53 protein-coding genes and 1 riboswitch are annotated in these 57,671 nt (G+C 29.5%); of the genes, 9 read left to right on the forward strand and 44 right to left on the reverse strand.

The annotated features are described in order from the left end of the window. Positions 1-287: 287 nt before the first annotated feature. The 10 genes from E6771_RS04990 to E6771_RS05035 all read right to left on the reverse strand — a co-directional run bounded on the left by E6771_RS04990 (position 288) and on the right by E6771_RS05035 (position 11,512). Complete coding sequence (locus E6771_RS04990; protein ID WP_316090041.1) at positions 288-1,424, reverse strand: D-alanyl-D-alanine carboxypeptidase family protein; 1,137 nt, start codon at positions 1,422-1,424, stop codon at positions 288-290. A gap of 97 nt (positions 1,425-1,521) precedes the next feature. Continuing rightward, positions 1,522-1,908, reverse strand: a complete 387-nt coding sequence (nifU, locus tag E6771_RS04995; protein WP_316090042.1) for a Fe-S cluster assembly scaffold protein NifU — start codon at positions 1,906-1,908, stop codon at positions 1,522-1,524. Positions 1,909-1,919: 11 nt separating this feature from the next. Beyond that, positions 1,920-3,098 (reverse strand): cysteine desulfurase NifS, encoded by a 1,179-nt coding sequence (nifS, locus tag E6771_RS05000; RefSeq protein ID WP_316090043.1) that lies wholly within the window; start codon positions 3,096-3,098, stop codon positions 1,920-1,922. A gap of 83 nt (positions 3,099-3,181) precedes the next feature. Continuing rightward, on the reverse strand, positions 3,182-3,823 hold the full coding sequence (nth, locus tag E6771_RS05005) for an endonuclease III (RefSeq protein WP_316090044.1): 642 nt from the start codon (positions 3,821-3,823) through the stop codon (positions 3,182-3,184). Then, a complete protein-coding gene (locus E6771_RS05010) occupies positions 3,820-4,311 on the reverse strand; it encodes a GNAT family protein (protein ID WP_316090045.1) in 492 nt (163 codons plus the stop codon). Before E6771_RS05010 ends, nth begins: the two co-directional genes overlap by 4 nt. Positions 4,312-4,326: 15 nt before the next feature. After that, a complete protein-coding gene (tyrS, locus tag E6771_RS05015; RefSeq protein WP_316090046.1) occupies positions 4,327-5,547 on the reverse strand; it encodes a tyrosine--tRNA ligase in 1,221 nt (406 codons plus the stop codon). 339 nt (positions 5,548-5,886) lie between these two features. Beyond that, a complete protein-coding gene (locus tag E6771_RS05020) occupies positions 5,887-7,533 on the reverse strand; it encodes an FAD-dependent oxidoreductase (RefSeq protein ID WP_316090047.1) in 1,647 nt (548 codons plus the stop codon). Positions 7,534-7,713: 180 nt separating this feature from the next. Next, complete coding sequence (gene megL / locus E6771_RS05025) at positions 7,714-8,907, reverse strand: methionine gamma-lyase (RefSeq protein WP_316090048.1); 1,194 nt, start codon at positions 8,905-8,907, stop codon at positions 7,714-7,716. A 39-nt stretch (positions 8,908-8,946) separates the two neighbouring features. Beyond that, positions 8,947-10,299: a Na+/H+ antiporter NhaC family protein gene (locus tag E6771_RS05030; RefSeq protein ID WP_316090049.1), complete on the reverse strand. Its 1,353-nt coding sequence runs from the start codon at positions 10,297-10,299 to the stop codon at positions 8,947-8,949. A gap of 22 nt (positions 10,300-10,321) precedes the next feature. After that, positions 10,322-11,512, reverse strand: a complete 1,191-nt coding sequence (locus E6771_RS05035) for a MalY/PatB family protein (protein WP_316090050.1) — start codon at positions 11,510-11,512, stop codon at positions 10,322-10,324. A 295-nt stretch (positions 11,513-11,807) separates the two neighbouring features. Between E6771_RS05035 and E6771_RS05040 the strand changes: the two genes are divergently transcribed. Together E6771_RS05040 and E6771_RS05045 are read left to right on the forward strand one after the other, a co-directional pair. Further along, positions 11,808-13,256 (forward strand): PLP-dependent aminotransferase family protein, encoded by a 1,449-nt coding sequence (locus E6771_RS05040; protein WP_316090051.1) that lies wholly within the window; start codon positions 11,808-11,810, stop codon positions 13,254-13,256. A 323-nt stretch (positions 13,257-13,579) separates the two neighbouring features. Then, positions 13,580-15,688 (forward strand): glutamine synthetase III, encoded by a 2,109-nt coding sequence (locus E6771_RS05045; RefSeq protein ID WP_316090052.1) that lies wholly within the window; start codon positions 13,580-13,582, stop codon positions 15,686-15,688. 74 nt (positions 15,689-15,762) lie between these two features. On the opposite strand, the gene E6771_RS05050 is transcribed toward E6771_RS05045, so the two are convergent. The 5 genes from E6771_RS05050 to yqeK all read right to left on the reverse strand — a co-directional run bounded on the left by E6771_RS05050 (position 15,763) and on the right by yqeK (position 22,357). After that, positions 15,763-16,953, reverse strand: coding sequence for a M20 family metallopeptidase (locus E6771_RS05050; RefSeq protein ID WP_316090053.1), 1,191 nt, complete (start codon positions 16,951-16,953; stop codon positions 15,763-15,765). Between the two features lie 15 nt (positions 16,954-16,968). Then, the gene (locus tag E6771_RS05055; RefSeq protein ID WP_316090054.1) at positions 16,969-18,330 is read right to left on the reverse strand and encodes a Na+/H+ antiporter NhaC family protein; all 1,362 of its coding nucleotides are present in this window, start codon (positions 18,328-18,330) and stop codon (positions 16,969-16,971) included. Between the two features lie 327 nt (positions 18,331-18,657). Further along, positions 18,658-19,653, reverse strand: a complete 996-nt coding sequence (gene mgrA, locus E6771_RS05060; RefSeq protein WP_316090055.1) for an L-glyceraldehyde 3-phosphate reductase — start codon at positions 19,651-19,653, stop codon at positions 18,658-18,660. Between the two features lie 10 nt (positions 19,654-19,663). After that, positions 19,664-21,781: a ribonuclease R gene (gene rnr / locus E6771_RS05065; protein WP_316090056.1), complete on the reverse strand. Its 2,118-nt coding sequence runs from the start codon at positions 21,779-21,781 to the stop codon at positions 19,664-19,666. Positions 21,782-21,790: 9 nt separating this feature from the next. Next, on the reverse strand, positions 21,791-22,357 hold the full coding sequence (gene yqeK, locus E6771_RS05070; RefSeq protein ID WP_316090057.1) for a bis(5'-nucleosyl)-tetraphosphatase (symmetrical) YqeK: 567 nt from the start codon (positions 22,355-22,357) through the stop codon (positions 21,791-21,793). A gap of 215 nt (positions 22,358-22,572) precedes the next feature. On the opposite strand from yqeK, the gene E6771_RS05075 reads away from it, so the two are divergent. Continuing rightward, the gene (locus E6771_RS05075; protein ID WP_316090058.1) at positions 22,573-26,379 is read left to right on the forward strand and encodes an EAL domain-containing protein; all 3,807 of its coding nucleotides are present in this window, start codon (positions 22,573-22,575) and stop codon (positions 26,377-26,379) included. A gap of 69 nt (positions 26,380-26,448) precedes the next feature. Here the strand turns inward: E6771_RS05075 and E6771_RS05080 are convergent, their stop codons facing one another. The 9 genes from E6771_RS05080 to hrcA form a co-directional block, all read right to left on the reverse strand. Beyond that, positions 26,449-26,973: a GerMN domain-containing protein gene (locus tag E6771_RS05080; protein ID WP_316090059.1), complete on the reverse strand. Its 525-nt coding sequence runs from the start codon at positions 26,971-26,973 to the stop codon at positions 26,449-26,451. A gap of 16 nt (positions 26,974-26,989) precedes the next feature. Beyond that, positions 26,990-27,979 (reverse strand): N-acetylmuramoyl-L-alanine amidase, encoded by a 990-nt coding sequence (locus E6771_RS05085; protein WP_316090060.1) that lies wholly within the window; start codon positions 27,977-27,979, stop codon positions 26,990-26,992. Positions 27,980-28,070: 91 nt separating this feature from the next. Next, positions 28,071-28,340 (reverse strand): preprotein translocase subunit YajC, encoded by a 270-nt coding sequence (gene yajC, locus E6771_RS05090; protein ID WP_316090061.1) that lies wholly within the window; start codon positions 28,338-28,340, stop codon positions 28,071-28,073. Between the two features lie 99 nt (positions 28,341-28,439). Continuing rightward, entirely contained in the window at positions 28,440-29,612 is a 1,173-nt protein-coding gene (gene dnaJ / locus E6771_RS05095) for a molecular chaperone DnaJ (protein ID WP_316090062.1), read from the reverse strand. A gap of 77 nt (positions 29,613-29,689) precedes the next feature. Continuing rightward, positions 29,690-30,562: an aldose 1-epimerase family protein gene (locus E6771_RS05100; protein WP_316090063.1), complete on the reverse strand. Its 873-nt coding sequence runs from the start codon at positions 30,560-30,562 to the stop codon at positions 29,690-29,692. Between the two features lie 2 nt (positions 30,563-30,564). Beyond that, entirely contained in the window at positions 30,565-31,032 is a 468-nt protein-coding gene (locus tag E6771_RS05105; protein WP_316090064.1) for a methylated-DNA--[protein]-cysteine S-methyltransferase, read from the reverse strand. A 115-nt stretch (positions 31,033-31,147) separates the two neighbouring features. Next, positions 31,148-32,971, reverse strand: coding sequence for a molecular chaperone DnaK (gene dnaK / locus E6771_RS05110; RefSeq protein WP_316090065.1), 1,824 nt, complete (start codon positions 32,969-32,971; stop codon positions 31,148-31,150). A 71-nt stretch (positions 32,972-33,042) separates the two neighbouring features. Then, positions 33,043-33,666, reverse strand: a complete 624-nt coding sequence (gene grpE / locus E6771_RS05115) for a nucleotide exchange factor GrpE (protein ID WP_316090066.1) — start codon at positions 33,664-33,666, stop codon at positions 33,043-33,045. Further along, positions 33,656-34,675 (reverse strand): heat-inducible transcriptional repressor HrcA, encoded by a 1,020-nt coding sequence (gene hrcA, locus E6771_RS05120; RefSeq protein ID WP_316090067.1) that lies wholly within the window; start codon positions 34,673-34,675, stop codon positions 33,656-33,658. Before hrcA ends, grpE begins: the two co-directional genes overlap by 11 nt. Before the next feature lie 254 nt (positions 34,676-34,929). Between hrcA and E6771_RS05125 the strand changes: the two genes are divergently transcribed. Next, a complete protein-coding gene (locus E6771_RS05125; RefSeq protein WP_316090068.1) occupies positions 34,930-35,358 on the forward strand; it encodes a hypothetical protein in 429 nt (142 codons plus the stop codon). Positions 35,359-35,414: 56 nt separating this feature from the next. Here the strand turns inward: E6771_RS05125 and ctlX are convergent, their stop codons facing one another. From ctlX to E6771_RS05155, 6 genes are all read right to left on the reverse strand, one after another. Continuing rightward, the gene (gene ctlX, locus E6771_RS05130; protein ID WP_316090069.1) at positions 35,415-36,335 is read right to left on the reverse strand and encodes a citrulline utilization hydrolase CtlX; all 921 of its coding nucleotides are present in this window, start codon (positions 36,333-36,335) and stop codon (positions 35,415-35,417) included. A 184-nt stretch (positions 36,336-36,519) separates the two neighbouring features. Then, positions 36,520-37,650 (reverse strand): VWA domain-containing protein, encoded by a 1,131-nt coding sequence (locus E6771_RS05135; protein WP_316090070.1) that lies wholly within the window; start codon positions 37,648-37,650, stop codon positions 36,520-36,522. 38 nt (positions 37,651-37,688) lie between these two features. Next, positions 37,689-38,159: a DUF2628 domain-containing protein gene (locus E6771_RS05140; protein ID WP_316090071.1), complete on the reverse strand. Its 471-nt coding sequence runs from the start codon at positions 38,157-38,159 to the stop codon at positions 37,689-37,691. Positions 38,160-38,362: 203 nt separating this feature from the next. Further along, positions 38,363-38,902 (reverse strand): glutathione peroxidase, encoded by a 540-nt coding sequence (locus E6771_RS05145; RefSeq protein ID WP_316090072.1) that lies wholly within the window; start codon positions 38,900-38,902, stop codon positions 38,363-38,365. 82 nt (positions 38,903-38,984) lie between these two features. Next, positions 38,985-39,989, reverse strand: coding sequence for a toxin-antitoxin system YwqK family antitoxin (locus tag E6771_RS05150; RefSeq protein WP_316090073.1), 1,005 nt, complete (start codon positions 39,987-39,989; stop codon positions 38,985-38,987). A 48-nt stretch (positions 39,990-40,037) separates the two neighbouring features. Further along, entirely contained in the window at positions 40,038-40,730 is a 693-nt protein-coding gene (locus tag E6771_RS05155; RefSeq protein ID WP_316090074.1) for an aspartate/glutamate racemase family protein, read from the reverse strand. 188 nt (positions 40,731-40,918) lie between these two features. Here E6771_RS05155 and E6771_RS05160 point away from each other — a divergent pair, with 188 nt between their 5' ends. Beyond that, positions 40,919-41,815 carry an SPL family radical SAM protein gene (locus tag E6771_RS05160; RefSeq protein WP_316090075.1) on the forward strand — a complete coding sequence of 299 codons (897 nt, stop codon included), beginning with the start codon at positions 40,919-40,921 and terminating at the stop codon, positions 41,813-41,815. Positions 41,816-41,900: 85 nt separating this feature from the next. On the opposite strand, the gene E6771_RS05165 is transcribed toward E6771_RS05160, so the two are convergent. Genes E6771_RS05165 through E6771_RS05185 form a run of 5 tightly spaced genes read right to left on the reverse strand, consistent with a single transcriptional unit; the run spans position 41,901 to position 46,546 of the window. Further along, positions 41,901-42,647: a dipeptide/oligopeptide/nickel ABC transporter ATP-binding protein gene (locus E6771_RS05165; RefSeq protein ID WP_316090076.1), complete on the reverse strand. Its 747-nt coding sequence runs from the start codon at positions 42,645-42,647 to the stop codon at positions 41,901-41,903. A gap of 1 nt (position 42,648) precedes the next feature. Beyond that, positions 42,649-43,377 carry an ATP-binding cassette domain-containing protein gene (locus E6771_RS05170; protein WP_316090077.1) on the reverse strand — a complete coding sequence of 243 codons (729 nt, stop codon included), beginning with the start codon at positions 43,375-43,377 and terminating at the stop codon, positions 42,649-42,651. Continuing rightward, positions 43,377-44,135 carry an ABC transporter permease gene (locus E6771_RS05175; RefSeq protein ID WP_316090078.1) on the reverse strand — a complete coding sequence of 253 codons (759 nt, stop codon included), beginning with the start codon at positions 44,133-44,135 and terminating at the stop codon, positions 43,377-43,379. Before E6771_RS05175 ends, E6771_RS05170 begins: the two co-directional genes overlap by 1 nt. A gap of 1 nt (position 44,136) precedes the next feature. Continuing rightward, entirely contained in the window at positions 44,137-45,051 is a 915-nt protein-coding gene (locus E6771_RS05180; protein WP_316090079.1) for an ABC transporter permease, read from the reverse strand. Position 45,052: 1 nt separating this feature from the next. Then, positions 45,053-46,546 (reverse strand): ABC transporter substrate-binding protein, encoded by a 1,494-nt coding sequence (locus E6771_RS05185; RefSeq protein WP_316090080.1) that lies wholly within the window; start codon positions 46,544-46,546, stop codon positions 45,053-45,055. 607 nt (positions 46,547-47,153) lie between these two features. Between E6771_RS05185 and E6771_RS05190 the strand changes: the two genes are divergently transcribed. The 3 genes from E6771_RS05190 to E6771_RS05200 are packed head-to-tail and all read left to right on the forward strand — an operon-like array spanning position 47,154 to position 50,130. Then, positions 47,154-47,894, forward strand: a complete 741-nt coding sequence (locus E6771_RS05190) for a transporter substrate-binding domain-containing protein (protein WP_316090081.1) — start codon at positions 47,154-47,156, stop codon at positions 47,892-47,894. Positions 47,895-47,907: 13 nt separating this feature from the next. Beyond that, positions 47,908-48,969 (forward strand): iron-containing alcohol dehydrogenase family protein, encoded by a 1,062-nt coding sequence (locus tag E6771_RS05195; protein ID WP_316090082.1) that lies wholly within the window; start codon positions 47,908-47,910, stop codon positions 48,967-48,969. A 9-nt stretch (positions 48,970-48,978) separates the two neighbouring features. Further along, positions 48,979-50,130: an aminotransferase class I/II-fold pyridoxal phosphate-dependent enzyme gene (locus E6771_RS05200; protein WP_316090083.1), complete on the forward strand. Its 1,152-nt coding sequence runs from the start codon at positions 48,979-48,981 to the stop codon at positions 50,128-50,130. 60 nt (positions 50,131-50,190) lie between these two features. Here E6771_RS05200 and E6771_RS05205 read toward each other — a convergent pair whose 3' ends face one another. The 9 genes from E6771_RS05205 to E6771_RS05245 form a co-directional block, all read right to left on the reverse strand. Beyond that, positions 50,191-50,916 carry a class I SAM-dependent methyltransferase gene (locus E6771_RS05205; protein ID WP_316090084.1) on the reverse strand — a complete coding sequence of 242 codons (726 nt, stop codon included), beginning with the start codon at positions 50,914-50,916 and terminating at the stop codon, positions 50,191-50,193. A gap of 137 nt (positions 50,917-51,053) precedes the next feature. Beyond that, complete coding sequence (locus E6771_RS05210; RefSeq protein ID WP_316090086.1) at positions 51,054-51,650, reverse strand: Fic/DOC family protein; 597 nt, start codon at positions 51,648-51,650, stop codon at positions 51,054-51,056. A 12-nt stretch (positions 51,651-51,662) separates the two neighbouring features. Beyond that, positions 51,663-51,821 carry a hypothetical protein gene (locus E6771_RS05215; RefSeq protein WP_316090087.1) on the reverse strand — a complete coding sequence of 53 codons (159 nt, stop codon included), beginning with the start codon at positions 51,819-51,821 and terminating at the stop codon, positions 51,663-51,665. A gap of 115 nt (positions 51,822-51,936) precedes the next feature. Next, complete coding sequence (locus tag E6771_RS05220) at positions 51,937-52,614, reverse strand: DUF554 domain-containing protein (RefSeq protein WP_316090088.1); 678 nt, start codon at positions 52,612-52,614, stop codon at positions 51,937-51,939. Positions 52,615-52,674: 60 nt separating this feature from the next. Further along, the gene (locus E6771_RS05225) at positions 52,675-53,493 is read right to left on the reverse strand and encodes a MerR family transcriptional regulator (RefSeq protein WP_316090089.1); all 819 of its coding nucleotides are present in this window, start codon (positions 53,491-53,493) and stop codon (positions 52,675-52,677) included. Positions 53,494-53,556: 63 nt separating this feature from the next. Further along, the gene (locus tag E6771_RS05230; RefSeq protein ID WP_316090090.1) at positions 53,557-54,252 is read right to left on the reverse strand and encodes an energy-coupling factor transporter transmembrane component T; all 696 of its coding nucleotides are present in this window, start codon (positions 54,250-54,252) and stop codon (positions 53,557-53,559) included. Continuing rightward, positions 54,249-55,691 carry an ABC transporter ATP-binding protein gene (locus E6771_RS05235; RefSeq protein ID WP_316090091.1) on the reverse strand — a complete coding sequence of 481 codons (1,443 nt, stop codon included), beginning with the start codon at positions 55,689-55,691 and terminating at the stop codon, positions 54,249-54,251. The genes E6771_RS05230 and E6771_RS05235 overlap by 4 nt, the downstream gene beginning before the upstream one ends. A gap of 3 nt (positions 55,692-55,694) precedes the next feature. Then, entirely contained in the window at positions 55,695-56,288 is a 594-nt protein-coding gene (locus tag E6771_RS05240) for an ECF transporter S component (protein ID WP_316090092.1), read from the reverse strand. 16 nt (positions 56,289-56,304) lie between these two features. Beyond that, positions 56,305-56,913 (reverse strand): YkoF family thiamine/hydroxymethylpyrimidine-binding protein, encoded by a 609-nt coding sequence (locus E6771_RS05245; RefSeq protein ID WP_316090093.1) that lies wholly within the window; start codon positions 56,911-56,913, stop codon positions 56,305-56,307. A gap of 49 nt (positions 56,914-56,962) precedes the next feature. Next, a riboswitch (TPP riboswitch) is annotated at positions 56,963-57,063 on the reverse strand. Positions 57,064-57,209: 146 nt separating this feature from the next. On the opposite strand from E6771_RS05245, the gene E6771_RS05250 reads away from it, so the two are divergent. Then, positions 57,210-57,644: a CGGC domain-containing protein gene (locus E6771_RS05250; RefSeq protein ID WP_316090094.1), complete on the forward strand. Its 435-nt coding sequence runs from the start codon at positions 57,210-57,212 to the stop codon at positions 57,642-57,644. Positions 57,645-57,671: the final 27 nt, after the last annotated feature.

The following is a 57,671-nucleotide window of genomic DNA, read 5'->3' on the forward strand; positions in this document are numbered from 1 at the left end:
CAATCTATTTACTCAGTTTTTTTAACTGATTATTTACACCTATTTATTGTTTGTTGATTTTTTCTTCTCTCTCTATTCTGTTGTTAATGTCCTTTTTTATTGCTTTTTGATTCCCGCTTTCCTGCGGTACATTGATTATAATACCATAGTTTTAATATTCCGTCAATATTTTTTTTGTTTTTTTTCAAAAAAATTTATTTATTTATTAAACTCTTTAATTTATCTTTTATATTATTAGATTTTCCTAATTTCAATATCAAATCTATTCCCCAAGATTTCTTTTATTTTTAAAATATATTTTTTAGAGATATACTCAATTTTACTTCTTCCTTTGTTACAAGTTTTCCAGATTCAACAACATTTCCATCTACCACAATTTTATATTCTCCTAAAGTTTTTCCTGATTCTACTGGAGCAATTACCCCTTTATTTCTTTTTATAGATATTTTTATATCACTGTCTTTATTCAAAATATCTGTAAAATTCTTATCAGGATATAAATCAGCATATTCTTTATCCCCACTGAATACAGGAACTTTAGCTATAGAAATATTTTCATCAGTAAGTTTTCTAAAATGATAATGCTCATAAAATTCTTCCATTTGACTTAAAACACTTTCATCTCTTTTTTTATAAGTAGGCCCTCCTACAACAACTGTAAATATCTGCATATCTTCTTTATCACTTAATACAGAAATATTATATCCTACTTTAGAATGATGTCCTGTTTTAATTCCATATATTCCCTCTTCTCCCAATAAAAGATTTCTATTTTTTATTTTCAATTTTCCATCACGTATAGTAGTTTCTTTTATAGAAGCTATCTCCATATATTTATTATATTTAGCAGCCTCAAGTGACAATTTGTATATCCCTCTTGCTGTTCCAGCATCCATTCCCTTTTTGGTCATATCACTTGGAAGGCCAGCTGGTGTATAAAACTCCAATTCCTTTTCTAGTCCTAAATCTGTGGATTTCTTATTCATCAATTTTACAAATTTATCTGCATCACCTTTTCCTATATATTCGGCTATTGCATAAGCTGCATTATTAGCTGAATATATGGCTGTCGCTTTAATTAAATCTTCAAGAGTAAAAACATCTCCCTCTTTCATAGGGATTCTGCTTCCTCCAGTTTGAGCTGATTTCTTACTTACTTTAATTTTATCTTTCATTTTTATGCTGCCTTTTTCTAATTGATCAAAAGTTACCATTAAAGTCATCATTTTTGTTAGAGAAGCTAATGGATATTTTTCATCAATATTTTCTGAATAATATATCTTTCCTCTATTATCTCCTAAAAGCATCGCTTTATATAAAGGTTTTTCTTCTTTCAATGCAACTTCATCTTCAGCTTCTTTAGCAAAAACTGTGGAACTTGCAAGTATAATAGTTAATAACAATACATTTAAAATTTTCTTCATTTTGCATCTCCTGTTGTATAAAAATAAGCTTCTGTAAAATTATATCATAAATTTACAGAAGCTTATATCAAAATTTAAATTTTAATTGAGTTATTTTCTATTTTTCTTCTTTTTTATCTTTTTTAGAAAGATAATCTTCAATAGCTAATTTAATAGCTTCCTCTGCAAGAACAGAACAATGCATTTTTACTGGTGGAAGTCCACCTAATGCATCTACTACTTTTTTATTTGTAAGAGCTAGAGCTTCATCAACAGTTTTTCCCATAATAAGTTCTGTAGATATTGAAGAGCTAGCTATTGCTGAAGCGCATCCAAAAGTTCTAAACTTAACATCAGTTATTATATTATCTTCTACTTTAATAAATATCTCCATTATGTCTCCACATGAAGCATTCCCTACTTTTCCATAACCAGATGGATTTTCAATAACTCCAACATTGTGCGGATTCATAAAATGTTCCATTACTTTTTCTGTATATTGCATTTTCATACTCCTTATTTACTATTATTTATTTTAAATTCATTCCAAAGAGGAGAGATCGCTCTTAACTTTTCGATCACTTCTACCAGAACTTCCACTGTATAATCTATTTCTTCTTTTGTATTATATTTTCCTAGACCAAATCTAATAGTTCCATGAGCAAACTCAGGTTCAATCCCCATTGCTAGTAATACATGTGAAGCCTGCAGATCATCTGATGAACAAGCTGACCCTGAACTTACTGCTATTCCTTTATAACTTAAACTAAGAAGAATTGACTCCCCTTCAAGATATTTAAATGTTATGCTTGAAGTTCCTGGAAGTCTTTTCACTCCTTTAGCATTTATTACTATTTCAGGTATTTTTTTTGATACTTCGCTTTCAAAATAATCTCTTAGTTCTTCCTCTTTTTTAAATTCTTCTGCCATATCTCTATAAGCTATTTCTAAAGCTTTAGCCATTCCAACCATTCCTGGAACATTTGAAGTTCCTGGTCTTCTTTTTCCTTCTTGACCTCCACCTGTAAGAACTTTTCCAAATCTTACACCATTTCTCCAATAAAGAGCTGCTATTCCTTTAGGACCATAGAATTTATGTGCTGAAAAAGAAAGAAGATCAATTCCCATTTCTTTTGGTTTTATATCAACTTTTCCCATCGTCTGAACTGCATCCACATGAAATATAATTTTATTTTCTTTTGCTATTTTTCCTATTTCTTCTATAGGTTGAAAAGTTCCAACTTCGTTATTAGCATGCATTACAGTTATTAAAATAGTTTCTTCTTTTATCACACTTTTCAATTCTTCTACATCAATCATTCCATTTTTATCAACATGAAGAATTGTTACTTCATATCCTTCATCTTCAAGATCTTTCAAGGTATTTTTTATAGCTGGATGCTCTATTGGACTTGCTATTATATGTTTTCCTCTATTTTTATATGCTCTAGCTATTCCTCTAATTGCAAGGTTATCAGATTCACTTCCTGAGGCAGTAAATATTATCTCATTAGGTTCTGCATCAAGATACTTTGCAATAATTTCTCTTGATTCATTCATAGCCTTATTTGTTTCTTTACCAAAAAGATGCAAACTTGAAGCATTTCCATAATACTCAGTTAAATAAGGTACCATTGCTTCAAATACTTCATTATCCATCTTTGTTGTTGCATTATTGTCTAGATAAACTCTCATATTTATCGTCTCCTTGAATTACATTTCTTACTTGTCAACTATGTTATACCATTCTTTATTTATTTTGTCAAGAATTAAAATGATTACTTATCTATATTTTTTCCATGGTTACAAAACTCTCTTATTTCACATTCACTGCATCTTGGTCTTCTGGCTATACATTTGTCTCTTCCTTGTAATATAAGATAGTGTGAAAAATCTATCCAGTCTTTTTTAGGAACTATTTTCATAAGTTCTTGTTCTATTTTTACAGGATCATCATTTTTTACCAACCCAATAAGATTTGATAATCTTTTAACATGAGTATCTACAGTTATTCCATCTGCCAGACCCCATACTTCTCCTCTTACCACATTGGCTGTTTTTCTTCCCACTCCTGCAAGTTCTATAAGCTTATCCATATCTTTTGGTATTTCTCCATTATATTTAGAAAGAAGTTGCTGACTGCATAATTTTATATTTTTAGCTTTATTTCTAAAAAATCCTGTACTTTTTATCATTTCCTCTATTTTTTCTACTGGAAGAGCTGCAAATTCTTCAGGAGTATTAACTTTTTTATACATTTCTTTTGTAACAATATTTACTCTTACATCTGTACATTGTGCTGAAAGAATAACGGCTACAAGGAGTTCAAAAGGTGTCTTAAAATTCAAAGCACATTTAGGATCTCCAAATTTTTCATGAAGATTTTCAAGTATTTTTTTTACTTTTTCTTTTTTAGTCATAATTTTTCCTCTAAAGCTCTCACTTTCTTCTCAAATAAAATATGTTCAGTTCCATTATATTCTTCATTTTTTTTTCTTTTAAATCCAATTTTAAGAAATACCTTTTGGGATATCTCATTTTCTTCCAATATGTATGCTGATATTTTTTTTATATTTGGCTTTTCAAAGCAGAGTTCATTGATACTATTAACAACAACAGTTTCTGAATATCCCTTTCCTCTTATGCCTTCTATGAGATATACACTTATAATAGCTTCATCTTCATCTAATTCAAATTTTACAGTTCCTAAAAATTCGCTGCTCAAACTTTCTATGGTATAAAAAAGGTATGTGGGAGAATTAATAACAAAACTATACCATCTTCTATGTGCTTCCCACTGATCTTTTTCTTTATCAGGATAGTACTTTTCCACATAATTTAAATGGATATATTTATAAATATCTGGTATATCTTTATCCATCATTTTTCTCAATATTATTTCAATCAACAAACTCACCTTTGACTACTTTAAAACTACTTTATGATATTTTTTCTTCCCAATTTTTACAAGAAATTCTCCATCAACAAAAAGATCCTTGGTTATAGGCATAGCAAAATCAGTTACTTTATTTTCTCCTATATTTAATCCATTCTGCTGAACAAGCCTTCTTCCTTCACTTTTAGTTTTCAATATCCCTTTTTCCACTAAAAAATCTACAAGCCCAGTTCCTAAGGTATTTTCTTCTATCTCTACTGAAGGGACACTGCTCATATCCTGTCCTCCTCCAAATAAAGCTTCTGCTGCTGTCTTAGCTTTAAGTGCCTCTTCTTCTCCATGAATCATTTTGGTAATTTCAAAAGCAAGTACCTTTTTAGCTTCATTTATCTCTGCTCCTTCTAATGCACTCAGTTTTTTTACTTCATCCATTGGAATAAATGTCAATAATGAAAGACATTTTTCAACATCTACATCATCAACATTTCTCCAGTATTGGTAAAATTCATAAGGAGATGTTTTTTCTGAGTCCAACCATAAAGCTCCCTTTGCAGTTTTACCCATTTTCTTTCCTTCACTATTAGTAAGAAGAGTACATGTCATTGCAAAAGCCTGCTTTTGTTCTTTTTTTCTGATAAGTTCTACTCCAGCTATCATATTAGACCATTGGTCATCTCCTCCCAGCTGCATAGTACATCCATGTTTTTGATTCAACACAAGAAAATCGTATCCTTGCATAAGCATATAGTTAAATTCAAGAAAAGAAAGTCCAACTTCCATTCTAGATTTAAAACATTCAGCTGCAAGCATCCTATTTACAGAAAAGTGTGCTCCTATATCTCTTATAAAATCCACATAATTAAGTTTTAGTAACCAGTCTGCATTATTTTCGAGTATAGCTTTTCCATCTGAAAAATCTATAAATTTCTCCATTTGTTTTTTTATAGATGCTGCATTATGAGCAATAATTTCCTTTGTCATCATAGTTCTCATATCAGTTCTTCCGCTTGGATCACCTATCATAGCTGTCCCTGCACCTAAAAGAGCTATTGGTCTATGACCATGTTTCTGCATATGAGCCATAAACATCATGGCAATAAAATGCCCTACATGAAGACTGTCTGCTGTTGGGTCAAACCCTATATAAAAAGTAACTTTCTCTTTTCCCAGTATTTCTCTTATTTCTTCTTCATGAGTAAATTGTTTTAAATATCCACGTCCTACCAGCACATCAAATACGTTTTCCATCTCGTCCTCCCTTATTTTTCTATACTATTTTAGCACAAAGCTCTTTATTTTTAAAGAAAAATAAAAGCCTATTGATTGTATCAATAGGCTTTTCTATCTATTAATACATCCCCTTTACTATATAACTGCATGACAAAAGGGATTTAGTTTCCTAAATCCTAATAGCAGTAATAGTATGAAGATGTTATAAATACATTGCTTTTACTAAACATTTTAGACCTCTTTATATTTTCATTTCTTTAAATTTTATCATGTTTTTATTATTTTTTCAAACTTTTATTACCTTGAATTATTTTCTTAAATATAAAAAAGAACAGAGATTTCTCTCTGCTCCATTTTTTATGATTCTCTTTTCATGACTTTATTTTTTATTCCTCCAGCTATATTTTTTACTTTATACCCATTCTGAAGTAAAAATCTTGAAGCTAGATATCCTCTCAATCCCACTGCACAATATGTCCATATTTCTTTATCTTTAGGAAGTTTTTTCACTTCTTTCCTCAACTCTGAAAGTGATATATTTATACTATTATCAAATATCCCGCTTGGAAGCTCCATTTCATCTCTTACATCTAAAATAATATGCTTATCTTCTTCATAATTCTCCAAATCCTCAAAAAATATTTGTTCAAACAAACCATCTTCAATATTTTCTCCTATAAATCCTGCCATATTAGCTGGAGATTTAGCTGATAAAAACGGTGGAGCATATGCTAATTCCAATTCTGTTAAATCATATATTGTTCCCTTAAATTTTATCACTGTAGCTATGACATCTATAAACTTATCTGTTCCTTTTATTCCAACTGCCTGTGCACCTAATATCTCTTTATTTTCTTTATTATAAATTACTTTTATTGACATAGGTGTAGCATTTGGATAATAATTAGCATGATCATTTGGATGTAAATATATTTTTTCATATTTCATCTTTAAATTTTTTATAGTTCTTTCATTTAGTCCTGTTGAAGCTCCTGTTAATTCAAAAACCTTTATTATTGCTGTTCCTAAACTTCCTTTATATGTCTCATTTCTTCCAGCAATATTTCCTGCTGCTATTCTTCCTTGTCTATTGGCTGGCCCAGCTAATGGAATTGCACTTTTTTCTCCAGTTATATAATTTTTTACTAATATACTATCTCCAGCTGCATATATTCCTTTTATATTAGTTTCCAAATTATCATTTACCAGTATATGCCCTTTTGTTCCCAACTGTATTCCAGAATCTTTTAGAAAAGCTGTATCTGGAACCACTCCTATTGAAAAAATCACTATGTCGCTTTCCACTTTTTCTCCATCTTCAAGATGTATAAATATTTTTTCATTTTTTTCTTCAAACTCAACAACTTTTTTGTTTGTCATTAAATTTATTTTATTTAAAACAAGTTCAATTTCTAAAAAATTTGCCATTTCACTATCAAATGGTGTTAATATATTGGGAGCTGCTTCTATAAGTGTAGTATTTATTCCTATATGCTGAAGATTTTCAGCAGTTTCAACTCCCACATATCCTCCTCCTACAACTACTGCATTTTTTATTCCTTGAACTGTTACTTCCCTTTTTATTTTGTCCATATCATTTATATTTCTTAAAGTATATATTTTTTTATTATTAATTCCTTTTATTGGTGGAAGCATTGGTTTTGCTCCAGGAGCTAAAACCATATAATCAAAATTTTCCTCATATTCCTCTCCTGTATTTTTTCTGATTTTAGCTATTTTATTGTTGCTGTCTATAGATATAACTTCACTATTTATTCTTACATCTAAATTGAATCTATTTTTTAATTTTTCTGGTGTCTGAACCAGTAGACTGTCTCTATTCTCAATAATATTTCCTATGTGATATGGAAGCCCACAGTTAGCAAAAGAAACATATTCTCCTTTTTCAAAAATTATTATTTCCAAGTTTTCATCTAAACGTCTTAATCTTGTTGCAGCAGAAGCTCCTCCAGCTACTCCACCTACTATTAATACTTTTTTCATTTTTATACCCTCCATGCCTTATGCCTTGATTCATAGATAAATTATAAGAAAAATCCTAATCATTGTAAAGAAAAGTATTTTCATATTTATACAGTAAAAAGCACATCTGTAAATATTGTTTTTATTCAATATTATTAGATGTGCTTAATTTCTTTCTGTTACTTTTTCATTATTTTATGCTTATTTTATTTTTTCCAAAGCTTTATCTAAATCACCTATTATATCTTCTATATTTTCCAATCCTACTGACAATCTTACCAGCCCTTCTGGTATCCCTGCCTCTTTTAATTCCTCTCTTGTATAAGCTGAATGAGTCATAGAAGCTGGATGCTGTATCAATGTTTCTGTATCTCCTAAACTTACTGCCAATGCACACATTTCAACATTATTCAGCAATGTTTTTCCTGCTTCAAATCCTCCTTTAAGCTCAAATGACATTATTCCCCCAAATCCTGTCATTTGTTTTACTGCTATTTCATAACCTTCATGATCTTTTAAGCCTGGATAATACACTTTTGCCACTTTAGGATGAGCATTTAGATATTCAGCAACTTTCATTGCATTTTCACAGTGTCTCTGCATTCTTATTTCAAATGTTTTTAATCCTCTTATTATAAGATGAGCTTCTGTTGGACCTAATACTGATCCTGTCATATCTTTTATTCCAAATAGTTTTATTTCTGATATAAGTTCCTTATTACCAACTGCAAATCCTGCTATTACATCTCCATGCCCATTTAAATATTTAGTTGCTGAATGAACTACTACATCTGCTCCTAATTGTAAAGGTTTCTGTAAATATGGAGAGGCAAATGTATTGTCTACTACTACTTTTGTATATTCATTTGCATGAGCTATTTTTGATATTTCTTCTATATCAGATATTTTCAAATTAGGATTTGCTGGTGTTTCTAAGTATACTACTCTTGTATTTTTCTTCATTGCTTTTTTTACTGCTTCAAGGTCAGAAGTATCTAAAAATTCAACTTCTACTCCATATCTAGTCATTCCATGACACAATAGTGCAAATGTACATCCATATAATATTTTATCTGCTATTACATGATCTCCTGCTCTTAAGAGTGTCCAAAGGACAGATGAAATTGCTCCCATTCCGGAAGATGTAGCTGCTGCTGCCTCTCCACATTCCAATGCAGCTATTTTTTCCTCTGCTACTGCTGTTGTAGGATTTCCAAGTCTGGAATAAATATATCCTTCCTCTTCTCCTGCAAATCTGGCTCCCCCCTGCTCTGTTGAATCAAATATAAATGTAGAAGTTTGATATATTGGAGTAGATAAAGCTCCAAATGGATTTTTACTTTGTCCTGCGTGAATAGCTATTGTTCCTATTCCTTTATTTTTCAAATCTTTCATTGCTCCCCCTCCATAAAATTTAAAATAATGTTTCTAATTTTATTCTCTTATACCATTAGGATTTTTTTCAATAAATTCCTTTTCTTCTTTTGTACGCAGCAATCCAAATTGAATTGTTATACAAGTTGTTATTATCAAAGCGAACATATAGAACATATATTTTAATACAGCCATAGGTGATACATCTGAAAGTCCTGTAACTATAAGCATACCTCCATCATAAGGTGTCAATGCAATGAAAGCACATGCAAATATATCTATAAGACTGGCAAGACGTTTTGGAGCAATTCCATAATTTTTTCCTATTTCTTTGGCTATAGGAGCTGATATAATGATAGCTATTGTATTATTTACAAGAGCTGCTGATAAAAGTCCTGAAAGAAGTCCAATTCCATATTCTGCTCCTTTACGTTCCTTGATTCTAGAAACAATACTATTTACTAGCCAGTCTACTCCACCATAATATTTAATTAAGCCTATCAACCCAGAGATCAATATAGCTACAATAGTTATGCTGAACATATCTTCCATTCCGCTACCTATTGCTCCCACCCAATCCAAGAAACTTATACTTCCTTCTCCAAGACCAATAACTCCTGTCATTGCTATCCCTATAAATAAAACTCCTGCTACATTAAATCCCATTAAAGCTGCAATCAGTACTACTACATATGGAATTACACGAAGTAAATAAAATGGATGTGCTCCTGTTATAACTCCTGCTCCTCCAAATATCCAATATCCTATTATTGCAATTATAGCTGCTGGAAGAGCTATAAAAAAGTTCATCTTAAATTTATCTTTCATTTCTGATCCTACACCTTTTGTTGCAGAAATAGTAGTATCTGATATCATTGAAAGATTATCTCCAAAATATGCTCCTCCAATAACAGCAGCACATGTCAGAGGCAGATTTAATCCTGCTGCCTGAGCTACACCTATTGCTATTGGAGCCATAGCTGCAACTGTTCCCATAGATGTTCCTATTGCAGTTGAAATGAAACATGATATAAGAAATACACCTGGAACTAAAGCTGCACTTGGAATAAATGTCAATCCAAGATTAACTACTGATTCAACTCCACCCATTGCTTTTGCTGCTCCTTGAAATCCTCCAGCTAGAAGATAAATTAATCCTATAAGAATAACTCCTGCATTTCCTGCATTTTCAGAAAATATATCTATCTTTTTCTCAAGCTTCATTGATCTATTCATTATAAATGCCACTGCTATACCTATAAGAAGAGCAACATGTCTAGGAAACTTTTTAAATGCTCCATCTACTCCCATAAACGTAAACATAAGCCCACTTCCTATATACAGAGCTAAAAATACCAATAAAGGCAAAAATGCTATTGCCCCATATTTTTTTTCATCATTTTTTCCATTCATAAATTAAACCTCCCCTAATTTTTTATCTTTTTTCTCTCCATTTTTTGATTCCATTCTCTATTCTATTCATTCCTTCTTCCACCATATATCTTGGGCATGCTATGTTCATTCTTTCAAATCCTGTTCCATTTTCTCCAAACCAAAATCCATCATCTAATGCTATCTTACACTTCTCCTGCATAAACTTTGACAATTCCTCTTTAGATAATCCTAAAGTAGAAAAATCAAGCCACATAAGATAAGTTCCTTCAGGTTTTCCAACTTTTATCTCTGGTATTTTTTCTTCTGCAAATTTAATCACATAATCCATATTTCCATTCAAGTGTTCAATCAGCTGATCTACCCACTCATCACATTTTACATATCCAGTTTCAAATGCTACCAGACTAAATGGACTATTTCTTTTTATATCCAATATCCCAAGTTCATTGTCAAATTTCTCCCATTCCTCTCTCCTTGGAAATGTTACAAATGAAGCTTGAAGACCAGCTATATTAAATGTTTTAGTTGGTGAGAAACAAGTAATAGTATTATATTCTATTTCTTTTCCAAGAGAAGCTGCTGGTATATGTTTATGTCCTGGCATTATTATATCTCTCCAGATTTCATCAGCAATAACTCTTACTTTATATTTTAAACATAAATCAGACATTTTTTGAAGTTCTTCTCTTTTCCATACTCTTCCCACTGGATTGTGGGGACTGCACAAAATAAATAAATTAACATTTTCATCAGAAACCTTTTTTTCAAAGTCTTCAAAATCTATTGTATAATATCCATCAGAATCTTTTATCAATTTATTTTCCATTACTTCTCTTTCATTATCCTTTATGGTAGCTGCAAAAGGATAATATACTGGACTTTGAATAAGTATCTTTTCTCCTGGTTTTGTCATCCCTCTTACTAATAAAGAAAGTGTAGGTACAACTCCTGGACTGTTTATAAGAGTAGATGGATCAATCTTATATCCAAATCTTCTTTCTAACCAGTCTGCCGCTGCCTTATAATAAGAGTCTGGTCTATATACATAGCCAAATATTCCCTGTTCCACCTTTTCTCTCATGGCATCTATTATCTCAGGAGCTGTTTTTAAGTCCATATCTGCTATCCACATTGGCCATAAATCATTTGATATAAATTTCTTTCCCATTTCTTCCCATTTAGCTGAATGATTTCCTGTTCTGTCAATTTTTTCATCAAAAGAATATTTCATTTTTCCTCCTTACAGAAACAACTTATATTTTTTTAATACATAGCAATTTTTTAATTCATATATTATAATATAACTATAAACTGTTATACTCTTTTAGTCAAGACATATAACTGTCAAAACTGATATACAACAGTTTATAATTTTTGCATAAGTGTGCTTTTCACGTATTTTAAGCTCTGTTTTCAAATAATAAAAACTGTTTTAATATCTGTTGTATAACACTTTTAACTTTTTATTTATATTAAACATTATCAATTTATATAAAACAGTTGGGGATATAAGGGGGGAGATTTTTATGAAACTTAATTTTATAATTTACAAAGATTCACCTCATAAAATTTACTTGCAGCTATATGACTCTATAAAAAATATGATAGAAACTGGTGAAGCTCTTCCCAATGAAAAACTTCCATCTATAAGGCAGATAGCTATCAAATTTGATATAAACACTCTTACTGTTTTAAAAACATATGATCTCCTTGAAAAAAACAATTACATCTATAAACTTTCTGGAAAGGGATGTTTTGTAAAAGAAAAAAACAAGCTTATATCAAGTACTCAAAAACCTGTTATAAATAATTTTGCAATAATGAATAAAGATATAAATTTTGCAAGTGCTACTCCTGATGCTGATCTTTATCCTGTTGAAATATTCCAAGAAATTATAAATGATATATTTAATAATTATGGGGGAAAAGCTTTTAATTATTTTAATACACAAGGACTTTTAGAATTAAGAGAAACAATATCTGAAAAACTAAAAAATAACTATATTTATACTTCTCCAAATAATATTCAAATAGTTGCTGGTTCTCAGCAAGCTCTTGATTTGATAAAAAAAATTATATTAAAAAGAAAAACTACTACAATGGTTGCTGCTAATCCGACATACTATGGAGCTATAAATACATTTTCTGAAATAGCAAAAATGATAAGTGTTCCTTTAGAAAAAGATGGTATAAATATGGAAGAATTAGAAAAAATTCTTCAAAAAAATAAAGTAGATTTTATCTATACTATGGTAAATTTTGAAAGTCCCACTGGAATTTCATGGTCAATGGAGAAAAAGAAAAAAATCCTTGAGTTTTCAGAAAAATATAACTTCACAATCATAGAAGATGACTGTCTTTCTCCTTTGTATTACTATAATAATATCACAACTCCTTTAAAAGCTATGGATAAAAAAAATAAAGTAATATATATAAATTCTTTTTCAAAGCTCATAATGCCTGGAATAAGACTTGGATATATGATTGTTCCTAATAATTTGATTTCTGATATAATTGCTGCAAAATTTTCAGCTGATATCTCGTCTTCTGGTTTATTTCAAATGGCACTTCATCTTTTTCTTAAGAAAGGTTATTTAGAACCTAATATTGAAAAATTAAAAAAAGCATTTAAAGAAAAATATGAGCTCACATTATCACTTTTACAAGAAATAAAAGAAATAGAACTTCCATATATCCCTCAAGGAGGGCTATATATATGGATAAAGCTGCCAAAAGGTCTCAATTCAAATATTTTTTATAATATATTGAAAGAAAGACAAGTTTCTATACTTCCTGATTCTGTATTTTATATGAATGATGAACAGGAAAATAATCATATTCGTTTAAGTTTTGCAGCAGTAACAAAAGAAGAAATAACAAGAGGAATAGAAATAATAAAAAAATCTTTGGAAGAATTTTCACAAAAAAAAGATTTTTTATTCAAAGAAGATTTTATATCTATTTTAATAAGATAAAATTTTATAATAATTATGATAAATTTTATAAATTTTATTTTAAAAAAAAGTATCGTATTATTATGGTACTTTTTTTATTTTTTAGTACATTAAATAACTTTATAAAAAAAATCATAAAAAAAATTTATGTTTTTTTTAATAATGATTTTATTCTTAAATGCTTTCAAAATTTTATTTCATATTTTTTCAGTACTTTATTACTTAAAAAAAATATATTGCATAAAATATAATCCCATGCTAAAATCTTGAAATAAAATTTTTGAAAAAAAAGAGCACGTGTTTCTTTATAATAAAAATATTTTTTTATTTATAAGGAGGATAAAATGAAAAGTATGCTAGAAACTTTTGGGATTAACTATTTTTCTGAACTTGATTTGAAAAGTAGAGTGCCTGGAACAATATTCAAAAAATTTAAATCTGCTCAACTTGGAGAGGGTGAACTGTCTCCAGAAGTCGCAGATATTATTGCATCTACTGTAAAAAACTGGGCCATTGAAAATGGTGCCACTCACTTTACCCACTGGTTCCAACCCCTTACTGAACTCACTGCTGAAAAACACGAATCCTTTATCTCTGTTTCATCTGATGGAACTATTCTGTCTCAATTCTCTGGAAAATCTCTTATAAAAGGCGAAACTGACACTTCTTCTTTCCCAAATGGCGGACTGCGTTCAACTTTTGAAGCTCGTGGTTATACTGCATGGGACACTACTTCTCCAATGTTTTTAAAAGGTAATGGTATTTCTAAAACTCTTTATATTCCTACAGCTTTTGTTGGTTATAATGGAGAAGCACTTGATAAAAAAGTTCCTCTTTTAAGATCTATCAAAGCTATTGAAATCCAATCTTTAAGAATACAAAAGTTATTAGGTGATACAAATACTAAACATATTGATGTTACTCTAGGGGTGGAGCAGGAGTACTTTTTAGTTGATAAAAAATTCTGGGACAAACGTCTCGATTTATCTCTAGCAGGAAGAACTCTTTTTGGTAATCTTCCTCCAAAAGGTCAAGAAATGAATGATCACTACTATGGAACTATTAAAGAAAGAGTTGAAAACTTCATGGCTGAACTTGACAGTGAACTTTGGAGGATTGGTGTTATTGCTAAGACCAAGCATAATGAAGTTGCTCCTAATCAATTCGAGCTTGCTCTTATGTTCACCTCAGCAAATGTAGCTGTAGATCAGAATCATCTTACTATGGACACAATTAAAAAAGTTGCTGACAGACACCAGCTGGCTGCTCTACTTCATGAAAAACCATTTCAAGGTATAAATGGTTCTGGTAAACACTGCAACTGGTCTCTTTCAACTGACACTGGAATAAATATTTTTGATCCTAATACTCTAGCAAAAGATAATTTACAATTTCTTCTCTATGTTATGGCTGTAGTTGAGGGAATAGACAGATATTCAGATATATTAAGAGCATCTACTGCAACTCCAGGAAATGACCACAGATTAGGGGGCCATGAAGCTCCTCCAGCTGTTATTTCTATATTCTTAGGAGACCAATTAGAAGAACTCTTAAAAAATATAGAAAATATAGATGTTTCCTCTACTGAAGAAGAAAAAATTGATATAGATATTCATATACCTAAAATAGCAAAAGATTTTTCAGACAGAAACAGAACTTCTCCTTTTGCATTCACAGGAAATAAATTTGAATTTAGAATGCCTGGTTCAAGTGCTTCTCCTTCAACTCCTGTGTTTGTTTTGAATACTATTGTTGCAGATATTCTAAAAGAATATGCAGATTTGTTATCTGAAGATACTTCAGTGAAAAATATTAATAAATCTATAATAAAATTAGTAAAAGAAAAATATAAAAAACATAAAAGAATAATATTCAATGGAAATGGATATGACAGCTCTTGGATAGAAAAGGCTGAAGAACTTGGACTTCCTAATTTGAAAAATACTATTGCAGGTCTTCCTATATACATCAAAGAAGAAACTATCAGTCTATTTGAAAGAAATAATATTCTCACTAGAGAAGAACTTTATTCAAGATTCAAAGTTTATTGTGAAAGATACAATAATCAGTCAAATATTGAAATAACAACAGCTGTAAGAATGGCAAGAAATGAAATATATCCATGTATTATTAAATATATTAATAATATTTCTCAAATGATTAATAATGTAAGAGCAGCTCTTGGAGAAGAAAAGTTTATTCAATATGATAAAGAACATCTTATTAAAGTAATCAGTTATAAGAATCGTTTAAAAGATACTATCACAAAATTAAATGAAGGTACTAAAACAGCATTTTCTATTTCAGATTCTTATAAAAAAACTATCTATTATGATACTGAATTAATCCCTGTACTTAATGAAATGAGAGTCATTGTAGATGAACTTGAATTATTAATAGAAAAATCTGTATGGCCTATTCCTACATATTTTGATCTCTTATTTAATCTTTAAATAATTTTGTTTTTAACACACTTCAATATAATAGAATCAAGAAGCTGACTTATAAATAAGTCAGCTTCTTGAATTTATATTTCCTTGTATTTACCATTTAAATAATCATAGGCTATTTTAGAGAATGCTGCTGCTCCCATCTTTATAACTTCTTCATCTACATTAAATTTAGGATTATGAAGTGGATATTGTGTATTTTTATCCTCATTTGCACTTCCTACTATTATATATGTAGCTGGAGTTTTTTCACTAAAGAAGCAGAAATCATCTCCACCTATCTTAAAGCTTTGATTTACAACAAACCCTTTATTAAAAATATCTTTCACACTTTCTCTGACAGCTTCTATTATTTCTGGAGTATTATAAACAGGGAATGTTTTGCCTCTATATGAAAGCTCATACTCCACTTCATATATTTCACTTATATTTTTTATTATCTTATCCATATGTTTTTTTACAAGTTCACGATTATATTTATGTAAAGTTCTTACTGTTCCCGCTATTATTGCTTCATTTGGAATAATTGCATCATATGTTCCAGCATTAAATCTGCATATCTGTACTACACATGGTTCTAATGGGGACACTTTTTTAGGTATAAGATTCAAAAGATTATATGCTTCTACTGCTGGCAATATAGGATCTATACTTTTAGAAGGAAATGAGCCATGTCCCCCTTTTCCAGTAAATTTTATTTCAAAAAAATCTGGATATGAACTCACAGGCCCTGGTTCTATAGACACAGTTCCTATTTTCTCGTTAGGTTCTACATGCATTCCAATCACATAATCCACTTTTGGATTTTCCAGTATTCCATCTTCTACCATCAAATCTGCTCCCCCTACAGTTTCTTCTGCTGGCTGAAAACAAAGTTTTACATTCCCATCAAGTTCATTTTTTAATTGTGATAATATCCTTGCTGCCCCTAGTAAAGCAGCTGTATGAACATCATGTCCACAGGCATGCATTTTTCCACTTACTTGTGACTTGTATTCTATTTCATTCTCTTCACTCATAGGAAGAGCATCTATATCAGCTCTTATCATTATTGTTTTTCCTAAAGGATTTTTACCATATATCATCCCCTGTATTCCAGTTTTGGCAAATCCTCTTTTTATTTCTATTCCTAGTTTTTCTAATTCTGCTGCTATAAAATCTGAAGTATTTATTTCTTGCCCACCTAGTTCTGGATTTCTATGTATTATTCTACGGTTTTCTATCATTTCTTTGGAATATTTTTCTGCTAACTCCATTATTTTATTCATTCTATCCTCCTGCTCTTATCCTAATTGAGTATTTTGTTTTTCTTGTAAATCCGCCTCTTTTTCCTCCTTAGTTTTCATCAATCCAAATTGGATAGTTATTATTGTACAGATTCCTAAAAATACCTGATAGAAAGAAAAACTTATTATTTCTATTGGAGAAACTGAAGCCATAGATGTTATAAGCAGCATTCCTCCAGCATGTGGAGCTAAACATAGTATTACACAACTAAATATATCTAATAGGCTGGCAGTTCTTTTTGGAGCTATTTTAAATTTTTCTCCCACCTGCTTAGCTATTGGTGAAGCGATTATAATAGCAATAGTATTATTTACAAGGCAGAAAACTAATACTGATACTAAAACAGCTATGCTGTATTCTGCTCCCTTACGAGTTTTTATATTTCCAGTAAGTTTTTGCACAAGCCATTCTATTCCACCATATTCTTTTATCAATCCAATAAGTCCTCTAATAAGAATAGCCATAATAGTAACATTCATCATTCCGTCCATACCTTTTGCTACTGATTGAAAAAATGTTACAAAGGTCATGCTTCCAGTTACAAATCCTACCAATCCTGCAAATAAAATTCCTCCAATAAGAACTGTAAATACATTTACTCCTGCAACTGCTGCCACAAGTACTGCTAAATATGGAATTACTTTTATCAGATTGTAACTTAATTCTCCCTCAATCTGTCCAGCTCCTCCCAATATTGTAAAGGCTATGATAGTTGCAATGGCTGCTGGTATAGCAATTAAGAAGTTCATTCTGAATTTATCTTTCATTTCACAACCTACTCCTCTAGTAGCTGCAATTGTAGTATCTGATATAACTGAGAGATTATCTCCAAACATAGCTCCCCCCAAAACTGCTGCTAATGTTATTGCTGGATTTAATCCTACTTTTTCAGATATTCCCAATGCAATTGGAGCAACTGCAACAAGTGTTCCTGTTGAAGTTCCCATTGCTGTTGATATAAATGCTGATATAACAAATAATCCTGGAACTAAAAACTGTTTTGGAACAAATGTAAGCCCAAGATTTACAACAGAGTCTACTCCTCCCATTCCTTTTGCTACCCCTGCAAAAGCTCCTGCCAAAAGAAAGATAAGAGCCATCATCATTACTCCACTTTCTCCTGAAGTTGTTGTAAATATATTAATTTTATCGTCCAGCTTCATTTTTCTATTCATAGCAAAAGCTATGATAACTCCTATGAGCAGTGCTGCATGTCTTGGAAGCTGATTGAATGGACTTGCTACTCCTTTAGCTGAAAAAAACATCCCTCCTCCTAAATATATTATCAAAAATATAATCAGTGGAATAAAAGCCCAACCCCCATAATTCTTTTTTTTTCCCTCTGTTTTCTTGTTCATAATTATACCCCCTTATTATAAAAAATAATTTCTTCCCCCTCCTTATAAAACATATTTCAAATGAATATATATTTATTTTATTATTATTTTCTTTAATATAAATATAATCTTTCATTGTCTATTAGTCAAGAGATATAACTGTTTAAACTGATATACAACAGTTTTATTTTTATAGTATTTTATTTTTTATCGTGCTTTAAGATTTATTTTAAAATGATAAATATAAAAAATAACTGTTGTATAACACTTTTTTCCTCTAAATATTTTAACCATTTCTAATTAATAAAATAATAAAAAAGAGAACCTTTTACGATTCTCTTCTCCATCTTATTTTAATATGTTTTCTATTTTTATCATTTCATCTTCTGAAAACTCTAAATTCTGAATAATTTTTACATTATCTTCTATTTGGTCTGGTCTACTTGCTCCTATTAATACACTTGTCACTTCTTTTCTTCTCAAAAGCCATGCAAGAGCCATTTGTGCCATAGTTTGACCTCTTTCCTCTGCTATTTTATTCAATTCTTTTATTTTCAGCAGTTTCTCTTTATCAAGATAACGTTCTGCTACAGTAGTCCCTGTTCTTGCTGCCCTTGAATTATCAGGTATATCATTATTAATATATCTGTCAGTTAAAGCTCCCTGTGCCAAGGGACTGTAACACATACAACCTGTCCCTGAATTCTCCAGAATTTCAAATAATTTTTCTTCAGCCCATCTTTCAAACATATTATATCTGATTTGATTTATCAAACATGGAACTTTTAATTCATTTAATATCTTTATTGCTAGTTCTGCTTCTTCAGCTCCATAATTAGATATTCCTACATATAAAGCTTTTCCCTGTTTAACTATATCAGCAAGAGCTGTCATTGATTCTTCTAGAGGTGTATCTGAATCAGGTCTATGATGATAAAATATATCCACATATTCCAATCCCATCCTTTTTAAGCTTTGGTCTAAGCTTGCTATGAGATACTTTCTTGAACCTCCATTTCCATAAGGTCCTGACCACATATCATATCCAGCTTTTGTAGATATTATCATTTCATCTCTATATCTCTTCAAATCAGATTTTAATATTCTTCCAAAATTCTCCTCAGCGGAACCATCTGCTGGCCTTCCATAGTTATTAGCCAAATCAAAATGAGTTATTCCAAGATCAAAAGCTTTGAATAATTTTTTCTTTTGAATGTCTAAGGGTGTTTCCTCTCCAAAATTTTGCCATAATCCTAGAGAAATTACAGGAAGATAAAGTCCGCTATTTCCACATTTTCTATATTTCATATTCTCATATCTTTTTTCATCAGCTACATATTTCATATATTACTCCTTATAACCCTTCTTCCATAGCTACTTGAGGAACTACCTCTATTTCAAGTTCTGCAAGACTTGCTCTTACTAGAATAACCTTATATTTATCTCCAATACTATATATTTTTCCTCCATCCATATCTTTCATCACATATTCTCTATCATCAAATTCATAGTAATGTTTAGCTGCTACTACATCCCAGAAACATTCTACATGTTCCTCAGTTTCAAAGAATACTCTTTTATTACTGAACCCTACAATAGTAGCCTCATATTCTTCTCCAACTTTATCTATCATATATTCTACAAGTTTGATTTTTACACTCTCATCTTCTACTTTCATGGCTGCTCTTTCTGTTTTTGATATGTGAGCAGATATTTGCGGAAGTTCTTCAGCATTTTTAGCTATTACTTTTTTGCTTGGATATCCATGAAGAACAGAATTTAATATTCTATGAACAGTTAAATCTGCATATCTTCTGATTGGTGAAGTAAAATGTGTATAATAATTGGAAGCCAGTCCAAAGTGCCCTAAATTATCAACTGTATATCTTGCCTGTTTTAATGCCATAAGAATAAGTTTATGTACAAGAAGATTTATTCCTCTTTCTTTTGAGTCTTCTATTATCTTCTGAAATTTTTTAGGATGTATCTCATCTAAAGAATGTATTCTATATTTAAATTTACTCAATGTTTCATTCAGATTTTTTATTCTTTCTGGATCTGGTTTTTCATGTGTTCTGTATACTGATGGTATTTCCAGCCAGAAAAGTTTTTCAGCTACAGTTTCATTGGCAGCTATCATAAAATCCTCTATTATTCTTTCAGATTCTCCTCTATCTCTATTTTTAATATATTTTACTTTTCCATTTTCATCAAGAACTAATTTTATTTCAGGAAGATCAAAATCTATACTTCCTCTATTATATTTTACCTGTCTAATTATTTTAGAAAGTTCAAGCATTTCCATTACCATGTCTTTAATATCTGCATATTCTTTTAAGGCTTCCTCTTCTCCTGCTATCATTTTATTAACATTTGTATATGTCATTCTTCTTACACTTTTAATTACAGATTTATAAGTATCAGAATCTACTACCTTACCATTTTGGTCTATTTCCATTTCACATGTAAATGTAAGTTTATCTTCATCAGGATTCAGAGAACATATTCCATTGGATATTTCTTTAGGAAACATAGGAAGAACTCTATCTACTAAATATACTGAATTCCCTCTTTTAAAAGCTTCCTGGTCCAGCATAGACCCTTCAGGTATATAATATGAAACATCAGCTATACTTACTATCAATCTATAATTTCCATTTGAAAGTTTTTTTACATAGACAGCATCATCTAAATCCTTTGCATCATCTCCGTCTATTGTTATTATAGAAAGATTTCTTAAATCTTTTCTTTTTGCTATCTCGTCTTTTGGTATAGTTATTGGTATATTTTTTGCTTCCAATAATACAGGTTTAGAAAAAGTTTCTGACATTCCTTCTCGCACAATAAGAGCTTCAATCATATTATTTGTATTATATGGATCTCCAATTATCTCTATAATTTCTCCTTCAGGTTTCTTTTCATTAGTTCCCCATGAAGTTATTTTTACCACTACAAGCTGTTGACTTTTTGCATCTTTCATCATCCGATAAGGAATATAAATATCTTTTCCAAATGAATGGGTAGGAGTTACAAATCCAAAGTTTTCATTTCTTTGCAGTATTCCAACTATTGTATCTCTTTCTCTCTTTATTACCTTTACTACTTCTCCTTCTTTTTTCTTATCTCCGTTGAGACCTGATGTTATTTTTACTAATACTGTATCTCCATCTAATGCTGAATTAAAATGAGATTTAGGAATAAATATTCCCTCATCAGCAGTGTCAACAAAAGCAAATCTATCTTTTATTATACTGAAAGTTCCTTTTACAAATCCAAGATTTTCAAGAATATTATACTTACCTTTGCTATTTCTCATGAGGTCTCCATCCTCTATCCACTTTTCAAGTATTTCTCTATTTTCCTTTTTATTTTTAAGAGACCATCCTAAAAGTTTTGTTATTTCATCCAACTTCAATCCTTTTCCTTTATCCATAAGTTGTTTAAGTCTTTCTAACTCTTTATCTAAATTCATTTTTCCTCCTTAAGCTGTTTCTTCTTTCAGCCATTTACACATATCTTCAGTATTTTTATGTATTTTTCTTTTTCTATCTGTCAGATATTCTATTTTCTTATCAATTTCCAATATTATCCCTTTGTTTAAATCTTTTTCTACTTCTTTTCTTATTTCATCAACAGCAGGATAATCCCTATTTTTTTCAATTCCGTCTGCAATATATATTATTCTGCCTAAAAGGCTAAGTCCTCTTTTCCCAACAGTATGATATTTTATTCCATTCAGAATATCTTCATCTGTTATTCCAAATTCATTTTTTGCTATTACACATCCTGCAAATCCATGAAGTATTTCATTTATCTCCATATCTTCTTTTGAAAGTTCATTAGAAAAATTTTTTTGACATATATCTTTCATTTTATCCATTTGCATTTCCTTGGCTACATCATGCAGTATCGCCGCTATTCTGCATTTTTTTTCATCAGATCCATATCTTTTTGCCAATTCTGCTGCTTTTTCCTCCACACCTAAGGTATGTATATATCTTTTTTTACTCATTCTTTTTCTAACTTCTTCTCTTAATTTTTCCAGCATAATACTGCCTCCACCAAGTTAAATACATTTCACAGATTTTTATTTCTCGTCAATTTAAGTGTATCATTTTATTTTCTCTTTTCAAAATTTTTTTAATAAAAACTATAATTTCTTGCATTTTAACAAATCTTTAGTTGTTTTTAATCAGAATATATAGTAAAATTATAGTGGATAAGTAAAATCGTCACTTAAATCAATGTTTTTTAGGGGGAATTATGTGCATCAATAAACATGAAGAATTAAAAAAAATTTTTAAAGAATTTAATAAAGCCTATTTTAATGAAAGAGATGCAAAAAAAACTTTATCCTTTTTAGATAACAATATTTTTTCTTTTGAAATATCTGAAACAGATATTATTTATAACTTTGAGGAAACAAAAGTTATGATAACAGAAGAATTAAAAAATGACCCTTCGCCTTATGAAATAGATTTTAAATATTTGGAAGTCTTTACTGTTATTGAAAATCTTTTTTTACTTATCTCTATAATTACTTTAAAAAAACTGTATTCTGAGTCTAATTCCAGCCCTATAAATGTTAGAATGAGTATAGTTATAAAAGAAACCAATAATAAATATAAATTTTCTAAAATATGTACTTCTATTCCAACAGAAAGATCAAATTTTTTTAATTTTGATAGAGAAATTGGTGATATTCATCTCAATGCCAAACATACTGCTTTTGACCTTTTAAATTCCTCTATTCCTGGTGGAATGATAGGAGGATACTATAGAGAGAATTTTCCTCTTTATTTCATAAATAAACATCTTTTAGATAAATTAGAGTATAAGTCTCAAGAGGAATTTATAAAAGATATAAATGGATATGTCATAAATGGAATTCATCCTGAAGATAGAGAATATGTCTGTAAAATTGTTGATTCTTCAGTAAGAGATAAAGATGAGTATGAAGTTGAATATCGTATGAAAAAAAGTAATGGCTCTTATATCTGGGTACTGGACAGAGGTCGTTTGGTACAAACAGAAAATGGTCCTGTTATAGTGAGCATATGTCTTGATATTACAGAAAAAGTCTGCTTACAAAAAAATATAAAGACTATCACTAATAATATTCCTGGTGGAGTATATAAGTTAAAATTTGATGAAGATCTCACAATCATTTATGGTAATGATGGTTTTTATAAAATCCATGGATATTCTCCAGAAGAAATGAAAGTAATGCTTGGTAATAAACTTATTGCTGCTACTCTTCCAGAAGAGATTCCAAAAATAAATGCAATATTAAAAAATGCTCTTAAAAATAGTCTTAAAAATTTTGAATATGAAAAAAGAATAATAACAAAAAATGGAGAAATTAGACACCTCTTAACAAAAGGAGTTTTTGTTAAAGAAGAAAATGAATATGTTATCAATTCCATTGTTATTGATATTACTGATCGTAAAATAATAGAGAATGAACTTAAATTCAATCAAGAAAAGCTTAAACTTGCCATGAATTGTACTAAAAATATTATTTTTGAATATGACTTAGATTCAAAAACTCTAACACATTTAACACTTCCATTTGAAAATAAAAGTCCAAGAATTATTTATAATGTTCCTGAAAGTCGTATAGAAAATGGGGAAATTTTTCCAGAACATGTTGAAAAATATCGTGAAATTTATGAAGATATCCATAATGGAAAAATAAAAAGTTGTTGTACAATCAAAACAAGATTAAAAAATCAAAATTATAGATGGAGCAAAATAACTCTTAATAATATTGTTATTAATAATAACCCAAGCAGAAAAGTTATTGGAATTGTTGAAGATATAACTGAGCATCAAGAATTTCAGCTTTTAAAGCTTTTTCAAATAACTTTAAAAAAAGCTTTGATTGGAGTTGTTATGGGATATGCTTATATTAATCTTTCTCAAAATAATGTCAGTGATATATCTGGTACATGGCAAAAATATTTTGATAAAGATTTAGAGTATCCTTATACATATTTTTTTGAAAAAATGGTTACTCTAGTACATTCAGAAGATAAAGAAAATGTAAAGCAAAACTTTTCAAGAGAAAATATAATGGAAAATGTAAAAAAAGGTAAAAACGAATATTCCCTTAAGTTTAGAACTCTTAAATCAAAAGATGAAATAACTTTGACTCTTCTTAATATAAAAATTATTAGGAATTCTGTGACTTGCTGTTATGAAGCCATCATTTATAGTAAGCATATAGAAACTTATAAAGATTCAAAATATTCTTATAATTCTCCTCCAATTTTACCTCTAAAATTAAAAACTGGAGAAATAACTGATATCCTTACTATGAAAAGAGAAACAAAAATAAATAATCTTGAAAATATTTTAGTTGATTTTAAAAGAATAGCTGAAAATTCTCCTATGGATAATACTCTATTTCAGTATATAATTAATATTCTTGGAAAGTATTATGGTGCTGACCATGTTTCCATTATAAAATATGATGAAGTTCTTCACCAATATATCTGTACTTCTGAGTACTGTCATTTTGAAAAAATGTCTAATAAAGAACATTGGAATGATTTAAAAATAAGAAAGGGATCTGACTGGGAAGTACTTCACGAAAATAGAAAAATTGTAAAAATAAATGATATTGAGTCACTTAAAAATGATGATATTATTAATTATTTAAATTTTACTAAACTTAATATTTCATCATATTTTTCAGTGGCTATCGAAACCTGTCATCAACATTCTTTATATTTGGTCCTTGATAATATTGATACTTCATTTATAAATATGGGATTTTTTGAACTGGTCAGTTATGTAATAGAAAGTAAAATAAAGGATGAGATATTAAAAAATGAATTCTCTTTTTTAGACCATCATGATATGCTTACAGGATTAGCTAATCATAAAAATTTTGTAGAATATAAATGGAATAAAAATTTTCATAATTGTATTTCTTTAGGAATAATAACCTCTGATATCAATGGATTAAAACAACTCAATGAAAAATATGATCCTCATTATGGTGATGAAATAATCATAAAAACTGCCAATGTGTTTAAAAAATATTTTTCAAATGAGAAATTGTTCAGACTTAGTGGTGATGAATTTCTTATTGTTTGTGAAAACATGGATAATGAAACTTTTCAAAGAAATATTGATAACATTAAACTTGAATTTTCAGCTTTTGAAAATGATGGAGTTTCTATAGGCTATTCTTGGGCTGACAATGAAATAGATTTTGATATTCTTCACAAAAATGCTGAGGAATTAATGTATATTAATAAACAAAAATATTATCAAAATACTATTTTTTTAAACAAGCATTACCGTCCTATACTGCTCCAAAAATTATTAGCTGAAATAAAAAACAATGAATATCATGTATTTTTACAACCTAAAATAAATCTTAAAACAAAAAAACTATCTGGAGCTGAAGCTCTTGTTAGGTATATTGATCCTACTGGAAATATTATACCTCCTATTAAGTTTATTCCTTTCCTTGAAAAAGAACGACTCATTAGATATATAGATTTTTTTGTATTTGAAGAAGTCTGTAAACTTTTGCAAAAGTGGAAACATGAAAAGAAAAAATTGGTTCCAATATCTTTAAATTTTTCAAGAAATACACTTCTTGAATCTGAATTTGTTAAAACATTAAAAATAATAATGTCAAAATATAATGTTACAAGTAATCTCATAGAGATAGAAATAACTGAAACAATTGGAGAAATAGATACAAAAATAATTTCAAATATAAATAAAGATATAAAAAATGCTAATTTCTTAGTTTCACTTGATGATTTTGGAAGTAAATACAGCAATATCAGTCTATTTACTACATTGGAATTTGATACTTTAAAATTAGATAAAAGTCTTATTGAAAAACTCCAAATAAGTCCAGAAAAGCAAATAATTGTTAAAAGTGTCATTAATATGTGTAAAGAAATGAATGTAAAAACAGTTGGAGAAGGAGTAGAAACAGAAGAACTTAATACTCTTCTCACAACTTTAAAATGTGACTATGCTCAAGGTTATCTATATAGCAGACCTATTTCTATAAAAGAATTTGAAAAAAAATATTTTTAATTTAAAACTTAAAAAACAAAAAAGAGAATAACTTGGAAAATAAAACAAGTTACTCTCTTTTTTATTAAGTTATATACTTATATTTCTGTTATAAAATTTACTCAAATTTTTACTTCCATCTTTTCCATTTATTAATATTTTTACCTTGCTGACATTTCCAAGTTCTGTTAAACTGTTTACTATTGAATAGATATTTAAAAGATTTTTACGACTGTTATCGTCCATTTCTTTCCCTTGAGGACTCAGATCAACATATGCTGTATCACCACTAAAGTATAAATTCAAAATAGTGATATCTTTATTTTCAAGAAAACCTTCATTTTGAAGAACTTCAATAACTTTAGCTACAACTTTAGCAGATTTATCTCTTTTACTTTGACTTTCTTCTATATTTTCATCTTTTTTAACAAGTCCTCCATTATCCGTTCCTGGAATATATATTATTACTTTTTCTTTAGCTTTTTCTTCTCTATTTACTCCATCAGCATCAACTGTTTTTATTCCTTTATCTTTTACAATATTAAAATATGTTATTCCACATACTACAGCAACTATCCATATTCCTATTAATGCTCCTAACCATTTTTTACTCACTGTTTCACCTCATTGATTAATAAAAATATCCTCTTACCATTTCTGCTATCTCTTTTGCCATCTTCTTTTGATATGCTGGATTTGTTATTTTTTGAAGATCACTCTTATTACTTATAAAGCCTACTTCTACCAAAACACTTGGTCCATTAAATCCCCTCAATACAGCAAAGTTAGCTCCATGTATTCCCCTATTTTTCAATCCTATTGCTTCTGCTAAGGCATTATTTGTTTTTCTCGCAAATCCAATAGAACTTTCCTGATTTTTCTTATATGCAAGTTCTCCCATTATTTGAGCTATATCACTACTATTTTCTCCATATTTATCTCCAAAACTGTTTTCAAATGAAGCTATTCTTTCAGCATATGGTGAAGATTTTTTAGAAAAATAAAAGACTTCCACTCCATTCATTTTACTTGATACTGCAGCATTGGCATGTATACTGATAAACATATTTGCTTTTGCTTTATTAGCTATTTTTGGACGTTGTGATAAACTTACAAAGACATCTGTATCCCTAGTCATAACAATATTGAAATCTTTCTTTAATTCATCTCTTAAATACTTACTTACTGCTAATGTTACCGTTTTTTCATAGTATTTCTTAAATCCAATTGCTCCTGGATCTTTTCCTCCATGTCCAGCATCTATAGCTATAGTAAATTGTTTTTTCTGAGATTTATCATTGAAAGTAAGAACAAAATCATTTCCCTTTGAAGTAACTCCACCATTATAGCTGATATTTTTTCTCAGTTTAATAAAAAATCCAACTGATCCACTATAATCTACAACTTCAATACTTTCTATATATTTTCCTGTAAACTTTTTACTATCTATTTTTCCAGTAAGAGTACTATCTGGAAATTCTAAAAAAATCAACTTGTTGTATTCATCATAATTCATTGTATATTTTGGTTTTTGTGATCCTGAAAAATCCATAGTAAGAACAGCACCATTTAATTTTACTGATCTGATAGTTCCAGCAAAGGAAAGTACTGTTAAAAACAAAAATAAAAAAATTGTAAGTATCCTCTTCATCTCATGTCCCCGCTTTATTAAAGAAAAAACGACAATGTTCATTGTCGTTTTATTTCAATTACTATAATACTCTAGAAATAGCCCCTTTAGTAAAAGTTACTTTTACACCTTTATCAACTCTTAATTCAACATAATCTTCACTTACAGAAACTATTGTACCTTTTATTCCACCAACAGTAACTACTTCTGATCCTTCTTTTAGTGACTCCATCATTTCTTTTTGTTTCTTTTGTTTTTTCTTGTTTGGTAATATTAATAAGAAGTAGAATACAGCTATCCATACTACAAAAGTTAGTGCCATACCACCATATTTACCTAATAATTGTTCCATTGTTAATCCCCCTCATTTAGAAAAGCTTTGTTAAAAGTATAACATATCACAAGCTTTTTTTCAATTTTTTCTATGATTTATATAGCTTTTTTCAACATTCTATTTAAAAAAAGCTTTTATCTTATCTTTTAAGGTTTTATTTTTTTTATAGTTCTTATCTTTCAAGCTGTCATCAAAAGCTTTTAATAATCCTTTTTGTTTATCATTAAGATCAGTAGGTGTCTCTACCACTACCTGTACTAATTGATCACCAACCATTGAACTTCTAAGAGATTTTATTCCTTCTCCTCTTAATTTAAAAAGTTTTCCAGTTTGTGTTCCTGCAGGTATTTTTATATTTTTCTTACCATTCAGAGTAGGAATTTCCACTTCTCCTCCAAGAGCAGCCACTGTGAAAGTAATAGGCACCTCACAAAGTATATCATCTCCTCTTCTTTGGAACAGGTCATGTTCTTTTACTCTTATTATTACATAAAGATCTCCATTAGGTCCACCAGTTTCACTAGCTTCTCCCATTCCATCTAATCTAAGTTTTTGTCCATCATCTATTCCTGCTGGTATTTTTATTTTCTTTTCTACAGTTTCCTTTACAACACCAGTTCCATGACAAGTTTTACATTTCTTTTCAGGTATTTCTCCCTTACCATGACATTCATCACATTCTACATAGCTTTCAAAATTTCCAAGTATAGTTCTTTGAACTGTTTTTATTCTTCCAGAACCTCCACACTTAGGACATTTTTTCATTGCACTTCCTGGTTCAGCTCCGCTTCCATTACAAGTACCACATTTTCCATTTCTTTTATATTTTATTGTTTTTTCAACACCTTTTGCAGCTTCTTCAAGAGTGATCTCTACCTGATACCTCAAATCTGCTCCTGGTTCTACATAATTTCTTCTAGAACTTCCTCCGCCAAAGCCACTGAATCCTCCGAATCCGCCAGAGCCTCCTCCAAAGAATGAACTGAATATATCTTCGAATCCTTCACTGCTGAATCCTCCACTAAAGCCTCCAGCTCCTGGTCCACCCTGTTCAAAAGCTGCATGCCCAAATCTATCATATTGAGCTCTTTTTTCCTTATCTGATATCACCTGATATGCTTCATTTACCTCTTTGAATTTTTCTTCAGCATCTTTTTTCTCTTTTTCTTTAGCATTGCTGAATTTATCAGGATGATATTTCATGGCAGCTTTTCTGTATGCTTTCTTAATATCAGCTTCAGAAGCATCTTTTGCTACTCCTAATACTTCATAATAATCTCTTTTTGCCATTTAATATTTTCCTCCATTTCTATACCTAAAGTATTATATCACAATTTTCAATATAACATGATATATTTTTATATAAATTATAAAATAGTTATATCTAATGCCCTATGATATACTTCAGCTTTTTTAATTTTTTCTATTCCTATTTTTTCTTTAAGGTCTCCTGAAGCATTATCAAAATCTGATATTCCATTCCAAGGCTCCAGACATATGTATTCTGCACCTGGTTTATTCCAAAATGCTATATATTTGAACCCTTTATATACAAGTTTTATTCCTCTACTGTTTTTTCTGTTTTTTAAATAAACAACATTTGAATTTGGATTTTCTATGATAAGGGCATCATTTGCAAAAGTATTTCTATCCAAATTAAGTATTTTTCCTTCAAAAGCTTTTATTTTCTTCTGAGAAGATATCAATGTTCCATTAAAAGTATTTACTTCTCCAGTTTCTTCTTTTTCAAACTCCAAATAGTAATCTGAAAATTCTATTTCCTTACCTATAGGAATATTAAATGCTGGATGTGCTCCTAATGAAAAATACATTTCCTTTCCTCCTGTATTTTCTATTTTATATTCTATTCTTAAGTTTTTATCTTTTATTATATATTTTACATAAAGTTTAAAATCAAAAGGATACACTTTTTTTGTTTTGTCATTTGAAGTCAAAAGAAATTCCAAATAGTTGTCTCCTTGACCACTCATCTGAAATTCACAGTCTCTTGCAAAGCCATGTTTCAAACTAAGATTGTACTCTTTTCCTTCATAAAAATATCTGCTATCTTTCAAAGCTCCAACAAAAGGAAATAATATTGGAGAACTTTTTGCCCAGTATTTAGGATCTTTCTGCCATATATACTCCATATCTGTTATTAAGTCTTTCATTCCTACAAGTTCTGCACCTAAGCTCTCTATTCTTATTTCCATCAAATTATTTCTTAAACTATACTCCATTTTTATCTCCTATAATCAGCTTCTTCCAGGTCTAATAGATATTCTTTTCTGAAAATACCCCCTCCATATCCTGTTAGCTTTCCATTTTTACCTATGACTCTATGACAAGGAATTATGATTGGAATAGGATTATTGTGATTAGCTCCGCCGATAGCTCTGACAGCTTTTGGATTTTTTACAGATACTGCCTGTTCTTGATAACTTCTTGTCTCTCCATACGGAATATCTAATAAAGTTTTCCAAGCTTCCTGCTGAAATTCAGTTCCTTGGCTTATATCAAGTTTTATATCAAATATTTTTCTTTTTTTGTCAAAATATTCTTTCAGCTGCTCTATACATTTTTCTACTTCTTTTGAGTATATTTCTTCTAATTTGATATCTACAAAATTAATATTACTGATACCATCTTTTTCTTCACATACTTCAAGCAAACCTAAGCCTTCTATCTCCAAGTATCCTCTTCCCCTCATTTTTCCTCCTTAATTCTATTAAAAATGATTAACTTCAATCACCAGAAAGGGAATAGAGTAAAGTACCCTATTCCCTCTATTGGTTTTCCTTTTCAGGAATTTATTCAATTAATTATTAGTCAACAACTTCAGCGTCTGCTACATCATCATCAGCTTTCTTTTCTCCACCTTGAGCTCCTGCTCCTTGTTCAGCCTGTGCTTTAGCTTGTGCTTCTTTGTAGATTTCTTCAGCAAATTTGTGAGCTACTTGTGATAAATTTTCCATAGCTTTTTCTATTTCTTCTTTATCTTCTCCATCTTTTACTTTTTTAAGTTCTTCTATTGCTGTTTCAATATCTTTCTTCTCTTGTTCAGTAGCTTTATCTCCATATTCTTTCAGAGATTTTTCAGTTGAAGCAATAAGCATATCCGCCTTATTTCTAGCTTCTACTAATTCTTTGAATTTTTTGTCTTCAGCTTCGTTAGCTTCAGCTTCTTTAGTCATTCTGTCAATATCTTCTTTAGATAAATTAGTAGATCCAGAAATAGTTACTGTATTTTCTTTTCCAGTTCCTAAATCCTTAGCTGATACATGAACAATTCCATTAGCATCTATATCAAATGTTACTTCAATTTGAGGTACACCTCTTGGAGCTGCAGGAATTCCTTCAAGATTAAATTCTCCTAGTTTATGGTTATCTGAAGCTTTTGCTCTTTCACCTTGCAATACATTGATTGTTACTGCTGGTTGATTATCTACAGCTGTTGAATAAACCTGTGATTTTTTAACTGGAATAGTAGTATTTTTTTCAATCATTTTAGTAAATATTCCACCTAAAGTTTCTATTCCTAATGATAATGGAGTTACATCTAGCAACAGAACGTCTTTAACATCTCCCATTAGTACTCCACCTTGAATAGCTGCTCCTGCTGCAACAACTTCATCTGGATTAATTCCTTTATTAGGTTTTTTTCCAAAGAATGATTCTACCCATTCCTGAACTGCTGGTATTCTTGTAGATCCTCCTACTAATAATACTTCATTAATTTCTGATGGATTCAATCCTGCATCACTTAAAGCAGTTTTTGTAGGTCCTTGAGTTGCTTCTACTAAGCTTTTAGTTAAATCATTAAATTTTGCTCTTGTTAATTTCATTTCTAAATGTTTAGGTCCTGTAGCATCCATAGTAATGAATGGTAAAGATATAGAAGTTTCCATCATTGTAGAAAGTTCTTTTTTAGCTTTTTCAGCTGCATCTTTAAGTCTTTGGTATGCCATTTTATCATTTGAAAGGTCAATTCCAGTTTCTTTTTTAAATTCAGTTGTTAGCCATTTAATAACTTCATTATCAAAGTCATCTCCTCCTAAATGGTTATTTCCTGCTGTTGATATAACTTCAATAACTCCATCAGCTATTTCTAATACAGATACATCAAATGTACCTCCTCCTAGGTCAAATACTAGAACTTTTTCTTCTTTTTTCTTTTCAAGTCCATAAGCAAGTGCTGCTGCTGTTGGTTCATTGATTATTCTTTTTACATCTAATCCTGCAATAACTCCAGCATCTTTTGTTGCCTGTCTTTGTGAGTCAGTAAAGTAAGCTGGTACAGTAATAACTGCTTCAGTTACAGGTTCTCCTAAATAAGCTTCAGCATCTTTTTTTAATTTTTTAAGTGTCATAGCTGAAATTTCCTGTGGAGTATATTTTTTTCCAAATATTTCTACCTTATAATCAGAACCCATATGAGTTTTGATTGAACTTACAGTTGATAGTGGATTAGTTATTGCCTGTCTTTTTGCAATTTCTCCAACTATAATTTCTCCATTCTCTTTAATGTTTACAACTGATGGTGTTGTTCTTGCTCCTTCAGAGTTAGGAATTATTGTAACACTTCCTCCCTCCATTATTGCTACACAAGAGTTTGTTGTTCCTAAGTCGATTCCTATTATTTTACTCATTATTAAATACCTCCTAAAATATCTTCTATATTTAAAACTATTTTTTATTATAAATTATATTAAAGTTCTTATTAACCTCTTTTAGATACTTTTACCATTGCTGGTCTTATCACTTTTCCCTTCATTGTATAACCTTTTTGAAGTTCAAGGATAATAGTATCATCTTCAAATTCAGGATTATCTTCTACCATTACAGCATGATGATACAATGGGTTATATTTTCCTTCTACTTTTATTGGTTCTACACCTTCAGTTTCCATGATACCTTTTAACTGTCCAAGTATCATATCTACACCTTTTACAAGTCCATCAAAATCTTTTGTTGCTTCTGATGCTGATATGGCCCTCTCTAAATTATCTACTCCATCTAACAGCTTTGTAACTATTTTTTCAGAAGCAAATTTTCTCAATTCTTCCATTTCTTTTTCTTTTCTTTTTGTAAAATTTTGAAAATCAGCCTGTTTTCTGAGATAAGCTTGCTTCCAGTCCTCAACTTCTGCTTTTAGTTTTCCAATTTCTTCTTCAGTATTTTTTTCTTCTTTTTCACAACAGCAAGATCCTTTTTCTTCATCATGACCTTTACATCCACATTCTTTTTTTTCTTCTTCTATTATATTTTCTTCAAAAGTTTCAACTTCCTTTTTCATTTCTTTATCTAATTCTTTTTCCAGTTCTTTTTCTTTGTCATTTACCATTTATTTCATCCTTTCGTTCTGTTTTATTTAACATTTTATTTACTTCCTGAGTTACATACTTTATCAGTCCCATAGTTTTTGAATATGCCATTCTTTTGGGACCTATTACTCCAAGTATTCCTTGAGAAGCTCCAGCCTTATATAATGAATATACGAAGCTATAGTCTTCTAATCCTTTTATTCCTAATTCTTCTCCAAATACTACATTCACTTTTCCATAGGAACTATCCCTGTTTTTTACAAGTTGTTCAAACAAAAGTTTCATATCTTTTCTATGATGGAAAAGTTCTAAGACTTCTGATACCTCATTAACATTTTTATCTTTAAAAATACTTGGAACATTGTTTATAAACAGTTTACTATCATCTTCATACTGTTCTATACCATCTGTTAATAATTTTTTTCCTAAAATAAATTTTTCAATATTTCCTAAATTTATTTCATAGTCTGCTACTTTTTTATTCAACTCTTTTGATATCACTTCAAGTTCTTCTTTAGAAATAGACTGGTTAAGGATTATCTTTTTTGTTTTTACAGCTCTGTTTTCCATAACTATCACAGCTAAAACCAAGAATTCATCTATATGTATCAATTCAATTCTTTTTATTCTTTCTACCATAGTACTTGGTTCTATCGCTATACCTGCATAAGTAGTCATCTTTGAAAGAAGAGAAGAAGTTTTCTGTAAGAGCAGATCAAGTTCATTAACTCTATGTTCATACTCAAGTTCTATGTTATTCTTTTCCTCTTTTGTAAGTTTTTCAACTTTCAGCAGTTCATCAAGATAATATTTGTATCCTTTGTCTGTAGGAATCCTTCCAGAAGATGTATGGGTTTTTGATATATATCCCATATCCTCCAAATCAGCCATTACATTTCTGATAGTTGCTGACGAAAGGTCAATCCCATATTTTTTTACCAAAGTTCTTGAACCAATAGTATCTCCAAAAGTCAAATAATAATTTACTATTGCGTTTAATACTAACTTTTCTCTTTCTGAAATAGACATCTTTCATCACCTTTTTGTTAGCACTCATCAAAGTCGAGTGCTAATTCTCAATTAAAAAGATACATCAATTTTATATATTTGTCAATACTTTTTTGATTTTTTTTTATTTTTTCATTGTTTCTCTCCCTCTAAAATTAATACAATTTTCTGAAAACTGATCATACATATATTTTTAAACAATTTTAATAATTGAAAAATATAAAATTAAATAGTATAATCTTTATTACAAAAGGCTTACATCTAAGGGAGGACAAATGTTAGTATTAAAAATTTTAGGAGTTATTGCAGTCATTATTGGAATAATAGCTGCTGTTGGTATTTTAAATCAAAAATGTATAGAAAAGTTTCAAGTACCACTATTTTCAAAAGGTACTGCTGGAGGTATATTTGTTGCTGCAATCTGTTTATTCATTGGAATGATATGGTATCAAGAGGCTGCAAAAGCCAATGGAGATACACTGAATGGAATTGTGTTATTAGTGCTAGGAGGAATAATAACTATTGGAATCCTTATTTCATCTTATATAAAAACTAATATTATCTTTGGAACTTTAGCAGCTGTAATCCATATTTTTCTTCTTATTTTAATGACATATCTAGGTGTTCCTTTATTTATTATCTATATTATAGGAAGTCTAATACTTATATTCAGTTCAAAACCTGTTTATGTGGTTAATAAATAATTGAACTAATAAAAAAAACTGCCCTGAAAATATAGGACAGTTTTTTTATATATATATTATAGAAAAAATTCTGCCAGCATACACCTAACAGAACCTCCACCATATCTTTCAATTGTAGGAATATCTGAATAAACTATTTCTGCTGATTTTTCTATTATTTTCCTTTGATCCTCTCTTAAAATATCATTAGCTGACTTAGACATTACCAATATTTTATTTCCATCTTTTTTTCTAAGTTCAAGAGCATTTCCTAAAAAATGATTTGTCTGTTCTTCTGTTATCTCTATAAGTTCTTTTCCAGAATCCAATATAGATTTTCTTACTCTTACTTTTTCCTTTTCATCTTCTATTGAATCTAAGAATATAAGGACATATTCTTCTCCAATAGTCATCAAAACATTAGTATGATATATAGGAACTTTTTTTCCATCTACAGTCTGTTTTCCAGAAAAACTTACAGGTTTATAATCCATAATTTCACAAAATTCTTTAAAAAGCTCCTCATTTGTTCTTTTTGATAAACTTGCATATGCAATTTTATTTTTTCTATCCAGACACATACTCCCAGTTCCTTCAAGTATTCTCCCTGTTTTTTCATTTTCAGTAAGATCTATTATTTTTAATGCCTCTTTATCTTTTACAAAGTCTAAAACTTTAGAAGTCCTTTCTAGTCTCCTATTTTCTGCATACATAGGATATAGTATCAATGTTCCATTTTTATGTGTACTAAACCAGTTATTAGGAAAAATACTGTCAGGTGTATGAGGCTCCTTAGTATCTTGTATAACTAATACTTCTATAGTTTTTTCTCTCAATTTTTCTGCTAAAGCATCAAATTCAATCACTGCTTTTTTTTGAAGTTCTTTATCATCTTTATAATCATTTTTTTGATAAAGGTTATCTTTAGCTGTTTCACAGTTATAGGTAAATGCTGCTGGTCTAACCATTAAAACCCTATTTGTTAAAAAATTTTTCAATTTTTTATCCTCCTTATATAATAAATTTTATACCTATGCAGATAAATTTTAACACTGTTTCTATAATTATTTCCACTTTATTATTTCAATAAAAAAAGAAAGATGTTCATAAACTAAAATAAATTTCTAAAATTTTCAATATTTCAAAATTTTATTAGTTTTTTACATCTCTCTAATTTTTATACTATTTTATTTGTTTTTTAAGGACTTCTGATACAGCAGAATCAAATTCACTCTTACCTGCTGTTCCTTTTCTTTCTTGTTCTAATATATATTCTTCCCTTTCTTTTGAAACTTTTATTATTTCTTCTCTTATCTTCTTACGAGTATCTATAATACTTTGAATATAACCTTCTCTTGCTTCTAGAGACATTTTCTGCATATTTTCAGGAAGTTCGTTAGCTTTGATATCTTTTAAAGAAACCTCATCATTTTCTACTGCCTGTACTAAATCTTCTTTAGAATAACTATATTTATTTATTGCTTTATTTATTGCTCTTGAAGCTTTTGCTTCTACTGGTGCTGCTTCTACAGAATGTTTTTCTGAATCAAATTTTTTCACAGCTTCAGTTCTTACTTCTGTACTACCATATGTTATATATGTTTTATCAATTCTTTTATTTAATTCATAAAGTTTATCATCATAAGGAGTTGTTACAACTTTTACCCCTCCATCTCCAGATATATGGAAATATTCTCCTCCACCAAATTGTGCTATTGCTTTCCAATAACGATCTGTATTTGGCATATTTCCACATTGAATAGTATTTATAATAATTCCTTTGCTTTTAGCTTTTTTTGCAGTAACACCAGTATCAGGAGAATCATTATAATCATCATGAGGAGGTGCATCTCCCACTAGAAATATTATCTGTGATAAGTTTTCTCTAGGTGCTGACCACTGGATTACTTCCAAGCTCTCATGAAGTGCTTTTCTTACATCTTCAGGATCATCTCCACCACCTTGAGCTTTATATTCCATTAATACACTATATATCTCATCTAAATTTTCATTAAGCTGTGTAACCTTAGTCACATAAACATCTCCACGATCTCGATAAGCTACTAAGCCAATTTTTACTTTTGAATCTTTGTGAGTTTGCATTACCTCATTCACTATGCTCCATATTTTAGTTTTAGCACCTTGAATAAGTCCTCCCATCGATCCAGTAGTATCCAGTACAAATACAATTTCAACATCTTTTTCTTTTGCCTTTGTCTGTTCAACTGCTGTTGTTTCTGGTTTTGACTCTGTTGCAAATACTGCTGCTACAGAAAAAATAAAAACCATTAGTAATGATAAAGCTTTTTTCATAAACTCCTCCTAGTTAACTTGTTTTTAGTATATAAAGTCTAATAATAATACCCATAAATTATATAGTAGAAAAATGCATCAATGACATAAACTGAAAGAAATACATATCCTGCAAGCATTATCAGAGATAAAAGTACTCCTATCCCACCATCTAAACATTTTTCTTTTCCAGCCAATATATCTTTTTTTACTTGTAAAAAATACCAATAATTTCCAAAGGTTCCTAGAATCACACTGGCTACTAGCCCAGATATTCTTGTTAAGTCAATCCTTAAAAAAATCATAAGTATATCTGTAAGAATAAAAGCTATAATGAGATACATTATAATTTTATACATTCCTCTATATCCTAACCATATCATTCCTAAAAAAAGAGCTGCTGGATTGAATTTTTTCCCTTCTCTCCATATTCCCATATAATAATCTGCTTTCTTTCCTACATATACCTTTATTTGTTCCTCATTTTCATCTATAAATTTAAGTTCTTCATCTTTCAATTTCCATGACATATATCCCACTCCTGTTCTTTTTAATTAAATTGTAGCATAGACAGAAAAATATCTCTACATATTAATAGTTGCTTTTTTTATTGAAAACTGCTAATTGCAGTTGCTTTAATTTTCATTTAATTTCATTAAATCTAATTTTTTAGCTGTATATTTTTCATAAAAAAAGCAGACCAAAAAAGATCTGCTTTAAATAAATATTTTAATTATTTCAATATTGCTCTTGCTACCTCTCCATCTATCTCATCAGGTGTCACAGTAGGAGAAAATCTTCCAATTATCTCTCCATCTTTTCCTATAAGAAATTTAGTAAAATTCCATTTTATTTCTTTACCTAATAATGTTTGTCCTAATTTTTCAAGTTTTTCTTTAAAAGAATCTGTTTCTCTATTTTTTATCTCTTCATTTGCTCTGTCTTTTAAATATATATATAAAGGATCTGCATCTTTTCCATTTACATCTATCTTAGCAAATGTCTTAAATTTAGTTCCATATTTTAATTGACAAAATTCAGCTATCTCTTTACTACTTTCTGGTGCCTGTTTCAAGAATTGATTACTTGGAAAATCTAATATTTCAAATCCTTTATCACGATATTTTTCATAGAGTTTTTCAAGTCCTTCATATTGAGATGTAAGTCCACATCTTGTAGCAGTATTTACTATGAGCAATACTTTTCCTCTATATTTTTCCAATGTTTCTTCTGTTCCATCTACATTTTTAACTTTAAAATCATAAATAGTCATTTTAGTACCACCTCTCTAAATTTTTTATGTCTCATATATATTATTCAAGCAGTTTCTAAAATTCTTTTTTTCTTTGATATTTTTAATTTTTATTATTTTCTTGTACTATCTTATTTATGATTTTTCCATTTTTATAATGCTCATATACAAATTCATCATCAGCTGTATTCCAAGTAACTTTCAGCTCTAAATTTTTATTAATATCATAGTTATACTCTTCACCATATTTAGAATCATCATCTTTGAATGTTATTTTATTTATAATCCTTCCATCTGAATGATACATTTCCCAAATTCCTTCTTTTTTTCCATGAACATATATCCCTTTTTCCTGTATCTGTCCATTTGGATGATAACTTATACTATCTCCATTTTCAAACCCATCCATATAGTTAAGTTCTTTAGCTATTTTTCCATTTGAATAATATTCTGCTGAATATCCCTCAGCCTTTCCATTTAAATATGTTGTTTCTCCCATAAGACTTCCATCTTCATAGTATTCTCTTCCTTTTCCTTGAGCTCTTCCCTTTTTAAAAGTGCCTTTCACCTTCAGCTGTCCATTCATATAATATTGTTCAAATGTCCCTGAAAGTTTATCTTCTTTCCATTCTGTTATTTCCAAAAGACTTCCATCTGGATAATATGTAGTTCTTTTTCCTGTAAGTTTTCCATCTTCATATATAGAATCTTGATGAAGTTTTCCATCTTCTCCACAATAACATCTTACTATTCCATGTTTTTTTCCATTTTTAAACCCTATTTCCTTTTGAAGTTTCCCATTTTCATTAAATTCTACATATTTTCCATGCAAGGTCTCATTTTTATAAGAATATTCTGTTGATAATGTCCCATCTTCATAATACTTTTTTACCTTTCCATGTTTTTTTCCATCTTTAAATTTTTCTATTGCTGCTAATTTACCATTTGGATAAAAACTTTTCTTTGTTCCTGTAAAGGGCTTCTTATCTCCTATTCTATAGATTATTCCATTTCTTCTTTCTAGTTCTATATTTTCTGCTTTTTTTAGAAAACATCCTGTGAAGAATAAAAGCATTAACAAAGTACATGAAACCAATAATTTTTTCATTATTTTCCCCTTTTATATAAGCATTCCTTAGCTGTAAAATTACTTTAATTATTCTTTTATTGATTTTAGAGCTGCTCTTTCAGCATGTATTGCTGCTGTATCAAATAAAGGAATAATTGTATCTTTCTGTTGTACTAAAAGACCAATCTCTGTACAACCAAGTATAACTCCCTGTGCTCCTTTTTTTACTAATTTATCCATTACATCAAGAAATCTCTTTTTAGACAGTGGCAATATCTTTCCAAGACACAATTCTTCATAAATTACTCTATTTACTTCCACTCTGTCTTCATCATCAGGAATTACAACTTCTATCCCTCTGTCTGTTAATTTATTTTTATAGAATTCCTGTTCCATAGTATATTTTGTTCCCAATAGAGCAACTTTTTTTATTTCTTTTTTATCCAGTTCATCTGCTGTTGCCTCTGCTATATGAAGTATAGGAATATTAATATTTCTCTGAATATCTGGAGCTATTTTATGCATTGTATTTGTACATATAACTACAAAATCTGCTCCTGCTTTTTCTAAGTTTTGTGCTGCTTCTGTTAAAATTTCTGCACTTTTATTCCATTCACCTTTTGCCTGACATTCTTCTATTTCTTGAAAATCTACACTGAAAAGAACCAATTTTCCAGAATGAAGTCCTCCAAGTTTCTCTTTTATTGTTCTATTAATTATTTCATAGTAAGTAACTGTACTTTCCCAGCTCATTCCACCAATCAAACCTATTGTTTTCATTCTATTCCTCCTTGTTTTTCAATACTTTCTTTATATATTATATAATTATAAAAAAGATTTGTATATAAAAAACCATTTATAAGATCAATTTGTTTTTATTTATTTTTATATATAGATATGTTATAATTAAAATAAAGTACCCATATTTTTTTAGTATTTTATTATAATATTAAATTAAAGGAGGTAATATGAGTCAATCATTTCAAAAGAATAATGCACACTACATAAAAGTAAAAGGAATTTTATCAGCTAAAAATGGAATGAACCTCTATCGTGGCTGTTCTCATGGCTGTATCTATTGTGATTCAAGAAGCACTTGTTATAGAATACTTCATGACTTTGAAGACATTGAAATCAAAGAGAATGCTGTTGAATTATTAGAAGAAACGCTTAAACGCAGACGAAAAAAATGTATGATAGGTACTGGTTCTATGACAGATCCTTATATTCCTCTTGAATTAAAAATTGAAAATGTCAAAAAAACACTGGATTTAATATATAAATATGGTTTCGGTTTTACTCTTATAACAAAATCAGATATGATATTGAGAGATTTAGATTTATTGAAAAAAATAAATGAAAAAACAAAGTGTGTAGTTCAAGTCACTTTAACAACCTATGATGAAGATTTATGTAAAAAAATTGAACCTAATGTGAGTACTACAAAAAAACGTTTTGAAGTATTAAAAAAATTAAGAGATGCAGGAATACCAACAGTTGTATGGCTCTGTCCTATCCTTCCTTTTATCAATGATACTTATGAAAATATCAATGGAATTCTAAATTATTGTATTGAAGCTAAAGTTTATGGAATTATATGTTTTGGAATTGGTATGACGCTTCGAGAGGGGAGTAGAGAATATTTTTATCAGCAATTAGACAGATTATTTCCTCATATGAAAGAAAGATATATTCGTACTTTTGGAAATAAATATGAAATAATAAGTCCAAACAACAGGAAACTGATGGAATTATTCCATAAAAAATGTTCACAGCATGGAATTATAAATGATAATAAAAAAATATTTGAATATCTCAGTACATTTGATGAAAAACATACTTTTTCTCAATTAAACTTATTTTAAATTATATAATAAAAAATGACTAAGAAGTTATAAAATAATTTCTTAGTCATTTTGATATTTTATTCTTATTGTATCTATTTTGGTTTTAAACTTTTATTCCGTCTAAAAAATACTTTCCATATTTACTACTGGGGTTTTTAAAAAATTCAACAGTTTCTCTTATCTCCTGAACTTCTCCTTTATATAAAAGAAGTACCCTATGGGAAATATTATATACAACTCCTAAATCATGAGAAATAAAAATAAAGGTAGTGTTATATTCTTTATTAAATTTCTTGATAAGATTTAATATCTGATTCTGTATTGAAAGATCTAGGGAAGCTACTGGTTCGTCACATACTACAAGCTTTGGTTTCATTATCATAGCAGCTCCAATGACTACCCTCTGCCTCTGTCCTCCACTTAATTCTGATGGATATTTTACTCCACATGTTTCTTCTAGTCCTATCTCTTTAAGCATAGCTTTTACTCTTTCTTCTCTTTCTTTTTTATCTTTGACACCATTTACTTTCAATGGTTCTTCCAGTATCTTTCCTATTTTCATAGCAGGGTTTAAAGAACTGTATGGATCTTGAAATACCATCTGTACTTCTTTTTTTACCATTTCTTTAAGAGGACGTCCCATAAGCATTATATTCCCACTGCTCTCTTTTTCTATTCCTAAAAGTATCTTTCCAATAGTGGATTTACCTGCTCCTGACTGCCCAATAATTGAAAATATTTCTCCTTCTTTTACATCAAAAGTTACATCTTTCAATATCTGCTTTTTCTCTTTGGAAAAAAGATTTCTTGAACTATAATATTTATTTAGATTCCTTACCTCTAAAAACATCTTATTCTCCTCTTGTCCACAGAGTTTTTGAAAAATTTATAAGCTTTTTTACATAATGGTGTTCTTGATGCCTAAATATTCCCTCACAGCTGTTTTCTTCTACAATATTTCCTTTGTACATAACACAAGCTCTGTCTGCAAAGTTTTTTATAGAATCTAAATCATGTGAAATAAAAAGTATAGATATTCCAAGTTCTTTTCTTATATTCTTAAAAAGAGCTAATACTTCCCTTTTTGTTCTCATATCTAAAGCAGTAGTTACTTCATCTGCTATCAATACCTCTGGTTTTCCTATTAATGCTCCTGCTATAACAACCCTTTGTCTTTCTCCTCCACTTGTTTCATGAGGATATTTTTTTAAAAATTTATCAATTTCTTTTATTCCAACTTTTTCTAAAAGAGCTGTTACTTCCTCTTTCCATTTCCCATTATTTCCATAGTGTGATTCATAAAGTCTTCTTAATTGACTCCCTATCTTTATCGTTGGATTTAATGATATAAAGGCATTTTGAAAAACTGCTCCTATTTTACAGTTTTTTTCAAACTTTTCAAAATGGATTATACTTCTCTCTGGAAGTATTCCCAATATAAATTTAGTGGTCAAAGTCTTTCCGCTTCCAGACTCTCCTACAAGAGCTACTATCTCGCCCTTTTCCATATGAAAACTCATATCTTTTAAAAGTACCTGTCCATCAATTTCCAGATTTAATTTTTCTATATCTATTATCATTAGAATCTTTTTCCTCTCTTTTCAAGTTTATTCATCTGATAAACTGTGAATATTATAGCAAGTCCCGGAGCTATAGTAAACCATGGGGCTGATAAAAAATATGACTGTGACTGATTTAAAATATTTCCCCATGTAGGATATGGAGGTTGTATCCCCAATCCAAGATATCCCAACCCTGCCTCTGTTAATATTGCTCCTGCAAATCCAGTTGTAAAACTGATAAGAACAGATTTCATTATATTAGGAAGTATATGATAGAAAATTATTCTTAAATCTGATACTCCATATGTTTTAGCTGCTACTACATATTCCATATTTCTCTCTTTTTTCACAAGTCCTCTTACCATATTTACACATCTTGGAAGGTAAATAAGAAAAATTGCTACTATCATTGACATAAATCCTGTCTTTAAAATTATTATTACTCCAAGAGCTATTAATATTGAAGGAATAGCTATTATTACCTCTATAAAAGATGTAATAACAGAATCTAAAGTTTTTCCATAATAACCTGCTATACTTCCTATCATTGTTCCTGCAATTACAGAAAGTGCCACAGAAACAGAAGCTATAAGGAGAGTATAAAAAGACCCAAGCACAAGCCTGCTGAAAATATCCCTTCCTAAATTATCACACCCTAATAAATTTTTTAAACTTGGACCTGCAAGTATCATATCATTATTCATAGCATAAGGATTCTGATAAAAATATGCTGTTATTATTAAAAGGAGCATAAGTACAATGTATCTTTTTTTCATTCTACTCCCCTCCTCTTATTCTAGGATCAATAACTGAATAGAGGATATCTATAATAAAATTAATAATAACAAGCACTACTGATGTATAGAAAATCAATCCTTGTATTAAAGGGATATCTCTTGTTACTACTGAAGTTATAAGAAGTCTTCCTATTCCTGGAATAGAAAATATCTGCTCTATTATTACTATTCCTGTAATGAGATCTATTATCATAATTCCTATCAATGGAATAACAGGAAGAATGGAATTTTTCAATATATACAGATTAAGCCATTTCATTTTAAGGCCATTTACATAAAGATATTTTATATATTCTTCCCTCATCTCATATTCAAGATTGCTTCTGATATAGCTTGTAATTATTCCTATATTAGGAATAGCTATAACCACACAAGGCATAAGCAGAGATGTAAAAGTATTATTGTATCCAACAGAAAACCATCTCAATATTACTCCAAAAACAAACATAAAAATTATTCCCAGCCAGAATGATGGAACTGAGATAAAAACTCCTATCATAAAGTCTCCAAATTTTTTCACATGTTTATTTTTTATTTTATACAGCAAAAAAGATAGGGGTACAGATACTAAAAATACTATCCCTATGGAAATCATGGCTATTTCTAAAGTGAGGGGAAGCCTTTTAAGAATAAGGTCAACAACAGGTTCAGAGTACTTAAAGGAATTTCCAAAATCTCCTGCAAGCACTCCTTTTCCCCATGTCAGATATCTGACTATCAGACTCTTATTTAATCCAAGAGTTTCCCTTAATAATTCAATGTCCTCTGGAGTACTTTCAACACCAAGTATTGCTGATGCTGGATCACCAGGAATCATTTCTAAAAGCAAAAATGAAAGTGTCCCTATAAGAAATATAGAAAAAATCATCTTTGCGAGTTTTTTTATATAAAACATTTTAATCTCCAATACTAATTTTTGCGAAGTTCGTAAATGAGAGTGGATAGAATACATATCCATTTATATTTTTATTCACAGCTGTGATAAGTTCTGGATCCATTATGAAAACTGCTACATTTTCATCTCTTAATATTCTTTGAGCTTCTTTATAATATTCAATCCTTTTATTTTCATCAGATGTTATCTTTGCATCTGCAATAAGTTTGTCATATTTAGGATTTTCATAGTTGAAGAAATTTCTTGGATAATTTGATGCATATCTCTTCAATATAGAGTCTGGATCAAGTTTTCCTGTAAGTCCCACTATAGTTGCTTCATATTTTCTTCCACTGTAAACTTCTGACAGCCAAGTTGCCCATTCTACAGTTTCTATATTCATTGTAATTCCCACATCTTTAAGCTGCTCAGCTATAACTTGAGCTGTTGATACATGCATTGCATAATTGCTTGGAACTCTTACTGTAAATTCAAGATTTTCATATCCTGCATTTTTTAAAAGTTCTTTCGCTTTTTCAATATCTCTTTTTTCACCAATATTATCTATACAGAATTTTTTCATTACTGGACTCATATTTGTTTCAAGTTTTATTCCATATCCACCCATTACATTTTTAATTATTCCATCTTTGTCAACTGCTAAATTTATGGCTTCCCTTACTTCTTTATGACTGAATGGTTCAAATTTATTATTAAGAGCAAATAATTGAACTGTATTTTGAGCTCCTGATATAGTTTTAAAATTCTTAAGTTCGTTTAATCTTTTTGCATCTACACGTGGAAGAATATCTATCTCTCCTGATAAAAGTTTTAGAAATGCTGTTTCTGCATTTGGAGTTACAAATATTTCAACTCCATCTATTTTAGCCTTTTCTCCCCAGTAATCATTATTTTTTTCTAATGTTATTTTTTGCTCTCTCTCATATCCAGATACTTTAAACGGACCTGTTCCTATTGGTTCTTTGTCTAGAGAATCTCTATTTTCATCAGGAACTATCCCTTCTGTCATATAGTAAATAAAAGCTGAATCTGGAACTTTTAAAGTGATTGTCACTTCATCTTCACCAGTTATTTTTATATCATCTATGTTTGAAAACATAGCCTGAGCAGGAGTATCTCCCTCTCTTCCTGACATCTTTCTTAAAGAAAATTCAACATCTTTCACATCTAAAGAATTTCCATTATGAAATTTAATTCCATCTCTTATTTTAAATATGTATTTCAATCCATCTTCTGATATATTATATTCCTTTGCTACTGCTGGATAAAGTCCTCCATCAACTGTTGGCATAACAAGTCCTTCAAAAACATTCATCATTATCTCTTCTGAACCACTTGATACAAGTTTATAAGGGTTTAAGCTATCTATATCCATACTAGTAATAGTTCTTACCACTTTTTTTTCAGGAACTTTTTCTTTTTTTCCACATCCTAAAAGAGCCAGTCCTAGCAATGATAATACTACTAGCTTTTTATTTCTACCTTTTAAATACATTTTTCCTCCCTAATCCATTAAAAAATGTGTTTCATAATACATCATTAATAATATTAAAGCTGATTTATCGTATCACATTTTCCCATTTATTTCAATGAATATATTAATTTTAAGTTTCTTTCTACCATATATTTATTTGATATAACCATACTACGTGATTTTTTATTTTTTTACAAGAACTTTATCTCATCTGTTGAGTTTAAGAATAAAAATATGACATAATTGAGCATTAAAATTCCATTATGGTAATATTCTTATTTATCAAAAAATTATTTATTTAATTTTTTTATAAAAAAAAATTTTCAAAAAAACATTGACAATATCTTTTTCAAGTTATATAATCACTTCAATAAAATAAATTAATAAAGGGAGAAAAAAATGTTATTTAAGAATCTAAGGAGTATGCCACAATTAAATATTTTCAACATATTCCTGTATAAAAGGATTCTTTAATATGGCATTATTCATGATATAATATATATTTGTAAAGATGGGATTAATTTTCCCAGAGTATATTTTTTATGAATTCGTTTATTAAAGTATTGATTCCTTTTAGGAATCAGTACTTTTTTTATTTTAATCATTAATAAAACATGGAGGAAAATTTATGAAAAAACTTTTTAAATTATTTATGTTATCTGTACTATTGGTCTTAGCAGCAGCTTGCGGAACTTCTAAAACTGAACAGGCAAAAGCTGATAAAGTCTATGTAATAGGAACTAATGCTGAATACCCACCTTTTGAATATTTAGAAAATGATCAGGTATGTGGTCTAGATGCTGATATTATTTCTGCAATAGCCCAAAAATTAAATATACAATATAAATGGTCTAATACAAATTTTGATGGACTTATCCCTGCACTTCAGACAAAAAAAATGGATGCTGTCATAGCTGGAATGAGTATTACTCCTGAAAGAGCAAAAGCTGTTAATTTTTCTATACCTTATCTTTCATCTAATGTAGCTTTTATAGCAAATAAGAATAAACCTATCAATGGCATAGAGGATTTGGAAAATAAAAACTATGGTGCTGAACTTGGAACTACAAAAGAAGCTGCTGCAAGAAAAATAAAAGGTGCAACTGTGACTCCTTTCTCTTCTAATACTGGTGCTCTTGTTGCTTTAAAAAGCGGTAAAATAGATGGAATTGTACTTGATGAAAGCGTAGCTGTAAAATTTGTTGAAAACAATCCTGAACTTATGCTTGTAGGAGCTCTTGAAGGAGAACCTAAAGCTATTGCTTTCAATAAAGATGATACAGAACTTATGGAAAAATTCAATAAAGCTCTTCAAGAACTTATTGATGATGGAACTATTCAAAAATTAAGAGAGAAATACGGAGTATAGTGGAGGCATACTTATGTTTGAAAATTTTTCATTCACTTCTTATTTTATAGATAAGAACATATGGAATTGCCTAAAAAATGAAATTATATTATATGATAATATTCTTATTATAACTGGAGAAAATTCTTTTAACAGTATAGAAGAAAAGATTTTTCCTTTACTTGATGGGAAAAAATATTCAGTTGAAAAATATAATGGTGAATGTTCCTATGAAAATGTTGATAAAATACTGAAAAATATAATAAATAAAAAAATCGACCTTATTCTTGGAATAGGTGGAGGAAAAGCTATAGACACAGCAAAGATAGCAGCATTTAGATTAGGGATAGATATATTTACTATCCCTACTATTGCTTCTACCTGCTCTGCTACATCTGCCTTATCAGTGGTATATAATGATGATGGGAGTTTTAAAGAATTTTTTGACTTCCCTTCTCCTCCTAAAAAAACCTTTATAGATTTGAAAACTATAAAAGCTGCTCCTGAAAAATATATCTGGGCTGGTATGGGAGACACACTTGCTAAGTTTTATGAGGTTAGAATGAAATATGAATATGTTTCCAGCAAAAATAATGGAAAGATGAACTATCCAAATACTCTGGGAAAAGAAATAAGTCATCTATGTGGCTCTGTAATACTCGAAAATGGTATTTTTGCTTATTTCAGTGAAAATATCAATGAAGAATTTAAAAAAATTGTTCTAGCCATAATAGTAAATACTGGAATGGTTTCTAATTTAGTGGAAGAATTTCTTAATGGATCTATTGCTCATTCTGTTTTTTATGGTCTTACTTTGCTTCCTTCACTAGAAAAAGAACATCTTCATGGAGAGGTGGTAGCATTTGGTATACTTGTTCAGCTCCTTCTTGAAGGAAAAAAAGAAGAATTTGAACAGCTTCTTCCTTTTTACAAGAAATTATCTTTTCCAACAAAATTATTAGAAATAGTGAAAAAAGAGGAATTTGAAAAGATGGAAGATAAAGTCCTCTGGGCTATTTTGACAGGACCTGATATAATAGACATGGAATTCAATATAAATAAAGAAAATTTAAGAAAAGTACTTTTTTCATTGTAGGGGGTAAAAATGAAATGTTTTATTGCAGATAAATTTAAAGAAAGAAATTACTCTATGGGAAATAAAAAAGGATCAAAAACCTGCTCTCTCCCTCTTATTAATCTTGGAATAGGAGATTTAGATATACATACTGATGAACATCTGATTGAGCTAACTATGGCTGATGCTAAAAAAGGGCACACTCACTACACTGATTCATATGGTTATCTTGAATTAAGAGAAGAAATATGCAGATACCATAAAGAAAACTTTAAAAATTATGATTTTTCTCCTAAAGATATTATGATAACTACTGGAGCATGTCATGCACTTTATCTTGTATTTAAAAGTATTCTTAATAAAGGAGAAGAGGCAATACTTCTTGCACCTTTTTTTCCAGTGTATGCTGACCAGATAAAATTATCTGATGGAGTTCCTGTAATTGTAGAAACAAAAATTGAAAATAATTTCCAAATAATAAAAGAAGATTTAGAAAAAGCAATAACACCAAAAACAAAGTGTATAGTTGCAAATTCTCCATCTAACCCCACTGGTGTTTGCTACAGTATAGAAAGTATGAATGTCATCAAAGAAATCTCTGAAAAATATGACCTTTTGGTTATTGCTGATGATGTTTATGATTTTTATTCATATGAAAAAACTTTTATTCCAATCATCACTTTAGATGGAATGAAAGAAAGAACTATATCTGTATGTAGTTTTTCTAAAAATTTTGCTATGACTGGTTGGAGAATCGGATATGCTATTTCTCAAGTTCCTGAACTCATAAGTTGTATTAACTATATAAATGAAGCCATTATTTACAGTGCACCTGCTGTATCTCAAAGATGTGCTATCCATGCTCTTAAAAACTTTGAAAAACAGAGAAAGAAACTTGTTCCTATATTTAAAGAAAGAGTTGAATACTGCTATGAGAGAGTAAAAAAAATATCCTTCCTTGACTGTTTCAAAGCACAAGGAGGAATATACCTATTTTTAAATATTGAAAAAACTGGAATGACTTCTGAAGAATTTACAGATTTTCTTTTAGAAAAATGTAATATAATAGTTGTAAATGGTACTCCTTTTGGAGTAAAGGGATTTGTAAGAATAGCTTGTACTCTTGAAATATCAAAACTTGCAGAAGCTTTTGACAGGATAGAGAATATGATATCTTTATAAAAAACTAAAGAAGCTGACTGAATTTATATTTAGAGCAGCTTTTTTTATTCTTAATAAATTTTAATTTTTATATAAATTTATCCTAAAATCCTTTGCCACTTTTTCAGTACTGAGATTTTCTCCTCTAAGATATACTAATTTTAAGTCTTCTTCTAGTATTTCAGTATTACTGTTTCTCCATTTAATAAGATTCTCTTTGCTTAAGGCATTAATTGATTTTATTATTAATTCTTTTTCAGGGAAAGTGTGAATTATATAAAATGAATTTTGAAATTTTTCAATAATATTTTTCAAAGTTTTATATACTTCTTCTTTTTCAAAAAACATTAGAATTCCTTCAAATATAAATATTCCTCTTCCTGTTGGAAATTTATCCCAGAATCCAGCTTCTAAAATATTTCCTGAAATATTATACTCATTTGGATATGAAGAAACCATTTCTTTTCTATAGTCTATTACTTCTGGAAGATCAATATTATACCAAGGTATATTTTTTGTCTCCAATCTTCTATTACGAAAGTCCAGTCCACAGCCTATATTAAAAATAAAATCTATTTTCTCTTTACTTAAAATTTCAATTAAAAATTTATCAATATCCAGTGTTCTTTTTATTATTCTTTCAAAGGATTCTTTGTCAATATCTATATCTTTCAGTTCATCTTTTATAATATCAGGATTATTTTTAAAAAAATTTACTGCCTCTCCATCATATATTCTTTTATCATTAATTGATTCTTTATACTTAAAATATAATGGTATAAAAAAAGTTTTTGATAAATTTTTCATTTTCATTTTCCTCCTTTATTGTCTAATATTTATACCATATGATAACACAAATTACTTTGATTTTAAAATAATTTTATCTTAAAAATTATTTTAATTTTAGCAAATAAAAAAGAACAGCTTACATACAAAGATATCTTTTAGCTGTTCTCATTATTTTTATTTATTCGTGTCATTCCCTTTTCAAATTTCACTGCAAGTATATCAGGATCATGAGTTAAATCAGACAATTCAACTATTCCTCTTTGAGTAATATGATCAAATACAAGTTCATATCCTCTTTCTTCTGCCAGCTGTCTTATAAATTCTCTCTGGGTTCTTCCATTTCCATCTCTAAAAGGATGAAGAGCATTTATGTCCAACATTGTCTCAGCAAGTTTTAAAGCAAGTTCTGACTTATCAGTTATATTTTTAAAATAATCAGCATCTTTTATTTTTTTAAAAACTGTTTCACCATATGCTTCTATATGTTCCACAAGACAAAATAGAGATTTTCCTTTAGCTATATTCACATCTCTTACAGTTCCAGCCCATGAATATATATCCTGAAAAATATGTCTATGAAGTTTTTTCAGGTAGTTAAAATCAAAAGTTTTTTTCATATTATTTTTGAGTCTAAGTTCGAGAAGTCTAGCTCCAGACAAATTTTTCTCCTTTTTCTCAAGGAGTTTTCTGTCCTTTATATTCAATTTATTCACTAAAATCTTTGTTCCTAGATAAACATATTTATCTCCCATAGAAACACCTCTTTAGTTATTTATGATTTTTTCTATAAGTTCCTCCACTGAAATTCTTCCCTCTGCTGCTGCCATAAAATCAGCTTTCTCTTCATCTGTATAAACTGCTCCCTCTAATTCATTTGTTTTTACTATATAATCAACAGCTTTTACAGCTTCATCTCTAGTCATGTATCCTCCTGAATATAATTTATCTCATGATATATTATATCATATTTTTCTGCTTATTACTATCTAAAAGGATTCTCTAAACTTTTTATAAACAAAGGCTTTATAAAACTTTCTATTAAAAAAAAGACCTTATAAAAAACCATACTGCTGGTATAAGAAGTGATGGGAGCATATTCATAGTTTTACAATCTTTTATTCCTAATATAGAAATTCCAGAACTTGCTATAAGTATTCCACCAATAATGGATATTTCAGTAAGTAATGATGGTGACAAAAAAGCTGAAAGAAATCCAGCAAATAAATATATTGCTCCCTGCCAGCAGAATAATACTCCTGCTGCAATAGCTATTCCTATTCCATAAGTAGAAGCTAATACCATAGAAGTTACAAAATCAAGAGTAGCATTTGTAAAAAGATAGGTGTAATTTTTGTTTAAAGCTGCTTCTATAGGCCCTAATATTGAAAGTGTTCCTATACAGAAAAAAAGAATAGCTGTAGACAGCCCCTGCCCTAAATTTGATTTTGAATATTTTCCCATAAGATTTTGAAATCTTTTATCAATATTTATGACTGTTCCAATAAGACTTCCAACAGCAAGGCTGATAATAAATAATACTGGAAAAGTGCTTTTTGGCATATTACTCACAACAGCATTAGCTCCAAGTGCTGTTGCTGCCAATCCCATAGCTGTAAGCATAGCTCCCTGATATTCCTGTTTGATTCCTTTTTTAAATAAGCTTCCCAACAGAGTTCCAAATATAATGGTAATTGTATTGACTATTGTTCCTATCACAATAATTTCCCCCTTTATTTTTTCATATAAAAAAGAATAGACCCTACAGTAACTGTAGAGTCAAGATTTTTTAACTGGTATTTGAAGTTCAGTAACAAATTTTGAACTGTCATTTGTAATTCCCAAATCTATAAGAGTTATTTCCACGGAATCTCCATTAATTGTATAATCCTTATTTTCTATATAATTTAAGAGTTCAATATAGTAATTATCTGCTTTTATATGGGTTCCGGAAAACCTTATGGTTACATAATCACTCTCTTTTAATTTTACATCTTCTCTCTCTAAATTATCTCCATCTTCTATAAAAAGAAAGATACTGGAAAAATTTTTGAAACTCTTACATACTAAATCTTCCTGTGACACTGATACTCCAACTTTTCCCAAAAACATAAGGGGTTCAAGATTATTAAATCTCTCCAGCTCTCTAAGAGGATATTCCAAGTCATCTCCAATTGGTATATCCTTTCTTAAAAGAACTATCTTTCTCTCTAAAATATGCTTTTCTTCTATCTTATCAAATACTGTATTTAAAGCATCTGATAATTGAATTAATCTGTTCTCTATTTTTTTGTCTATATATTGTAATTCTTTTATTCTTTCCTGAGTATATTTTTGCTGTTCTTCAAGGAGTTTTTTAAGATTTTCTACATCTTTTCCATCAAAAAAAGACTCTATTTTTTCAAGAGACATCCCCAAGGCTCTAAGGTATTTTATAGTGTTCAGCCTTTCAAACTGCTTAGTTGAATAATATCTATATCCTGTTTCATCATCTATTTTTTCAGGTTTTAAAATATTTATTTCGTCATAATATCTCAATGTACCAACTCTCATATTAAAGAGTTTAGCCATCTCTCCTATAGAAAACAGCTCCTTCATATTTTTCTCTCCCTGATTTAAAATATTTTCCATATTATACCTCAGCAGAGAAAAAATGAAAAGTTAAAATAAATACATTGCAAGAAGTGTTATTCCTGTACTTCCTATCAAAACTATATAATCCCATTTTGTAACCTTTAGTTTTATATATTCTGTTCTCTTGCTTTTAGCATTAAATCCTTTTGATTCCATAGCCATTGCAATACTCTCAGAAGAACGTACAGCTGTCACAAGCATTGGAAGCATAAATATATTACGTTTAACTCCCCTTGCTCTATAGGCATATCTCATATTCTCATACTCCTGTTTTATCACAGGAATGAAACCATATGCTGCAAGTATTCCATAGGCAAAATTTCCTGGAAGATGAAACTGCTGCATAAGACTGATTATAAAAAGTCTGGGATCAGTTGTAAATACAAAAAGAAGCCCCAGTCCAGCATAAGCCAATATTCTTATAGAAAGCTGCAGTCCATTTTCTATATTTCCTATAACTACAACAGTTTTAGTAAGGCTTGTAATATCTTCAGCTGTTCCTCTGCTGCTGTATAACATTCCTGTAAAAAATATTCCCCCAGCTAAAAGCAGGACAGGAAGAAAAGACAGTATTATTTTTTTCAGTGAAATTTTATTAATGACCATAAGCATGATACAAATACAAAATACTGAAAAATTTAAATAATAGTTATACTCAAAAGAAAGGAGCAGAGATATTAGAAATATAGTAAGTCCTTTATATCCTGGATTGAGTTTTATCATACTTCTATTCTCCTTATATTTTTATCAATAGTTGTTTCATAGATAAAATCTGAATACCTGAATACAAGATTTTTGTCATGGGATACCATCACAACAGTAATATTTTCTTCTATTGCCTTCCTTTTAAGAAATTCCATTATCTCTATACTTGTTTTATTATCCTGTCCATAAGTAGGCTCATCACAAAGAATTATCCTTTGCCCAGCTCCCAGCATTGAAAGAACTGCAAGTTTTCTCTGCTGTCCCTGACTAAGAGAAAAAGGTGAAAAATTTCTATATTTATAAAGTTCAAATTCTTTCAGCAAATTTTCTGATTTTTCTAAAAGCAGTTTTTCATCTTCCTTAGGATATCTATTTCTCATAGTAAACATTATTTCTTCTATAACTTTATATGTTATAAACTGATTTTGAGGATTTTGAAAAACTATTCCTACATTATTTATGAATACTTTATCTTTAATTTTTTTAATATCTGTTCCAAATATCTTTATATTTCCATGTGATATCTTATATATCCCTGCTATAGCTTTTAAAAGAGAAGTTTTACCAGCTCCGCTTTTTCCTATTATAGAGGTTATGCTTCCCTCTTTTATCTTAATATTAATATCTTCCAACAGAGATTCCTTTTCATAAACCATTTTTAATCCTTCTATCTCTATTGAATCTCCTCGCTCTTTAAACTTCTCACATTTTTCCAGATAATTCTTTTTATATTCTTCTTCATCTATTATATCAACAAGATATTTATCAATATTTTTATCAACAAAACTACACCCTTTTCCTAAATGGAGAAGAGTGTAATCTATATCTTTCCAAAGAGATATTCTGTGATCTACAGCTATTATAGTCCCTTCTTTTTCTTTATTTATATTTTTCAGTATATTTACAATTTCCTGACTGCTTTCATAATCCACATTGGCAAAAGGTTCATCAAGTACTATAATTTTTGGTTTTACTGCTAATATACATGCCAGAGAAAGTTTTTGTTTTTCTCCTCCTGAAAGTGAAGATATTTTTCTGTATTTTAGATATTCTATTCCAGTTTCTTTTAATACTCCTTCTACAATTTCATTCATCTTTTCTACAGAAAAAGAAATATTCTCCAGACAGAATATTATTTCATCTTTTACTATATCCATACAAAACTGAGTATCAGCATTTTGGAACATCATCATAATATATTCAGCTCTTTTCTCAAGAGGATATTCAGATATCTCTTTTCCAAAAAGTTTTACTTCTCCCTTAGAAAGTATTCCTTTACTGCTTGGATAAAGTCCTGCAATAACATTGGCAAGAGTACTTTTTCCACAGCCTGAAAAGCCTGTTATTAAATATATTTCCCCTCTATCAAAAGAGTATGTGAAGCTATCTATTACATTTTCTTTTGATGTTTCTCTATACTTAAAAACAATATCCTGACATCTTAAAACTTCTTCCATAGATTAATCTTCCATTTCAGGATCATTATTCTGTCCAAGAACATAACCACTCAATGCTCCTGTTCCTGCCAGCTTATCAGCAGTTATTTTACAGATTATACCTGAAAATACCACTGAGCTGATAAGTCTTACTATAAACATGCATACTAACATTATTGGAGAATATTTTACAAACCCTCCTCTTATGAATCCCCATATAAAACTTGCTACACAAGCTGCTGCTGCTGCAAGACACATATTCATCATAGTAAAATTCTTATATTTATTCTTTGCAAATACAAGTTCTGGTCCCATTCCCTGAATTATTCCAGAAAGAATTACTATTGGTCCAAACATATTTCCCATGATAACCTCTATAAGGGCAGAAAGCACTTCTGAAACTACTGCTACCCCTGATCTCTGCACGATATATGGTACAAAAGTAGATGCCATGAACCATACTCCAAAAAGGATCTCATATGCAAAAGGAGCTAATCCAAAAGATGCAAGTATTGTTGCAAGAAAATTAGCAAAATATACAGCTCCCAAATATATAAATGAAAATATTACAGAAAAAATTGATACCATTATTACATCTTTTAATTTCCAATTAAACATTTTTCCTCCTGATATCCTAATCTTTTGTTGGGCTATTCACTGAAATAGTAACCTGTAAAATATAATGTGACAGATTTGCCTCTCCATATTGAAATATTTCTTCCAATACATCAAATACACTATGTACATCTCCCTCTAAAACAGACACATAATGAGAGCTTTTAGTAAAAACTCCTCTATCTTTTGCTGTCATTACTGCTTTGGCTATATGTTCCATGTAGTCTTCTTCCCCCATAGGATAAAAAGAAATCTTGCTCACTACATTAAATTTTTTATCTTTGATATTTTTTTCATTTACCTTTTCATCATCTACTTCCATAAATGAATCTGCATCTGTGTCACCAGGACATCCTTTGGAAAAAGTAGCCTCAAGAGCCATATGCACATCTTCTTTATGAGCATTAACAAATAAACCTTTTACAACATCAAATACATGAGTACTTTTTCCTCTGACACATGTACTTAATTTATCTGTTTGTTTCCAAACTTTTGAAATATCTGTTTTTTCAAGTCCTCCAAGAATTATATCTACAAACTTATCTGTCATTGGATAAAGAGAAAATCTACATCCAGACACTCCTTTACTTGCTCCACCTATACACCATAAACAATCTTTCAATCCCATTAAAAAAACCTCCTTTTATATCTGCAAAAGGAGGTTTGGTTATTTAATAAAAAATATACACATTACTCCTTTCGCCGGTATTATCCGAATCAAGTTATGTGGGTTCAGGATTTTCCTATCTCAGCTTTTTAAGCACCCCAGTAATTCAACAAAATTATAATATCACTATTCTTTATGAATGTCTAGTATTTCTTAAAAAATATGACTTTAAAATGAAAATTTTATTTATATAAATCATATCCCCAATCTCTCTTTTATGCTATGATATCTTTATACAGGTAACATAGGAGGGGAAAATGGAAAATATTAAACTTATCATCACTATTCAATGCGAAATAGCTAAAAGAAGATGCAGTGGTTTTCACTGCATGAATTCATTTTTTACCAGAACTGGCCTTTTTAAAGATTACCCCAAAAGTGAAGAACTTAGATTTCTCACTTTTCAATGTGGGGGATGTCATGGAAAAGGTATCAACAGTCTCTTAGGAAATGTAAATAAACTGATTGCTCAAGAAAAACTTATCACTAAAAATGAAGTTGCTGTACATTTTGCTTCATGTGTAACTTTTGATAATCATCATTCTGATAGATGCCCATTTATCAATGCTATGAAGAAAATAGTAAATAAAATGGGATATATTAATATTGTTGAAGGAAGCTATCTTTCAAAAACAGCTACAAGAAGGAGAGAAGAGGGAGTATACAAAGATTATGCTGCCTTAAATAAATAAATAAAAAATAAAGTCCCAGTAGTTAGA

Origin of the sequence: Fusobacterium sp. (genome assembly GCF_032477075.1) — a bacterium.
GTDB lineage: Bacteria > Fusobacteriota > Fusobacteriia > Fusobacteriales > Fusobacteriaceae > Fusobacterium_A.

Bases quoted from the DNA above. Each gene is read 5' to 3' on its own strand.
- E6771_RS05030 (WP_316090049.1), bottom strand. From the start codon at position 10,299: ATGAATGGAAAAAATGATGAAAAAAAATATGGGGCAATAGCATTTTTG.
- E6771_RS05100 (WP_316090063.1), bottom strand. From the start codon at position 30,562: ATGGAGTATAGTTTAAGAAATAATTTGATGGAAATAAGAATAGAGAGC.
- E6771_RS05125 (WP_316090068.1), top strand. From the start codon at position 34,930: ATGTTAGTATTAAAAATTTTAGGAGTTATTGCAGTCATTATTGGAATA.
- rnr (WP_316090056.1), bottom strand. From the start codon at position 21,781: ATGAATTTAGATAAAGAGTTAGAAAGACTTAAACAACTTATGGATAAA.
- E6771_RS05040 (WP_316090051.1), top strand. From the start codon at position 11,808: ATGAAACTTAATTTTATAATTTACAAAGATTCACCTCATAAAATTTAC.
- E6771_RS05020 (WP_316090047.1), bottom strand. From the start codon at position 7,533: ATGAAAAAAGTATTAATAGTAGGTGGAGTAGCTGGAGGAGCTTCTGCT.
- E6771_RS05245 (WP_316090093.1), bottom strand. From the start codon at position 56,913: ATGGGATTGAAAGATTGTTTATGGTGTATAGGTGGAGCAAGTAAAGGA.
- mgrA (WP_316090055.1), bottom strand. From the start codon at position 19,653: ATGAAATATGTAGCTGATGAAAAAAGATATGAGAATATGAAATATAGA.
- E6771_RS05175 (WP_316090078.1), bottom strand. From the start codon at position 44,135: ATGAAAAAAAGATACATTGTACTTATGCTCCTTTTAATAATAACAGCA.
- E6771_RS05205 (WP_316090084.1), bottom strand. From the start codon at position 50,916: ATGAAAAATTTATCAAAAACTTTTTTTATACCATTATATTTTAAGTAT.
- nth (WP_316090044.1), bottom strand. From the start codon at position 3,823: ATGACTAAAAAAGAAAAAGTAAAAAAAATACTTGAAAATCTTCATGAA.
- tyrS (WP_316090046.1), bottom strand. From the start codon at position 5,547: ATGGAAAACGTATTTGATGTGCTGGTAGGACGTGGATATTTAAAACAA.
- hrcA (WP_316090067.1), bottom strand. From the start codon at position 34,675: ATGTCTATTTCAGAAAGAGAAAAGTTAGTATTAAACGCAATAGTAAAT.
- E6771_RS05035 (WP_316090050.1), bottom strand. From the start codon at position 11,512: ATGAAATATTCTTTTGATGAAAAAATTGACAGAACAGGAAATCATTCA.
- E6771_RS05180 (WP_316090079.1), bottom strand. From the start codon at position 45,051: ATGTTTTATATAAAAAAACTCGCAAAGATGATTTTTTCTATATTTCTT.
- E6771_RS05200 (WP_316090083.1), top strand. From the start codon at position 48,979: ATGAAATGTTTTATTGCAGATAAATTTAAAGAAAGAAATTACTCTATG.
- E6771_RS05055 (WP_316090054.1), bottom strand. From the start codon at position 18,330: ATGAACAAGAAAACAGAGGGAAAAAAAAAGAATTATGGGGGTTGGGCT.
- yajC (WP_316090061.1), bottom strand. From the start codon at position 28,340: ATGGAACAATTATTAGGTAAATATGGTGGTATGGCACTAACTTTTGTA.
- E6771_RS05225 (WP_316090089.1), bottom strand. From the start codon at position 53,493: ATGAAGGAGCTGTTTTCTATAGGAGAGATGGCTAAACTCTTTAATATG.
- nifS (WP_316090043.1), bottom strand. From the start codon at position 3,098: ATGAGAGTTTATCTAGACAATAATGCAACAACAAAGATGGATAATGAA.
- E6771_RS05140 (WP_316090071.1), bottom strand. From the start codon at position 38,159: ATGTCATGGAAATTGAAAGATGAAGAACTTAAATTTATAGATGAAAAT.
- E6771_RS05075 (WP_316090058.1), top strand. From the start codon at position 22,573: ATGTGCATCAATAAACATGAAGAATTAAAAAAAATTTTTAAAGAATTT.
- dnaJ (WP_316090062.1), bottom strand. From the start codon at position 29,612: ATGGCAAAAAGAGATTATTATGAAGTATTAGGAGTAGCAAAAGATGCT.
- E6771_RS05230 (WP_316090090.1), bottom strand. From the start codon at position 54,252: ATGATAAAACTCAATCCAGGATATAAAGGACTTACTATATTTCTAATA.
- E6771_RS04990 (WP_316090041.1), bottom strand. From the start codon at position 1,424: ATGAAGAAAATTTTAAATGTATTGTTATTAACTATTATACTTGCAAGT.
- E6771_RS05170 (WP_316090077.1), bottom strand. From the start codon at position 43,377: ATGATAATAGATATAGAAAAATTAAATCTGGAAATTGATGGACAGGTA.
- E6771_RS05240 (WP_316090092.1), bottom strand. From the start codon at position 56,288: ATGTTTAATTGGAAATTAAAAGATGTAATAATGGTATCAATTTTTTCT.
- E6771_RS05045 (WP_316090052.1), top strand. From the start codon at position 13,580: ATGAAAAGTATGCTAGAAACTTTTGGGATTAACTATTTTTCTGAACTT.
- E6771_RS05215 (WP_316090087.1), bottom strand. From the start codon at position 51,821: ATGACTAGAGATGAAGCTGTAAAAGCTGTTGATTATATAGTAAAAACA.
- megL (WP_316090048.1), bottom strand. From the start codon at position 8,907: ATGAAAGATTTGAAAAATAAAGGAATAGGAACAATAGCTATTCACGCA.
- E6771_RS05250 (WP_316090094.1), top strand. From the start codon at position 57,210: ATGGAAAATATTAAACTTATCATCACTATTCAATGCGAAATAGCTAAA.
- E6771_RS05185 (WP_316090080.1), bottom strand. From the start codon at position 46,546: ATGTATTTAAAAGGTAGAAATAAAAAGCTAGTAGTATTATCATTGCTA.
- E6771_RS05050 (WP_316090053.1), bottom strand. From the start codon at position 16,953: ATGAATAAAATAATGGAGTTAGCAGAAAAATATTCCAAAGAAATGATA.
- E6771_RS05135 (WP_316090070.1), bottom strand. From the start codon at position 37,650: ATGAAAAAAGCTTTATCATTACTAATGGTTTTTATTTTTTCTGTAGCA.
- E6771_RS05150 (WP_316090073.1), bottom strand. From the start codon at position 39,989: ATGAAAAAATTATTGGTTTCATGTACTTTGTTAATGCTTTTATTCTTC.
- E6771_RS05210 (WP_316090086.1), bottom strand. From the start codon at position 51,650: ATGGGAGATAAATATGTTTATCTAGGAACAAAGATTTTAGTGAATAAA.
- yqeK (WP_316090057.1), bottom strand. From the start codon at position 22,357: ATGCTGGAAAAATTAAGAGAAGAAGTTAGAAAAAGAATGAGTAAAAAA.
- E6771_RS05235 (WP_316090091.1), bottom strand. From the start codon at position 55,691: ATGGAAGAAGTTTTAAGATGTCAGGATATTGTTTTTAAGTATAGAGAA.
- E6771_RS05190 (WP_316090081.1), top strand. From the start codon at position 47,154: ATGAAAAAACTTTTTAAATTATTTATGTTATCTGTACTATTGGTCTTA.
- E6771_RS05105 (WP_316090064.1), bottom strand. From the start codon at position 31,032: ATGAGGGGAAGAGGATACTTGGAGATAGAAGGCTTAGGTTTGCTTGAA.
- E6771_RS05160 (WP_316090075.1), top strand. From the start codon at position 40,919: ATGAGTCAATCATTTCAAAAGAATAATGCACACTACATAAAAGTAAAA.
- dnaK (WP_316090065.1), bottom strand. From the start codon at position 32,971: ATGAGTAAAATAATAGGAATCGACTTAGGAACAACAAACTCTTGTGTA.
- E6771_RS05155 (WP_316090074.1), bottom strand. From the start codon at position 40,730: ATGAAAACAATAGGTTTGATTGGTGGAATGAGCTGGGAAAGTACAGTT.
- grpE (WP_316090066.1), bottom strand. From the start codon at position 33,666: ATGGTAAATGACAAAGAAAAAGAACTGGAAAAAGAATTAGATAAAGAA.
- nifU (WP_316090042.1), bottom strand. From the start codon at position 1,908: ATGCAATATACAGAAAAAGTAATGGAACATTTTATGAATCCGCACAAT.
- E6771_RS05165 (WP_316090076.1), bottom strand. From the start codon at position 42,647: ATGTTTTTAGAGGTAAGGAATCTAAATAAATATTATAGTTCAAGAAAT.
- E6771_RS05195 (WP_316090082.1), top strand. From the start codon at position 47,908: ATGTTTGAAAATTTTTCATTCACTTCTTATTTTATAGATAAGAACATA.
- E6771_RS05145 (WP_316090072.1), bottom strand. From the start codon at position 38,902: ATGACTATTTATGATTTTAAAGTTAAAAATGTAGATGGAACAGAAGAA.